Annotated in this window: 51 protein-coding genes, 1 pseudogene and 1 riboswitch (2 of these 53 running past the window's edge); of the genes and pseudogenes, 24 read left to right on the top strand and 28 right to left on the bottom strand. The window is 68.3% G+C overall.

The window, feature by feature from the left end; genetic code table 11:
• Positions 1-136 carry the start of a pseudouridine synthase gene (locus CJ179_RS26305; RefSeq protein ID WP_072943167.1) on the bottom strand. The gene continues 764 nt to the left of window position 1, outside the view, so only the first 136 of its 900 coding nucleotides appear in the window; it begins with the start codon at positions 134-136; its stop codon lies off the left edge, out of view.
• A 195-nt stretch (positions 137-331) separates the two neighbouring features.
• Between CJ179_RS26305 and CJ179_RS26310 the strand changes: the two genes are divergently transcribed.
• Both CJ179_RS26310 and CJ179_RS26315 read left to right on the top strand, forming a co-directional pair.
• Positions 332-2,320 (top strand): CocE/NonD family hydrolase, encoded by a 1,989-nt coding sequence (locus tag CJ179_RS26310; RefSeq protein ID WP_095863620.1) that lies wholly within the window; start codon positions 332-334, stop codon positions 2,318-2,320.
• A 40-nt stretch (positions 2,321-2,360) separates the two neighbouring features.
• A complete protein-coding gene (locus CJ179_RS26315) occupies positions 2,361-3,239 on the top strand; it encodes an oxidoreductase (protein ID WP_095863340.1) in 879 nt (292 codons plus the stop codon).
• Between the two features lie 21 nt (positions 3,240-3,260).
• Here CJ179_RS26315 and CJ179_RS26320 read toward each other — a convergent pair whose 3' ends face one another.
• Positions 3,261-3,683, bottom strand: coding sequence for an organic hydroperoxide resistance protein (locus tag CJ179_RS26320; RefSeq protein ID WP_072943091.1), 423 nt, complete (start codon positions 3,681-3,683; stop codon positions 3,261-3,263).
• Positions 3,684-3,685: 2 nt separating this feature from the next.
• A complete protein-coding gene (locus CJ179_RS26325; RefSeq protein WP_072943171.1) occupies positions 3,686-4,138 on the bottom strand; it encodes a MarR family winged helix-turn-helix transcriptional regulator in 453 nt (150 codons plus the stop codon).
• Between the two features lie 72 nt (positions 4,139-4,210).
• A riboswitch (TPP riboswitch) is annotated at positions 4,211-4,315 on the top strand.
• 49 nt (positions 4,316-4,364) lie between these two features.
• Here CJ179_RS26325 and CJ179_RS26330 point away from each other — a divergent pair.
• From CJ179_RS26330 to CJ179_RS26340, 3 genes are all read left to right on the top strand, one after another.
• Positions 4,365-5,129: a 3-oxoacyl-ACP reductase gene (locus tag CJ179_RS26330; RefSeq protein ID WP_095863621.1), complete on the top strand. Its 765-nt coding sequence runs from the start codon at positions 4,365-4,367 to the stop codon at positions 5,127-5,129.
• Position 5,130: 1 nt separating this feature from the next.
• Positions 5,131-6,426 (top strand): LLM class flavin-dependent oxidoreductase, encoded by a 1,296-nt coding sequence (locus CJ179_RS26335; protein WP_095863341.1) that lies wholly within the window; start codon positions 5,131-5,133, stop codon positions 6,424-6,426.
• Between the two features lie 84 nt (positions 6,427-6,510).
• The gene (locus tag CJ179_RS26340; protein WP_338051557.1) at positions 6,511-7,956 is read left to right on the top strand and encodes an SLC13 family permease; all 1,446 of its coding nucleotides are present in this window, start codon (positions 6,511-6,513) and stop codon (positions 7,954-7,956) included.
• Positions 7,957-7,976: 20 nt separating this feature from the next.
• On the opposite strand, the gene CJ179_RS26345 is transcribed toward CJ179_RS26340, so the two are convergent.
• Positions 7,977-8,162 (bottom strand): hypothetical protein, encoded by a 186-nt coding sequence (locus CJ179_RS26345; RefSeq protein ID WP_072943097.1) that lies wholly within the window; start codon positions 8,160-8,162, stop codon positions 7,977-7,979.
• A 140-nt stretch (positions 8,163-8,302) separates the two neighbouring features.
• Here CJ179_RS26345 and CJ179_RS26350 point away from each other — a divergent pair, with 140 nt between their 5' ends.
• Entirely contained in the window at positions 8,303-8,644 is a 342-nt protein-coding gene (locus CJ179_RS26350) for an Lsr2 family protein (protein ID WP_015888735.1), read from the top strand.
• Positions 8,645-8,726: 82 nt separating this feature from the next.
• Here CJ179_RS26350 and CJ179_RS26355 read toward each other — a convergent pair whose 3' ends face one another.
• A complete protein-coding gene (locus CJ179_RS26355; protein ID WP_072943098.1) occupies positions 8,727-9,131 on the bottom strand; it encodes a C40 family peptidase in 405 nt (134 codons plus the stop codon).
• A gap of 286 nt (positions 9,132-9,417) precedes the next feature.
• Here CJ179_RS26355 and CJ179_RS26360 point away from each other — a divergent pair, with 286 nt between their 5' ends.
• On the top strand, positions 9,418-9,639 hold the full coding sequence (locus tag CJ179_RS26360) for a hypothetical protein (RefSeq protein ID WP_072943100.1): 222 nt from the start codon (positions 9,418-9,420) through the stop codon (positions 9,637-9,639).
• On the opposite strand, the gene CJ179_RS26365 is transcribed toward CJ179_RS26360, so the two are convergent.
• Positions 9,636-11,960 carry an ATP-binding cassette domain-containing protein gene (locus CJ179_RS26365; protein ID WP_072943102.1) on the bottom strand — a complete coding sequence of 775 codons (2,325 nt, stop codon included), beginning with the start codon at positions 11,958-11,960 and terminating at the stop codon, positions 9,636-9,638. The genes CJ179_RS26360 and CJ179_RS26365 overlap by 4 nt on opposite strands.
• A 130-nt stretch (positions 11,961-12,090) precedes the next feature.
• On the opposite strand from CJ179_RS26365, the gene CJ179_RS26370 reads away from it, so the two are divergent.
• Together CJ179_RS26370 and CJ179_RS26375 are read left to right on the top strand one after the other, a co-directional pair.
• A complete protein-coding gene (locus CJ179_RS26370; protein ID WP_095863342.1) occupies positions 12,091-12,855 on the top strand; it encodes an ABC transporter permease in 765 nt (254 codons plus the stop codon).
• A gap of 102 nt (positions 12,856-12,957) precedes the next feature.
• Positions 12,958-14,574 carry an FAD-dependent monooxygenase gene (locus CJ179_RS26375; RefSeq protein ID WP_095863343.1) on the top strand — a complete coding sequence of 539 codons (1,617 nt, stop codon included), beginning with the start codon at positions 12,958-12,960 and terminating at the stop codon, positions 14,572-14,574.
• On the opposite strand, the gene CJ179_RS26380 is transcribed toward CJ179_RS26375, so the two are convergent.
• The 3 genes from CJ179_RS26380 to CJ179_RS26390 all read right to left on the bottom strand — a co-directional run bounded on the left by CJ179_RS26380 (position 14,543) and on the right by CJ179_RS26390 (position 19,411).
• Positions 14,543-16,567, bottom strand: a complete 2,025-nt coding sequence (locus CJ179_RS26380) for an APC family permease (RefSeq protein ID WP_095863344.1) — start codon at positions 16,565-16,567, stop codon at positions 14,543-14,545. The two genes, CJ179_RS26375 and CJ179_RS26380, sit on opposite strands and share 32 nt — an antisense overlap.
• A 74-nt stretch (positions 16,568-16,641) precedes the next feature.
• Entirely contained in the window at positions 16,642-17,907 is a 1,266-nt protein-coding gene (locus tag CJ179_RS26385) for an amidohydrolase (RefSeq protein ID WP_095863345.1), read from the bottom strand.
• Positions 17,908-17,935: 28 nt separating this feature from the next.
• Positions 17,936-19,411 (bottom strand): MFS transporter, encoded by a 1,476-nt coding sequence (locus CJ179_RS26390; protein WP_095863346.1) that lies wholly within the window; start codon positions 19,409-19,411, stop codon positions 17,936-17,938.
• A 141-nt stretch (positions 19,412-19,552) separates the two neighbouring features.
• Here CJ179_RS26390 and CJ179_RS26395 point away from each other — a divergent pair, with 141 nt between their 5' ends.
• Positions 19,553-20,566 carry an Lrp/AsnC family transcriptional regulator gene (locus CJ179_RS26395; protein ID WP_072943110.1) on the top strand — a complete coding sequence of 338 codons (1,014 nt, stop codon included), beginning with the start codon at positions 19,553-19,555 and terminating at the stop codon, positions 20,564-20,566.
• A 20-nt stretch (positions 20,567-20,586) separates the two neighbouring features.
• On the opposite strand, the gene CJ179_RS26400 is transcribed toward CJ179_RS26395, so the two are convergent.
• Genes CJ179_RS26400 through CJ179_RS26420 form a run of 5 tightly spaced genes read right to left on the bottom strand, consistent with a single transcriptional unit; the run spans position 20,587 to position 25,320 of the window.
• Positions 20,587-21,246, bottom strand: coding sequence for an NAD(P)-dependent oxidoreductase (locus CJ179_RS26400; protein ID WP_095863347.1), 660 nt, complete (start codon positions 21,244-21,246; stop codon positions 20,587-20,589).
• A complete protein-coding gene (locus tag CJ179_RS26405) occupies positions 21,243-22,055 on the bottom strand; it encodes an MBL fold metallo-hydrolase (RefSeq protein ID WP_095863348.1) in 813 nt (270 codons plus the stop codon). Before CJ179_RS26405 ends, CJ179_RS26400 begins: the two co-directional genes overlap by 4 nt.
• On the bottom strand, positions 22,055-23,611 hold the full coding sequence (locus CJ179_RS51420) for a zinc-binding dehydrogenase (RefSeq protein WP_179377644.1): 1,557 nt from the start codon (positions 23,609-23,611) through the stop codon (positions 22,055-22,057). Before CJ179_RS51420 ends, CJ179_RS26405 begins: the two co-directional genes overlap by 1 nt.
• A 26-nt stretch (positions 23,612-23,637) precedes the next feature.
• Entirely contained in the window at positions 23,638-24,198 is a 561-nt protein-coding gene (locus CJ179_RS26415) for an ester cyclase (protein ID WP_072943118.1), read from the bottom strand.
• Positions 24,199-24,222: 24 nt separating this feature from the next.
• On the bottom strand, positions 24,223-25,320 hold the full coding sequence (locus CJ179_RS26420; protein WP_095863349.1) for a hypothetical protein: 1,098 nt from the start codon (positions 25,318-25,320) through the stop codon (positions 24,223-24,225).
• A gap of 95 nt (positions 25,321-25,415) precedes the next feature.
• Here CJ179_RS26420 and CJ179_RS26425 point away from each other — a divergent pair, with 95 nt between their 5' ends.
• The 3 genes from CJ179_RS26425 (at position 25,416) to CJ179_RS26435 (ending at position 29,803) form a co-directional block, all read left to right on the top strand.
• A complete protein-coding gene (locus CJ179_RS26425) occupies positions 25,416-26,096 on the top strand; it encodes a TetR/AcrR family transcriptional regulator C-terminal domain-containing protein (RefSeq protein ID WP_095863623.1) in 681 nt (226 codons plus the stop codon).
• Positions 26,097-26,310: 214 nt separating this feature from the next.
• Positions 26,311-28,734, top strand: a complete 2,424-nt coding sequence (locus CJ179_RS26430) for an ATP-dependent Clp protease ATP-binding subunit (RefSeq protein WP_095863350.1) — start codon at positions 26,311-26,313, stop codon at positions 28,732-28,734.
• 283 nt (positions 28,735-29,017) lie between these two features.
• Complete coding sequence (locus CJ179_RS26435) at positions 29,018-29,803, top strand: IclR family transcriptional regulator (protein ID WP_072943123.1); 786 nt, start codon at positions 29,018-29,020, stop codon at positions 29,801-29,803.
• Between the two features lie 36 nt (positions 29,804-29,839).
• On the opposite strand, the gene CJ179_RS26440 is transcribed toward CJ179_RS26435, so the two are convergent.
• From CJ179_RS26440 to CJ179_RS26455, 4 genes are read right to left on the bottom strand one after another with little or no spacing between them, the layout of a single operon-like run.
• Positions 29,840-30,835: a D-glycerate dehydrogenase gene (locus CJ179_RS26440; RefSeq protein ID WP_072943125.1), complete on the bottom strand. Its 996-nt coding sequence runs from the start codon at positions 30,833-30,835 to the stop codon at positions 29,840-29,842.
• Entirely contained in the window at positions 30,832-31,770 is a 939-nt protein-coding gene (locus CJ179_RS26445; RefSeq protein ID WP_072943127.1) for a hydroxymethylglutaryl-CoA lyase, read from the bottom strand. Before CJ179_RS26445 ends, CJ179_RS26440 begins: the two co-directional genes overlap by 4 nt.
• Positions 31,767-33,020, bottom strand: a complete 1,254-nt coding sequence (locus CJ179_RS26450) for a CaiB/BaiF CoA-transferase family protein (protein ID WP_095863351.1) — start codon at positions 33,018-33,020, stop codon at positions 31,767-31,769. The genes CJ179_RS26445 and CJ179_RS26450 overlap by 4 nt, the downstream gene beginning before the upstream one ends.
• Positions 33,021-33,045: 25 nt before the next feature.
• The gene (locus CJ179_RS26455) at positions 33,046-34,476 is read right to left on the bottom strand and encodes a GntP family permease (protein ID WP_072943131.1); all 1,431 of its coding nucleotides are present in this window, start codon (positions 34,474-34,476) and stop codon (positions 33,046-33,048) included.
• Positions 34,477-34,642: 166 nt separating this feature from the next.
• On the opposite strand from CJ179_RS26455, the gene CJ179_RS26460 reads away from it, so the two are divergent.
• Positions 34,643-35,650 (top strand): AraC family transcriptional regulator, encoded by a 1,008-nt coding sequence (locus CJ179_RS26460; RefSeq protein ID WP_095863352.1) that lies wholly within the window; start codon positions 34,643-34,645, stop codon positions 35,648-35,650.
• 41 nt (positions 35,651-35,691) lie between these two features.
• Here the strand turns inward: CJ179_RS26460 and CJ179_RS26465 are convergent.
• The 4 genes and pseudogenes from CJ179_RS26465 to CJ179_RS26480 form a co-directional block, all read right to left on the bottom strand.
• Positions 35,692-36,295, bottom strand: a pseudogene (locus tag CJ179_RS26465) (response regulator).
• Positions 36,292-37,407, bottom strand: a complete 1,116-nt coding sequence (locus CJ179_RS26470; protein ID WP_257015765.1) for a sensor histidine kinase — start codon at positions 37,405-37,407, stop codon at positions 36,292-36,294. Before CJ179_RS26470 ends, CJ179_RS26465 begins: the two are co-directional and overlap by 4 nt.
• A gap of 19 nt (positions 37,408-37,426) precedes the next feature.
• Positions 37,427-38,203: an ABC transporter permease gene (locus tag CJ179_RS26475; RefSeq protein WP_095863354.1), complete on the bottom strand. Its 777-nt coding sequence runs from the start codon at positions 38,201-38,203 to the stop codon at positions 37,427-37,429.
• Complete coding sequence (locus CJ179_RS26480) at positions 38,203-39,150, bottom strand: ABC transporter ATP-binding protein (protein WP_095863355.1); 948 nt, start codon at positions 39,148-39,150, stop codon at positions 38,203-38,205. Before CJ179_RS26480 ends, CJ179_RS26475 begins: the two co-directional genes overlap by 1 nt.
• A gap of 280 nt (positions 39,151-39,430) precedes the next feature.
• Between CJ179_RS26480 and CJ179_RS26485 the strand changes: the two genes are divergently transcribed.
• Positions 39,431-40,519, top strand: a complete 1,089-nt coding sequence (locus CJ179_RS26485; RefSeq protein WP_095863356.1) for a 3-deoxy-7-phosphoheptulonate synthase — start codon at positions 39,431-39,433, stop codon at positions 40,517-40,519.
• Here CJ179_RS26485 and CJ179_RS26490 read toward each other — a convergent pair whose 3' ends face one another.
• The 3 genes from CJ179_RS26490 to thpD form a co-directional block, all read right to left on the bottom strand.
• Entirely contained in the window at positions 40,520-41,167 is a 648-nt protein-coding gene (locus CJ179_RS26490; RefSeq protein ID WP_095863357.1) for an alpha-ketoglutarate-dependent dioxygenase AlkB, read from the bottom strand.
• 168 nt (positions 41,168-41,335) lie between these two features.
• Positions 41,336-43,486: an MMPL family transporter gene (locus CJ179_RS26495; RefSeq protein WP_095863358.1), complete on the bottom strand. Its 2,151-nt coding sequence runs from the start codon at positions 43,484-43,486 to the stop codon at positions 41,336-41,338.
• A gap of 172 nt (positions 43,487-43,658) precedes the next feature.
• Positions 43,659-44,570, bottom strand: coding sequence for an ectoine hydroxylase (thpD, locus tag CJ179_RS26500; protein ID WP_095863359.1), 912 nt, complete (start codon positions 44,568-44,570; stop codon positions 43,659-43,661).
• 145 nt (positions 44,571-44,715) lie between these two features.
• Between thpD and CJ179_RS26505 the strand changes: the two genes are divergently transcribed.
• From CJ179_RS26505 to CJ179_RS26515, 3 genes are all read left to right on the top strand, one after another.
• A complete protein-coding gene (locus CJ179_RS26505; protein WP_095863360.1) occupies positions 44,716-45,363 on the top strand; it encodes a LysE family translocator in 648 nt (215 codons plus the stop codon).
• 88 nt (positions 45,364-45,451) lie between these two features.
• Positions 45,452-46,495 (top strand): zinc-binding dehydrogenase, encoded by a 1,044-nt coding sequence (locus CJ179_RS26510; protein ID WP_095863624.1) that lies wholly within the window; start codon positions 45,452-45,454, stop codon positions 46,493-46,495.
• Positions 46,496-46,547: 52 nt separating this feature from the next.
• The gene (locus tag CJ179_RS26515) at positions 46,548-46,973 is read left to right on the top strand and encodes a VOC family protein (protein ID WP_072944880.1); all 426 of its coding nucleotides are present in this window, start codon (positions 46,548-46,550) and stop codon (positions 46,971-46,973) included.
• 12 nt (positions 46,974-46,985) lie between these two features.
• Here CJ179_RS26515 and CJ179_RS26520 read toward each other — a convergent pair whose 3' ends face one another.
• Both CJ179_RS26520 and CJ179_RS26525 read right to left on the bottom strand, forming a co-directional pair.
• On the bottom strand, positions 46,986-48,017 hold the full coding sequence (locus tag CJ179_RS26520) for an AraC family transcriptional regulator (RefSeq protein WP_095863361.1): 1,032 nt from the start codon (positions 48,015-48,017) through the stop codon (positions 46,986-46,988).
• Entirely contained in the window at positions 48,014-49,201 is a 1,188-nt protein-coding gene (locus CJ179_RS26525; protein WP_095863362.1) for a pyridoxal phosphate-dependent aminotransferase, read from the bottom strand. Before CJ179_RS26525 ends, CJ179_RS26520 begins: the two co-directional genes overlap by 4 nt.
• A gap of 120 nt (positions 49,202-49,321) precedes the next feature.
• Here CJ179_RS26525 and CJ179_RS26530 point away from each other — a divergent pair, with 120 nt between their 5' ends.
• Positions 49,322-49,921 (top strand): carboxymuconolactone decarboxylase family protein, encoded by a 600-nt coding sequence (locus CJ179_RS26530; RefSeq protein WP_095863363.1) that lies wholly within the window; start codon positions 49,322-49,324, stop codon positions 49,919-49,921.
• Here CJ179_RS26530 and CJ179_RS26535 read toward each other — a convergent pair.
• The gene (locus CJ179_RS26535; protein ID WP_072944872.1) at positions 49,896-50,816 is read right to left on the bottom strand and encodes a sigma-70 family RNA polymerase sigma factor; all 921 of its coding nucleotides are present in this window, start codon (positions 50,814-50,816) and stop codon (positions 49,896-49,898) included. The genes CJ179_RS26530 and CJ179_RS26535 overlap by 26 nt on opposite strands.
• Positions 50,817-51,094: 278 nt before the next feature.
• Between CJ179_RS26535 and CJ179_RS26540 the strand changes: the two genes are divergently transcribed.
• The 5 genes in view from CJ179_RS26540 to CJ179_RS26560 are tightly spaced (at most 38 nt apart) and all read left to right on the top strand, a layout consistent with a single transcriptional unit that may run on beyond the window.
• Positions 51,095-52,165 (top strand): ABC transporter substrate-binding protein, encoded by a 1,071-nt coding sequence (locus CJ179_RS26540; protein ID WP_072944870.1) that lies wholly within the window; start codon positions 51,095-51,097, stop codon positions 52,163-52,165.
• 38 nt (positions 52,166-52,203) lie between these two features.
• Complete coding sequence (locus CJ179_RS26545; RefSeq protein ID WP_095863625.1) at positions 52,204-53,292, top strand: ABC transporter substrate-binding protein; 1,089 nt, start codon at positions 52,204-52,206, stop codon at positions 53,290-53,292.
• Positions 53,289-54,125 (top strand): ABC transporter ATP-binding protein, encoded by an 837-nt coding sequence (locus CJ179_RS26550; protein ID WP_072944868.1) that lies wholly within the window; start codon positions 53,289-53,291, stop codon positions 54,123-54,125. The genes CJ179_RS26545 and CJ179_RS26550 overlap by 4 nt, the downstream gene beginning before the upstream one ends.
• A complete protein-coding gene (locus CJ179_RS26555) occupies positions 54,118-54,993 on the top strand; it encodes an ABC transporter permease (protein WP_072944866.1) in 876 nt (291 codons plus the stop codon). The genes CJ179_RS26550 and CJ179_RS26555 overlap by 8 nt, the downstream gene beginning before the upstream one ends.
• A 24-nt stretch (positions 54,994-55,017) precedes the next feature.
• Positions 55,018-56,123 carry the 5' portion of an LLM class flavin-dependent oxidoreductase gene (locus tag CJ179_RS26560; RefSeq protein ID WP_095863364.1) on the top strand. The gene runs 238 nt beyond the window's last position, so the window shows 1,106 of its 1,344 coding nt (coding positions 1-1,106); its start codon is at positions 55,018-55,020; its stop codon lies off the right edge, out of view.

Genomic DNA, 56,123 nt, shown 5'->3' on the forward strand with positions numbered 1-56,123 from the left:
TCTCGCGCAGGCGGGTCTCGTCGTGCGGAAAGCGTGCGACGAGGTATTCGAGCACGGTGGCCCACGTGCCGGTGTCCGGCATCCTCAGCCGCGTCGGGTTGAGGCCGTCGCGGACGGGAAGTGGGGCGTCGGGCACGTTCGTCACGGTAGTCGAGTGGCGGGCAAAACCCGTCGTTGACCGCGGGGGGACTCATGGTTACTATCCGGTAAGTTTGTGACGCGGGCCACCCTGATGGTCGCTGAGGCGCGTCATCGGAAGATTTTCACGGGGGTCGTGGTGATCGTGCGTCGACGGGCGTTTCGTCCGGGTGCGGTGGCAGTTGCTCTTGCGATGGCGGTGGGTCTCGCTGTCGTTCCGGCGGTGACGGCGTCGGCGGATCCGACGGGGGGAGTCGCGGGCGCCGCGTGGAACGCCGCGGTCGACGCGCCCCCCAAATATCCGGTGATCGCGATCGACTGGGACGTCCCCATCACGATGACCGACGGAACGGTGTTGAAGGCCAACGTCTATCGCCCCGCGGACGCCTCGGGCACGCCGATCGACACGAAGATGCCGTCGGTCCTCAATGTCACGCCGTACACGAAGCTGGTCGGCAACCTCGTCGATTCCGTGCTGGCGGTGCCGGGGCTCGAGGACACGGTCGTCGATCTGGTGAACTCCTTCGATCTCGCCGGAACGCCGCTCGACGGCGTCGGGGAACTGGCGAAGGTGCTCACCGGCGGCGGCATGCGCGTGTTCGGCGTCAACCGCGACCTCGTCCGGAACGGATACACCCAGGTGGTGGTCGATGCGCGCGGCACCGGCTTCTCCCAGGGCGAATGGCAGGCGCTCGGTCCGCTCGAGCAGCAGGACTCCGTCGAGATCATCGACTGGATGAGCAGGCAGGGGTGGTCCGACGGCAAGGTCGGGATGGCGGGCGTGTCCTACTCGGGAATCAACTCGCTGCAGGCCGCGGGGCATCGGCCACCGGCGTTGAAGGCGATCTTCCCCACCGAACCGGGCAACGACCTGCTCCGCGACATCGTCGGGACGGGCGGTGGCCTCGGCGTGGGATTCATGCCGCTGTGGCTGTCACTCGTCAACGGTCTCAAGTTCGTTCCCGACGTCCAGGCGCTGGCTCAGGGGAACTTCGACGAGCGGTGGCTGCAGGACCGGTTGCGCGATCCGCTGACCCTTTTCCCGGCGCTCATCCAGGCGATGACCGCGACGCAGATCGGCGATCTCGACCCCGGCACGCTGCGGGTGGCGCAGGACGGCCAGTTCTACGAGGAGCGGAAGGCGCAGGCGGGGAACGTCGACGTGCCGACGATGCTCTACGGCGCCTGGCACGACATCTTCGCGAACAGCGAACCGCGGGTCTACAACGACATTCCGCTGCCCGCCGGGGAGAAGCAGCTGATCATGAGCGACGCCTACCACGTCTCGTTCGGGGGCGGCTTCGGCGAGCCGGGTGCGCCGCCGCGACTCGACGTCCTCGAACGGGCGTGGTTCGACAAGTGGCTGAAGGGCATCGACAACGGCATCGACGAGTACGGCCCGGTCACGCTGTACCAGCAGGGCAACGGCTGGACCACCACCGATCAGTTCCCGCGGGCCGGTGTCGACTACCAGCGGATGTACCTGTCGGGTGCCCCGAGCGGCACCGCCGGGCACGCCGCCCACGACGGCAGCCTGGTGCCGGCGAAACCCGGCGACACGGCGCAACTCACCGTCGCACCCGGACTCCGCGGGCTCTGCTCCCGCGACGGAACGCAGGGCACCGCCGGCGCGGCCGTCGTCTTCGGATCGTTGTGCAGCAAGGACTCCCGCTTCAACGAGGCCGAGGGCCTGACGTTCACCAGTGCCCCCGTCACGCAGCCGACGGAACTGTCGGGTCCGGTCAACCTGCACCTCGAAACCGTGCTCGACGCGCCGGACGGATTCTGGGCGGTGACGCTGAACGACGTCGCGCCGGACGGCACGTCGACCGCGCTCACCAACGGTGCGCTCACCGCTTCGATGCGGGCGGTGGACGATTCGAAGAGCACCAAGTCGGCGAACGGCGACTACACCGAACCGCACCACTCTCTGACGGTGGCCGCGCGGCAGCCGCTGGTTCCGGGTGACGTGACGCCGGTCGACATCAACTTCGTGCCCACCGACGCGGTCCTCGCGCCGGGGCACCGGTTGCGCGTCGACGTGTACGCGGGCAGCATTCCCCGGTACCTGCCGCTCGGACCGATTCTGGCCGACAGTCAGCTGAAGCCGCAGCACGTGGCGTTGTCGCCGGACCGGCCGAGTTTCCTCAATCTGCCGCTGGTCGGGGCGCAGACGTGGTGACGGGTTCACGACGCGTCCCGAGATCCGTAGGGTTGACGGCATGACCAAGTGGACAGCTTCGGACATCGTCGATCAGAGCGGCCGTACGTTCGTCGTCACGGGCGCCAACAGTGGTCTGGGGGAGGTGGCCGCGCGGGCACTGGCCAAGGCGGGAGCCCACGTCGTGCTGGCCTGCCGCAACACCCACAAGGGTGAGGTGGTCGCGCGGTCGATCGGCGACAACGCCGAGGTGCGCCGTCTCGACCTGTCCGACCTCGCGTCGGTGCGCGAGTTCGCCGCCGGCGTCGATTCCGTCGACGTGCTCGTGAACAACGCCGGGGTGATGGCGGTTCCGCAGCGAAAGACGGCCGACGGATTCGAAATGCAGATCGGCACAAATCATCTCGGGCATTTCGCGTTGACCGGACTGCTGCTCGGCAAGATCACCGATCGGGTCGCCACGATGTCGAGTGCGGCACATCAGGCGGGAACGATACATCTCGACGATCTCAACTGGGAACACCGCAAGTACAACCGCTGGAGCGCGTACGGGCAGTCGAAACTCGCGAATCTGCTGTTCACGTACGAATTGCAGCGCAGGCTCGCCGCGGCGGGGTCTCCCGTCACAGCGGTGGCCGCGCACCCCGGCTACGCGTCGACCAATCTGCAGGCGCACACCGAGTCGGTGCAGGACAAGCTGATGGCGGTCGGCAACCGGATCTTCGCGCAGTCGGCGGAGATGGGGGCGCTGCCGATGTTGTTCGCGGCCACCGCCCCCGGCGTGATCGGCGGAAGTTACATCGGGCCGGACGGCCTGTTCGAGCAGCGTGGCCACCCGAAGGTGGTGGGCTCCAACAAGAAGTCGCGGGACGAGCAGACCGCGAAGGGGCTGTGGTCGCTGTCGGAGGACCTGACGGGCGTCGAGTACAAGTTCGGGTGACCCGACGCCCGCGCAGGATGCTCAGTCTTCGGTGACCTCGAGGGTGACGTCGACGTTGCCGCGGGTGGCGTTGGAGTACGGGCACACCTGATGTGCCTTCTCCGTCAGTTCGAGTGCCTCCGCGCGCGGCAGGTGGGGGAGGGACACCTCGAGGGTGACGGCGAGGCCGAATCCGCCGCCGTCCGTGGAGCCGATCCCGACGCGGGCGCCGACGGCCGAGTCGGCGATGTTGGCCCCGGCCTGACGGCCGACGAGCTGGAGCGCGGAGTGGAAGCAGGCCGCGTATCCGGCGGCGAACAGCTGCTCGGGGTTGGTGCCGTCGCCGGACCCGCCCATCTCGGTGGGGATGGCGAGGTTCAGGTCGAGCCGGCCGTCGGACGTGCGGGCGTGGCCGTTGCGGCCTTCCCCGGTTGCGAGGGCTTCGGCGGTGTAGACGATCTTCATGGTTACTTCTCTCCTGTAGGGGTTTCGAAACTGTGGAGCGATTCGGTGAGGCGCGACAGGGTGTCGCGCAGGGCGACGAGTTCGCCGACGCCCATGCCCGTGGAGCGGGCGAGTTCGGTGGGGATGCCCTCCGCGGCGGTGCGGAGGCCCGCGCCCTTCTCGGTGAGGTGGATCCCGACCCGGCGTTCGTCGGCCGACGAACGCCTTCGTTCGACCAGGCCCAGCGCGTCGAGCCGCTTGAGCAGTGGCGATAGGGTGCCGGTGTCGAGATCGAGGGCGTCGCAGATCTCACGCACCCCGCGGCCGTCCTGTTCCCAGAGCACCAGCAGCACGAGGTACTGCGGGTAGGTCACTCCCAGCGAGTCGAGCATCGACCGGTATCTCGCCGTCATCGCCCTGGAGGCCGAGTACAGCGCGAAGCACACCTGGCGGTCGAGGGCGAGGTTGTCGGTCACCCATGAATAGTTGCACACAACTAGGTTGTGCACAACCAACAGGTCGATACCGGTGGTTGCCCTACACTGTTGGCCAGTGACACGGGGTGCTGCCCGGCGAAGATCCGGGCGGCTGAGAAGACACCCGTCGAACCTGAACTGGGTAATGCCGGCGAAGGGATGTCGCGGAGACGGCCGTATGCGCTCATCCGATGTCTCGTCGCCGACCGAACGGAAGGTGACAGCAATGCAGCTCGACAAGCAGATCGTCCTGGTGACCGGCGGTGGCCGGGGACTCGGTTCCGCCATCGTGCGCTCGTTCGCGGCGCAGGACGCGCGGGTGGTCGTGAACTACCGCAACAGCCGGGATGCGGCGGAGGAACTCGCGTTATCCCTCGGTGCGGACCGCGCGGTCGCCCTCGGGGCCGACGTCACCGATGCCGCGCAGGTGGCGGCACTGTTCGTCGCCGCGGAAGAGCACTTCGGATCGCCGGTGACCACGGTGATCAACAACGCCCTCGCCGACTTCTCCTTCAACGGCGACGCACGCGAGAAGGCGGACGTCATCACGTGGGAGGCCTTCGACTCGCAATTGCGCGGCAGCGTGCAGGCGACCCTGAACACTACGCAGGCCGCGCTGCCGGGCATGCGCGCGCTCGGGTTCGGCCGCATCGTGAACATCGGGACCAACCTGTTCCAGAATCCCGTCGTCCCGTACCACGACTACACGGCCGCCAAGGCCGCGGCGCTGTCGCTGACCCGCACGCTCGCCGCCGACCTCGGACCCGACGGCATCACCGTCAACATGGTCTCGGGCGGGTTGCTCCGCACCACCGACGCGAGCGCCGCCACCCCCGACGAGGTGTTCGACCTCATCGCGGCGAGCACTCCGCTGCAGCGGGTCACGACCCCGGACGAGTTCGCCGACGCGGTCCTGTTCTTCGCGTCCCCGTGGTCGCGTTCGGTGACCGGCCAGAACCTCGTCGTCGACGGCGGACTGGTCAAGGACTGACATGAGCGACGCCCGGCAACTGCACTTCAACGCGTTCCTGTTCGGCTGCGGGCACCACGGTGCCGCGTGGAGGCACCCCTCCTCGCAGGTGGAGCGGCTCAGCGACATCGCCTACTACGAGGCACTGGCGCAGACCGCGGAGCGGGGCTGCCTCGATGCGGTGTTCTTCGCCGACGGGCATTCGGTGCGCGACCCCGCGTCCGGGGGCATGTGGTTCCTCGAACCGCTCACCGCGCTGTCCGCGATGGCACGGGCAACCGAGCGGGTCGGTCTCGTGACGACCGTGTCCACCACCTTCTACACCCCGTTCCACGCCGCGCGGATGCTGGCGTCGCTCGACCACATCAGCGGCGGCCGCGCCGGCTGGAACGTGGTGACGTCGATGTTCGACGCCGAGGCCCGCAATCACGGTCTCGAGGAGATGCCGCCGCACGACGACCGCTACTCGCGGGCCGCGGAATTCGTCGACGTGGCACTCGCGCTGTGGGATTCGTGGGAGCCCGACGCGCTCGTCCTCGACCGGGAGGGCCTCTTCGCGGATCCGGCCAAGGTGAACCCGATCGGGCATCGGGGCAAGCATTTTCTCGTCGACGGCCCGCTGACCGTGCCGCACTCGCCGCAGGGGCGCCCCGTGCTGTTCCAGGCGGGCGCGTCCGATCAGGGCCGCGACCTGGCCGCCCGGTGCGCCGAGGGCATCTACGCCGTCGCCTACGACCTCACGGCCGCGCAGAGTTACTACGGCGACGTGAAGCGGCGCATCCGCGCCGCGGGCCGCGACGCCGACGCGGTGACCGTGATGCCCGGTCTCGTCACCTACGTCGGCTCGACCACCGAGGAGGCGCGCCGGAAGAAGGCGGAACTCGACGCGCTCCTGCCCGTCGAACAGTCGCTGGCGCAGTTGTCGATGTTCGTCCAGCAGGACTGCAGCGCATGGGAACTGGACGCACCCGTTCCGGCGCTGCCACCGCTCTCGGAGTTCACCGGACCGCAGGGGCGGTACGACACGATCCTGCGGATCATCGAGAAGGACCGTCCTACCGTGCGGTCGCTGCTGGGCACGCTGGCGGCAGGCGGCGGGCATTGCACCATGATCGGCACCCCGGAATCGATCGCCGACGAGATCGAGGTGTGGTTCCGCGGCGGCGGCGCCGACGGCTTCAACCTGATGCCGCCGCTCTACCCGAACGGGCTCGCGGACTTCGTCGACGAGGTCGTCCCCGTCCTGCAGAGGCGTGGGCTGTTCCGCGCGGAGTATGAGACAGCGACCCTGCGCGACCATCTCCGGGGTCGCCGGTAGTTGCCACCACAAAGAACACAACCTTCTCTAAGTACGCAACAGTGACTGTGAGCGTCCCTCCCCCCGACACTGGCTGTTATCGCGATCACATCGCGGTGCAAGCTCGGACGAGGAGTGGCAATGCTGGTAGCACTCGGCTTTCTGATGGTGGCCGTGTTCATGTTCTTGATCATGTCCAAACGGGCCACTCCCGTGGTCGGGCTGATCGCCGTCCCGGTCGCATTCGGCATCGCGGCCGGGGCGGGTCTCGGCATCGGCGACATGATCACCGACGGGATCAAATCGCTGGCCCCGACGGCCGCGTTGCTGTTCTTCGCGATCATCTTCTTCGGGATCATGATCGACGTCGGCCTGTTCGACCCGTTGGTGAAACTCATCCTCCGGCTCGTCCGCAACGACCCCATGCGGCTCGTCGTCGGCACTGCGGTCCTCGCGATGGTGGTGTCGCTGGACGGTGACGGATCCACGACGTTCATCATCGTCACGTCCGCGCTGTTGCCGCTGTACATGAAGCTGAAGGTCAGCCCCGTCGTGCTCACGGTGGTCGCCGGCCTGGCCAACGGCGCGATGAACATCGTCCCGTGGGGTGGGCCGACGGTCCGGGCCGCCTCGGCGCTGGGCATTTCGCCGTCCGACGTGTTCGTCCCGATGATCCCGTCGCTGGTGGTCGGTCTCGTCGTCGTCTTGCTGTTCGCCGTGCAGCTCGGCTACAGCGAACGCCGCCGCATCGGCACACTCGAACTCACCGACGAGCGTCTTCTCGTCTCCGCCGGCTCCGGCCTCCGCCGCTCCGCCTCGGGCTCGGGCTCCGGGGGCAGCGGTGACGCACCCCGGACGGGTGGCGGTTCCGGCGACGCCGGTTCGGACGACGGCCAGGGCTTCGTCGACGGCCTCGACCCCGAGCGGCCCACGCTGCGACCGAAGCTGTTGTGGTTCAACATGCTCGTGACCGTGGCGCTGCTTGTCGTGCTCGTGATGGACGTGCTGCCGATTCCGGTGCTGTTCATGGTGGCCGCGTCGATCGCGCTGACCGTCAACTTCCCGCGGGTCAAGGAACAGCAGGAAGCGATCACCCGGCACTCGTCGAGCATCGTCTCCGTCGTCGCGATGGTGTTCGCCGCGGCCGTGCTCACCGGCGTGTTCCAGGGCACCGGAATGGTCGAGGCGATGGCGCAGTGGCTGCTCGAGATCATCCCCGCCGCGCTCGGACCGCACCTGGCGGTCATCACCGGCATCCTGAGCCTGCCGTTCACGTTCTTCATGAGCAACGACGCCTTCTACTTCGGCGTCATGCCGGTGCTCGCCGAAACGGCGTCCACGTACGGCATCGAGCCGGTCGAGATGGCCCGCGCCTCCATCACCGGCCAGACGTTCCACATGCAGAGCCCCCTCGTCCCGGCCATCCTCCTGCTCGTGACCCTGGCGGGTGTCCCGCTGGCGGACCATCACAAGAAGGTGCTGTGGCGCGCGGCGCTGGTGTCGCTGTCGATGCTGGTGGTCGGTGTGGTCCTCGGGCAGATCCCCTGGTGACCTAGTCGTCCCCCGGTGACCTAGTCGTCGGAGTCGGAGTCGGTGTCGGTGGCGGGCCCCTCGAGGGTTGCGCCACCTTCGCCGCTCCAGTCGGCGCCGGAACCCTTGTCGTCCTCGGCCGGATCGGACATCACGTCTTTGTCCGCGCCGGGGGCGCCGCTGTCGGTGCTCGTGGTCTTCGGTCCGGAATCGTCCTTCGGTGTCATGTCCGACGGATACCCCGACTCCGGGGTGCGCCAATCAGACGCTCGCGGGTCTGCACGTCGAAAGCTCTGTCGGGGATTGGCAGGTGAACAATACTTCGACGTAGTGTTCCCCGGGTTATCGACGATGAAGGAGTGGAACTGTGGCGCGCAAAGTTGTTGTCGAACGCATCGACGACATCGACGGAACTCCGATCAAGAGCGGTAAGGGGGAGACCATTCCGTTCTCAGTCGACGGCGTCGACTACGAGATCGATCTGAAGCTCAAGAACGCCAGGGAATTCCACAAGACTCTCGACTTCTACATCGAGCATGCGACTCGGGTCGGGGGAAGGAAGCGCCGGTCGACCACTGCGGTGGATCCGTCGCAGGGGCGTGGGCAGGCGAAGGAAATCCGGGAATGGGCGACGGCGCAGGGCTATGAGTTGTCCGCGCGCGGACGTATTCCCGCCCAGATCGAGGAAGCGTACAACGCGGCGCACTGAGACCGCGTCGTCGCGGGTGGTCGAACGACGCCCCCAGCCGCCCCCGACCGGGCCGGCTGGGGGCGGTCTTCGGACGCAGCCGTCAGTACCGTCGCGCTGCGTGAAACGACATGGAGTTCAAGGCCACTCGCGTGACCGGTCGTCCCGGGGCGGGGGCGTGGACGACGGTGTCGTTGCCCGCGTAGATCCCGGCATGGCCGCCACCGTAGAAGAGGACGACGTCACCGGGCTGCAGGTCGTCCCGGTCGACGGCGGTTCCGTGCAGGAGTTGCTCGTGGGTGGTGCGCGGAACCGATACGCCCGCCTGTTTGTACGCCCACTGGACGAGGCCGGAGCTGTCGAAGGCGCGGTGGTCGCCGGCGCCGCGGGTGCAGGCGATGCCGATTCTGGTGGTGGCGGCGCGCAGGGCGTGGCGTCCCGGCCGGACCGGATCGGCGCGAAACGTCTGAACCAGGTGAAGTCCGTGGTTTCCGGTGTGGGGGTTCATGCCGTCGGTACTCCAGTGCGCTCGGTGTGGTGTCGCGTCTGCGGGGCGCGCTCTGATTACAGGGTGGCCCCGACACGGGCCGGACGCACCGGCCGAATTACCCGGATATGTGCCTGTCTTCCGTTCATTTGTCGCCGGGTTCGAGGTCCGGCGCCAAAATTATGCGATCTGGTCGGTTTGGTACTCGCGAGTAGTGCATGCCCCCAATTAACGTCGAACAGGTAATGCTTACGCAAAGAGGAGTGGTCCGCTGCGTCCTGTGGGCTGGGATGGAGGAAGGCGGACGATGACGATCCGACAAACCGCGAACTGTGCCCTCGGCGTCGCGCGGCTGGCGTTCGACGCTGGAGCCGCCCTCCTGTCCGTTGCCGTGGCCGTGCCGGTCGCCTTCGTCGCGGGCGAGGCGAGAACGATGGCTCACACGGCGCGCGGCGACATCACGCCGGACCCCGAACATTCGGACCGGGAGCACGTGCACGACCTGGGGACAGTCGTCGAACTGAGCTAGCCGGCACGGCGGGAACCGCGCAGCCGCAGCCGGGCGTAGGTGACGACCCCGAGCACGCAACTGATGAGCACCAGCATGGCGATGCTGAGCAGCCACCACGACGCGGCGTGCTGCCACAGTGTGTCGGGCTCGGTGCCGGTGGCGTTGGTGCGCAGGTCCACCGTCGAGGCGGCGGCCGCGAACCCCCAGCGGGACGGGAAGAGCCACGACAGCTGTTCGAGGACTTTGCGTCCGGTGATGGTGATCAATCCTCCGCACATCACCAGCTGCACCATGATCGTGACCACCAGCATCGGCATCACCTGCTCGTTGGAACGCGCCACCGAAGACAACGCCAAACCGACGAGGACGCAGGAGCAGGTGGTGACGGCGATGTCCACGATCAGTTCGACGGAGCCGGAGGGAATCAGGCTGCCCCGGCCCGGAAAACCCTTGCCCACGAACACGATCACCACCATGATCACCGACTGCACGATCGCGGCGGCGCAGAACACGACGATCTTCGCTGTCAGGTAGGCGGACGGTAGCAGCCCGGCGGCACGTTCGCGGTGATAGATCATGCGCTCGCCGACCAGGTCACGGATGGTCAGTGAGCATCCCATGAAGGCTGCGCCGAGGATCAGCACGACCAGGATCTGGGTGAGTTCGCCGGATTCGTCGAGGCCGGACGGGCCGAACCCGGTGTCGCCGGGCACGAGCACGGCCAGCCCGCCGAGCACGAACGGCAGCAGGGACAGGAAGATCAGGTACCCGCGGTCGGCGCGGATCAGCCGCACCTGGCGGCGGGCGACGGTGCTCAATTGCTTGCGCCGCGAGGTGTGCGCCGGACTGCCGAGAGGTCCCGGCGGGCTCGGGGCCGGCACCTCCACCGACGGGCGGGTGGCGCGGTAGTCGGCGAACACCCCGTCGGGGTCGGCCGCGACCCGGGCGAAGATGTCGGCCCAGTCGGTGCTGCCGAGCGCGGCCCCGACCCGGTCCGGCGGGCCCACGTAGGCGGTCTTGCCGCCCGGTGCGAGGAGCAGCACCTGATCGCACATCTCGAGGTACGACAGCGAATGGGTGACGATGACGACGACGCGGCCCGAGTCGGCCAGCCGGCGCAACGTCGCCATGATCTGCCGGTCGAGCGCGGGGTCGAGGCCCGACGTCGGTTCGTCGAGGATCAGCAGGGACGGGCCGGTGAGCAACTCCATCGCGACGGACGCGCGTTTGCGTTGTCCGCCGGACAGCCGGTCGACTCTCGTGTCGGCGTGTTCGGACAGTTGCAGTTCGTCGAGGACCGTCGCGATCACCTCCTCGCGGTCCTCTCGGCTGGTGTCCGGCGGCAGTCTCAGCTCCGCCGCGTAGCCGAGTGCCTGACGGATGGTCAACTGGCGGTGCACGACGTCGTCCTGGGGGACCATCCCGATGCGGGAGCGCAGCACCTGGTATTCGGCGTGCACGCTGCGTCCCTCGAACTCGACCACGCCTTCCGTCGGACGTTCCGAACCGGAGATGATGGTGGCCACCGTCGTCTTACCCGCGCCGGAGGGGCCGATCACCGCGGTGAGACTGCCAGGCTGGGCAGTGAACGTGACGTCCTCGAGCAGGCGCCGCCCGCCTTCGATGGTGAGTCCGACGCCGTCCACGCGCAGACCACCCGCGGTCGGGGCCACCACCCGCCGGGGAACGAGTCGCCCTTCCCGGACGCCGAAATCGGTGTTGCCGATCGTGACGACGTCGCCGTCGGTCAAGTGCGCGCGCGACACCCGGGCGCCGCCGACGAACGTTCCGTTGACGCTCCCCAGGTCGTCGATCTCGAGGCCGGACGGCACGTGGTGGACGATGGCGTGATGGCGTGAGGCCAGCACGTCCCGGACGACGATGTCGTTGTCGGGTGACCGCCCCACCGTGAGTGATCCCGCCGGAGTCTCCTCGTGCGGTGCCTCGGCCGGGGGGCGGGGTGTCCCGACGCTGATCGTCGACTCGTCCCATCGGGCGCCCACGTCCTGTCGCGTCGCGTCCGGATCCTCGACCGAGAGCCGCACGACCGGACCCTCGGTCGCATCACCCAGGCGGACGCGGACGGGACTCGTGACGGGGACGTTCTCGCGGCGCTCACCGTCGACGTAGATCCCGTTCTTGCTGCCGGAGTCGACGAGCTGCCAGCCGTCGTCCCAGGTGAGCTGCGCATGTTCGCGCGACACCACGGGGTCGACGATCGTGACCTCCAGCTGCGGATCCCGGCCGATGCGTACGGTTTTGCCCGCGCTGTGGCTCGTGCGGCCGTGTTGGGTCTCGACCACGACCCGCGGGTGAGCTGTGTTCGCCCGGTCGTCCATCGCCACGGCCTCCGGTCAGCGTCATCGGGCGTAGAGCGTCGACTCCTCCATGGTCGCACGCACTCCCCCGGCCGCGTGGGCAGAACGGGTACTCCCGAACCGGGGCCGCGAGTGAGGAACACTGGGCCGGGTGAGTACGTCCCTGGCGAATCCCGGTGTCGGACTGGCCGTGCTGTGCACGGTGATGGTCGTGTGCGCGGCCGTGGTCTACCGCTTCACTCGACTCGGTAGTCCACTGGTCGTGCCCGCCGCGGCGATCCGGGGCGCCGCCCAGCTCGCCGCGGTGTCCCTGATCCTGGCCGCCGCTCTCGCTCAGCTCTGGTCCTCGGTCCTCGTGCTGGTCGTCATGTTCGCGGCGGCGGTGGCGACGTCCGCTCGGCGCGCGAAGGCCGGGCGGTCCGCCTGGTGGCTGGCGCTGGCGCTCGCGGCGGGAGTGGGCACCGTTCTGCCGTTGATGCTGGTGAGCGGGGTGGTTCCGCTCGAGGGTGTCGCTCTCGTTCCGGTCGGCGGGATCGTGCTCGGCGGCGCGATGACGGCCACCTCCCTCGCGGCGCGGCGCGGGCTCGACGCGGTCGAACAGCGGTGGGGTGAGGTGGAGGCGGGGCTCAGTCTCGGACTCAGCGTCCGCGACGCCCGCCTGGAAGTGGTCCGGTCCGCCGCCTCGGACGCGTTGCTTCCGGGGCTGGACCAGACCCGGACCGTCGGGCTGGTCACCCTGCCCGGGGCGTTCGTCGGGGTGCTGCTCGCGAGCGGGTCCGCCGTTCAGGCCGGCGCCGTCCAGATCCTCGTACTGGTGGGGCTGCTGCTCGCGCAGACCTGCGCGGTGGCCGTGACGATCGAACTGGTGGCCAGGGAGGCCGTCCGCCGGCCGCGAGCGCACGCCGTGCCCACCTGAAATCTCCGGCTACTGCCTCTGTCTGGCCCGAACGCCGGTCGATCCCGTGGCCGGTCCCGCATACTGGGCGGTGGTCGGTCCCTGCTGACGAGGTGGTGTCGTGTGGTGCATCCCGAGGTATTGGTGGTCGGAGCGGGTCCCGTCGGTCTGACGGCGGCGATCGAACTGCGCAGGCGCGGCGTCGCCTGCCGCATCATCGATCCGCTGCTCGAGCCCCCGCAGTACGCGAAGGCGGTGGGAATCCAGCCGCGCACCCTCGAGGTGTTCGAGAGCATGGGTGTGCTGCGGAACATCCTGGACGCATCGATCGAGATGCTCGGACAAATCGTGTACGTCAACGGCGACGAGGTCGCCCGGCTGGACCTGTCGCTCCCGGCGGACATCCCGTTCGAATTCATCGGGCTGCCCCAGTACGCGACCGAACGCATCCTCACCGGTCACCTGGCCACGTTCGGCACCACGATCGAACGCGGAACCAGGTTGACGGCGTTCGAGCAGGACGACGACGGCGTCGTCGCCACGGTCACCGGGGCGGACGGCGACGAAACCGTCCGAACCCAGTACCTTTTCGGCTGCGACGGCGCCCACAGCGTGGTCCGCAAGGGGCTCGGCCTCACCTTCGAGGGCGGCGCGTTCGTCGAGCAGTACATGCTCGGCGACGTCGAGGTCGACTGGGCGATGCCGCGCGGCTACGGAATCCGGTCGATGCATCAGACGGACGGCGAGACCGACGACCTGCTCGTGTGCATTCCGCTGCCCGGGCGCCGCCGCTACCGGATGTCGATGCTGGTGCCCAGCGATCTCGCCGGCACCGGAACTCCCGCGGCCGACAAGATCGCGCACGGATTCGAGGCCGGACCGGCACCCGAGCTGAGCCACATCCAGGCCGTGCTCGACCGGCTGTCGCCCCAGCCGACCCGGGCGTCGAACCTTCGCTGGTCCTCTATCTTCCGGATCAGCCACCGCATCGTCGACTCGTACGGGCGCGGCCGGGTGTTCGTCGCGGGCGACGCGGCGCACATTCATCCGCCGACCGGTGCGCAGGGCATGAACACCGGCATCCAGGACGCCCACAACCTGGCGTGGAAGGTCGCGCTGGCGGTGTCCGGTGCCGCGGCCCCCGATCTGCTGGACAGCTACGACGCCGAACGGCGGCCCGTCGGGGAGGAGGTGGTGGGACGCACCGTGCGCAGCGCCCGGGAGGGGATCGGGGCGGGGTCGTCGGATCCCGATTACGTGATCCGCCGTGAGGCGCAACTCCTCATCAGCTATGCGGACAGTGCGATCGTCGGCGAACCGGCGTCGAATGCGGGCCTTGCGCCCGGCAGCCGGGCGCCGGACGCCCGCGGGCTGACCCGCACCACGGTCGCGTTTCCCCTCCGGCTGTTCACGCTCCTCGCGGGACCGAACCACACGCTGCTGCTGTACGCCGACGACTCGGTCGACGCGCGCGGGCTCGAACTGCTCGAGGCCGCCGCGACGTCGGTGGACGCGGCGACCGGCGGACTCGTCGACACGTACCTCGTCGCGTCGCCTGCCGCCGAGGTCGGGGAAACGGTGTTGCCGCTGATCCGGGACCGCGACGGCGAGTTCGCCCGCGCCTACGGTGCCGAGGGTGCCGCCGCGTTCGTCATCCGTCCGGACGGCTATCTGGGATTCCGGCAGAGTCCGGTCGCCGTCGACGGTCTCACCGGGTATCTGAAGCCGACTTTCCGCTGAGTTCGACGGTGGTGGGCAGGCCGCGCCGGATGTCACCCGGCGCGGGCTTGCCGAGCGGTGCCCCGGCCCGGGTCGCCGAATCGAGCAGCCACGGCACGCTCGTGACCATCACCCCGGACGTGAACAGCAACCGGCCCTTGAGGCGCAGCGCATTCTGGTTGTGCAGCAGGTGTTCCCACCAGTGACCCACCACGTACTCGGGGATGAAGATGGTGACGACTCCGCCGGGAATCCGTTTCCGGACGGATTTCACATATCCCACGATGGGGCCGGTGACTTCCCGGTAGGGCGATTCGAGGACCTTCAGCGGCACCGGAATCTCGTATTTGTCCCACTCCCGCTGCAGTTTCGTGGTGTCGGCGCCCAGTACGGTGACGGCTTCCAGGGTCGTCGGATGGGTGGCGCGGGCGTACGCCAGGGCGCGGGCGGTGGGCTTGTTGAGCACGGACACCAGCACGATGGTGTGCACATCGGAGGGGAGGGTGAAGCTGTCCTCGTCGACGACGAGGAGTGCCGCGATCCGGTCGTAGTGCCGCCGCACCCCGCGCATCAGGAAGAACAGGATCGGCATCGCGATGACCACCAGGTAGGCGCCCTGGGTGAACTTCGTGATCGTGACGATGACCAGGACGGTGCCGGTGAGGATTGCGCCGGAGCCGTTGAGCGCCCGCCTGCCGTGGATGCGTCGCCGTTCGCGGGAGTCGGATTCGGTTGCCAGCACACCGTTCCAGTGCCGGACCATGCCCGCCTGGCTGAGGGTGAAGGACGTGAACACACCGAGGATGTACAGCTGGATGAGGTGGGTGACGGACGCGTGGAACAGGACGATCAGTCCGCCCGCCGTCACCGCGAGGAGCACGATGCCGTTGCTGAACGCCAACCGGTCGCCGCGGGTGTTGAGCTGGACGGGAAGGTAACGGTCGCGGCCGAGCACCGACGCGAGCAGGGGGAAGCCGTTGTATGCGGTGTTCGCGGCGAGCACGAGGATCAGCACGGTCGCGGCCTGCACGTAGAAGAAGCCGAAGTTGGTGGTGCCGCCGAACACCGCGGCCGCGATCTGGGCGATGACGGTGCGCTGCGGGTCGGTCTCGCAGTTTCCGGCGAACCCGATCAGATCGCACGGGTTCACCGCGACGTGCACCTTGGTGACGATGGCCAGCGCGGTGATTCCCGCGAACATCACGATCGCCGTCGCCGCCATCGCCATGAGGGTCTTCGCGGCGTTGGCGCTCTTCGGTTTACGGAACGCGGGCACCCCGTTGGAGATGGCCTCGACCCCCGTCAGCGCGGTACATCCGGACGAGAACGCGCGCAGCGCGAAGAACACGAGGGCCAGACCGGTCAGCCCGGACAGTTCCGGTTCGATGGTGTAGCCGGCACTTTCGGCGACGGGCGTCGAACCGGCCGCGACGCGGATGAACCCCGTCACGATCAGGATCATCACACCGGCGATGAACCCGTACGTCGGGAAGGCGAACGTGGTCCCCGATTCGCGGATCCCGCGCAGGTTCATCACCGTCAGCAGCACCACGAACGCCACGGCCAGCGTCACCCGGTGCGTGTTCAGCGCGGGCACCGCCGAGATCAGATTGTCGACGCCCGCCGAGACCGACACCGCCACCGTCATCACGTAATCGATGAGCAGCGCGGACGCCACCGTCAGGCCCGCGGACGGGCCGAGATTCTTGGTGGCCACCTCGTACGAGCCGCCCCCGCTGGGATAGGCGTACACCACCTGGCGGTACGACAGGGCGACGACGGCGAGAAGCACCACCACCCCGACCGCCAGATACGGTGTCAGATAGAAGTACGCGAGACCGCCCAGGGACAAGATCAGCAGGATCTCTTGCGTCGCATACGCGACGGACGACAGCGGGTCGGACGCGAAGATCGGCAGCGCCAGACGCTTGGTCAGCAACTGCTCCCCGAGATCGTCACTGCGCAGCGGGCGTCCCAGAGCCAGCCGCCGGACCGCTCGAACGAGAGCCACCACCAGTTCAGCGTAGAACCGCGGCGGGGTGCAGCGCGGGTTTTCGCTCTCAGGCCGCGCCGCACCCCGCCGGAGGGTTACACGTACGCAGGCCGGCGTGTGGCGCCGGGGGCCCGGGTGCGCTGGCGCCCCAGAACCTCGGCCCGCGCCTCGTCGTCGGTGGCGAGGTCGACGATCGCCGCGGCCAGGGCGTAGGCCCCGTCGACGATGGCGTCGTCGGCGCCCGGCGAGATCGCGTCGGCCGCGAACGCGGCTGTGTGCGGCGCGGCCGTCGAACCCATCACTCCGATCAACGGGTGGATCGACGGGAGGGCCTGGGAGACGTTGCCCATGTCGGTCGATCCGCCGCCGAGTACGCCGCCGTCCCGTGGTGTCATCACCCGGCCCCGATGCCCGAGGGCCGCGTCGAAACGGTCGGCGAGGAACGGGTGCTGGACGAGAGGCTCGTAGATCGGGTCGACAGGGGTGACGGCGTAGTTGCATCCGGTGGCCGTCGCGGCGCCGTCCACGCAGGCGAGCACCTTCTTCTTCAGTTCGGCGGTCTCCGCGAGGTCGAACGATCGCACCTCGGCCTCGACGACCGCGGTCGCCGGAATGATGTTGGAGACGTCGCCACCGGACAGCGTGACGGCGCTGACGCGCACGGTGTCGGGCAGGTGCTGCCGCAGCAGCCCCACCGCCACCTGCATCACCGTCGCTGCGTCGCCCGCGTTGATCCCGACGCTCGGTGCGGCGGCCGCGTGCGACGCCCGCCCGGTGAACTCGACCCGGAACCGGTCGCGGGACTGCGACGTGCTCCCCGCCGTGGGCACGACGATGCCGGGACCGGGGTGGACCATCAGCGACACCGTCGCGTCCTCCCAGGCGCCGGCTTCGAGCATGTGGGCCTTGCCCGCACCCTTCTCCTCGGCCGGCGTCCCGAGAAGCTTGACCCGGATGCCGAGTTCGTCCGCCACCCGGGACAACGCGATCGCCGCCCCCGCCCCGGCAGTCGCGATGATGTTGTGGCCGCACGCGTGCCCGATGCCGGGGAGGGCGTCGTACTCGGCGCACACCACGACCGTCAGCTCACCGTTGCCGTACACGGCCTCGAGAGCGGTGTCCTGCCCCCACACACCCACTTCCACCGCGAAACCGGCATCGCGGAGCAGGTCGGCGACGAGCGCCGCCGAACGATGTTCCTCGAACGCGAGTTCCGGATGGGCGTGCAGGTCGTGGCTCGTGGCGACGAGGCGGTCGCGCCATTCGAGGACGGTGTCCTCCACGCGTCGCTTCAACTCCTCGGCTGGTGCGTTCGGGCCGCCGGAGACGTCGATGTCGCCGGCAATTGCGGTGTCGGTCATGAACTTTCCTTTCTGGAGGGAACGGTAATCACGCCTCGGCGGGCGCGACGGCAGTGACGGTGGGCGCAGTGCGGTCGGCGGCGGGTCCTCGGGTCACCACCGCAAGGCCGGCGACGGCGAGCGAGAGCAGCCCGCAGATCACCCACACGGCTTGGTACCCCGCCTCACTCGTGATCACGGAACCGCCGTCGAGCGTCGCGGTGAACCCGGACATCACCGCCGTGAAGCTGGCGCCGGCGATGGCACCGGCGACGGTGCGGGCACTGTTGTAGAGGCCCGATGCGATGCCGACCGAGTCCCGCGGCGCCCGTGCCACCACCACGTTGGGGAGCGCGGAGATGATGATGCCGTTGCCGAGACCGGACACGACGAGCCACACGAGGACGCTGACGGTGTCCGAGTGCAGCACCGTGAGCAGGGCGTACCCCAGTGCGGCGGTGACAGCGCCGACGATGACGGCCGTGATATCGCCGACCCGCGCACCGAGCCGCGGTCCGGCGAACGTGCCGGCGAACGCCGCGATCGACGCGAACACGAGGACCAGCCCGATCAGCGACGACGACAAGCCGAGCCCGAATCCGGCCGCTGCCGGGTCGGTGCCGACGAAGAGCGCGATCGGGGTCTGGCTGCCGAACAACTGGGCACCGAACAGGGCCGCGAGCAGGATCGGCAGCCCGACACCGGCACGGCCGGAGAGCATCGCGAAATCCACCAGCGGCGAGGACACCCGCCGCTCGAGCACCACCCACAGGGCGAGAAGCGTGCCGCCGAGCAGGAGCCCGCCCAGCACCGGCCCCGACGTCCACCCGAACCTGTTGCCCGTGCTGATCGCGAACAACGCGAACGCCAGTCCCGCCCCCAGGAGAATCGCCCCGGCCCAGTCGAGGCGGCCCGACGTGCGCGCCGTCGTTTCGGGGACGAAGAACACCACGACGACGAGCGCGATCGCCATGAGCGCCGCCGGAACGAGAAGCAGCACAGTGAGATTCAGGAACGATGCGAGGACCCCGGACAGGACCACGCCGACGCTGGCGCCGAGCGTGAGCCCGCCGACCAGCAAACCGATCGCTTTCCCGGACTGCTCCCCGGCGCGCTCACGCACGATCGCGAACTCGAGCGGCAGGAACGCCGCGAGTGCGCCGGTGATCGCCCGGCCCAGGATGAAGATGCCGTACGTCGGGGCGAGCGCCGACACGACACTGCCGACCGTGACCATCGCCGTCGCGACGACGAGCATTCGCTTGTGTCCGTACTGGTCGCCCATCTTGGCGAGCACCGGCACGAGGACCGCGGTCGCGAGCAGATAACTCGTTTGCACCCAGTTCAGGTCGGCGGGACCGACCGAGTACTTCTCACCGATCGCCGAGAGGACCGGACTGAACCAGGCCTGGAGGAATCCGCTCGACAGTTCCATGGCGAAGAGGAACCCGACGAAGCCGGCCGCGGCGCCGAGACGCCGGTCGGAACCGGAGCCGGTGGGGATGGGGGATCGGAGTGCTCCCATGTGTGACCTCCAATGGTGCAGGTCGCCCCGAGAGGCGACATGACAATATGAGCGAAACGACAGAGTTGATGCGTCCGAGTGTCGGGTGAGTGAGTTTCTGCGGTGTAAATGCGCAGAAGTTGACGCTGAAGAGGTGCTGATATGCAGGAGAAGACGCCCACGGAGGACGAACTTCGACTTATCCACGCGTTGCAGGTGTGGCCGCGGGTGCCGTGGTCGCAACTCGGGCCGATCCTCGGGGCCGACCCGGTGACTCTCGCGCGACGGTGGTCCGGGCTGAGCGAACGGGGCATGGCCTGGGTGACGGCCCAGCCGCCGATGTCCGATGCCGCGCGCGGCGCGATCGTCGAGGTCGAGTGCGTTGCCGGGTCGATCGACGCGGTGATCACCGAGTTGTCCCAGGACACCGAGTGCATGTCCGTCGACGTCGCCTCGGGTGGTCGCGACCTGATCCTCACCGTCGGCTGCCCCGACCCGACAGCGTTCAACCGGTACGTCGTGTCCCGCGTCGCGGGCATCCCCGACGTCCGCACCGTCCGCACGCACCCGGTGATCACCGCGATCTCCGGGGCATCGCAGTGGCGTCTGCGCGCCCTCGACGCCGACGAGTCGAGCGCGATCGACGCTGCCCGGCGCCGGGACGACGCCCGGCTCTCGGCGATGTTCGCCCGTCCGCCGGTCGCCGAACGCGACATCATCTCCATCCTGTCCCGCGACGGTCGTGCGAACACACGGACTGTCGCGGAGGCCCTCGGGACCTCCACACGGCGGGCGCGCGAACGGCTGAGCGCGACACTCGCGTCGGGCGCTTTCGAATTCCGCACGGACATGCCGCGCTGGGCCTCGGGGTATCCCGTCTGCGCGTGGTACTTCCTCCGCGTTCCCGCCGCCCAGATGGCCAGGGTCGGCGCCAACCTGAGCGGGCTGCCCGCGGTGCGGACGGTGTTGTCGGTGGCCGGGCCTGCCAATCTTCTGGTGTCGGTGTGGTTGCGTGGACTCTCCGACGTCGAAGGGCTCGAAGCCGTCGTCGAGCAGAAACTGCCCGCGGTCCGCATCCTCGACCGGTGCCTCGTTCTCGGCGTCCGCAAACGCATGGGCCGGGTGTTCGACGAGGACGAACTGCCCATGCAGATCGTGCCGTGGTCGGGGGACTAGCAGGAACGGCGTTCGTCCGGTCAGCCCGATATGGTGCCAGGAGCGGACACGAGCAGCCGTTCCCCGGTGGTGGCGCCGCTCTCGGCGGCGTCGAGGATGGCAGCGGCGACGGTGGCGCGGGAGACCTTGGGCAGGCCCGACACTTTTCTGACTGTCGACATGGGCCGGACGGTGGCATGGGGGTTGAGCGGTCCGTCGTCGAGGATGACCGGAAGCACGCGAGTGACGTCCAGGCCGGCAGCGGCCAAGGCGGTTTCGGAGATTTCCTTGTCCCGGTACGCGGAGGCGACCAGTGTCTTGTAAGCGAACCGGGCCAGGGGTGAGGCGGTGCGCGCGGTGTCACCGACGCCGTAGGCCGACAGCAGTATCAGCCGGTCGATGTGGGCGTCGCGCATGGCGGAGGTGATGAGCGGCAGGTTGTCCTGCATCACCGTGACGCCGAACATGCCGGCCAGTCCGGCCTTCGGGCCGATCGTGCACAGGACGGCGTCCGCGCCGGACAGTGCCGCTGCGAGCGCGTCGCGGTCGTCGAGGTGGCCGCCGACGATGGTGAGTCCGGGTCGCGGGGTCAGGGCGTCGGGGCGGCGGCAGTAGGCCACGACGTGATGGCCGCGGTCGATTGCTTGGTCGATGATCTGGAGTCCGGTGCCGCCGGTGGCGCCGATCAGTGCGAGCTTCATGGGGAAGGGTCCTTTCGGTTGCGTCGCTGCGCCTCGCGCAGCAAGTGCGGGTCGTGGGCGTTGACGAGCAGCAGGTCGGGTTCGGCCGTGGCCCACAGTTCGGTGAGCCGCTGATGGTTGGCCTTGACCTTGTCCCAGTCGTGGGCGATGAGGCGTTCCATCGCGCGTAGCCCCTTGGGCGCCTTGGTGGTGCCGTCGATCTGGCCGTGGTGGTAGAAGGAGTCGCCGGCGTGGAGGATCCACCGGTCGCCTGCGTCGACGGCGACCGCTGCGTGGCCGCGGCTGTGGCCGGGCAGGTTGATCAGGACGATGCCGGGGGCGATGCCGGTGAGTTCCTGGGCGCCGGGGAAGCCGCGCCAGGCCTCCGATGCGGAGGGGGTGTGTTCGACGAGTACGGGGTGGTGGTCTCGCTCGCCGGGTAGGTATCGCTGCTTTTCCGTCACGCCCCGGGGGTGCAGTGCCGCGAATGCTTCGGCGGCGGTCAGGTGAATCCGTGCCCACGGGAAGTCGGCCAGGCCGCCGACGTGATCGGCGTCGAAGTGGGTGAGCACGATGTGCCGCACGTCCTCCGGATCGAATCCGAGTCGGGTGATCTGGCGGCAGGCGCTCTCGTCGGGATCGTAGGCGGGCCGGACGTAGAACCTGGCCGGGCCGAACCGGTTCGCGCGGTCGTGGGGATCGCGCAGGCCGAGGCCGGAGTCGACGAGGACGAGGCCGGCGTCGGTCTCGAGGAGCAGGACACGACACACCAGCCCGTCCGGTGTCCCGGGCGGTCGCATGGTGCCGCAGTTGAGGTGGTGGACCCGCATCAGCCGGCCGCAAGCATTGCGGGGTCGATGACCTGCACCGGATGTGTCCCGTCCCAGTTCTCGGCGGCCAGCTTCACGTACTCGAAGAGCTGCGCCTTGGCGCCGCCGAGGTCCGAGATCTCGATGCAGGTGCCGGGGTGGTGTTCGGTCTGCAGGTACGCGAAGCGTCCGGTGGGGCCGCCGAGTTGTCCTTCCTGGCCGACGGCGAATCCTGCGGCGAGTGCCCGGTCGTACAGGTCCTGGTAGTCGGTGGACCAGTAGGCGAAATGTTGCAGACCCTCGTTGCCCGCGTGCAGGAAGTCCCGGTACATCGACGGTTCGTCGTTGACGGGGGTGATGATCTCGATCTGGATGTTGCCGCTGTTGGCGACCGCGACATCCATTGCCATCCCGGAGGGTCGGCCTCGGTAGGTGAAGTTCTCGGGTTGCACGTTGCGCAGCAGGAACCACGGCCCGATGCCGCACTTGACGAAACCCTCGATGGAGGCGTCGATGTCGTGGACGACGTACCCGAGCTGGGTGATGCTGCCGAAGAAGTTGGCGACGGGCGCGCGGTGGTCGGGCTCCTCGGCGGGGCCGTCGGCGAACGACAGCAGGATCTTGCCGAGCGCCTCGTTGGAGCGCAGTCGCTCGGCGGCGTCGATGGCCCGCTCGAACGGGAAGATCTTGTCGATCCGGGGCTGGATGCGGCCCGCGGCGACGGCGGGGAGGACGGCGGCGTGTAGTGCGCCGCAGACCTCGCCGAGTTCGTCGGGGGTGCGCACGCTGAAGGTGGTGCCGATGAGGCGCTGCCGCCGGAACGCCAGCTGGTCGAGGTCGAGGCTGGTGCCGGGGCCGGCGAGGCGGCCGATGTTGACGATGGTGCCGCCGATCCGGGTGGCGGCGGGGAGGTGGGCGAAGAGTTCGCCACCGATGTGGTCGAGGGTGACGTCGACTCCCCGACCGCCGGTCGCGGCGAGGACGGCGGCGGGCAGGTCTTCGGTGGTGGTGTCGATCGTGACGTCGGCGCCGGCGTCGATCAGGGCCGGCCGCTTGTCGGCGCTGGTGGTGGTCGCGATGACCGTGCCCGCGCCGAGTGCCTTGGCCAGCGCAATGGAGATGAGGCCGATGGAGGTGGTGCCGCCGACGATCAGGACGCTGTTGCCGGAGGTGAATCCGGCTTGGGTGAGCGCGTCGTTCTCGGTGGCCAGGGCGACGGGCAGGGTCGCGGCTTCCTCGAACGACATGCTCTCGGGAATCGGCAGGACCATGCGCGGGTCGCACAGTGCGTAGTCGGCGAACGCGCCCATGGTCACGCCCATGACCCGGGTGCCGACCGGGTACTGCGGGGCCAGCGGGCTCGAGGTCTCCACGACGCCGGCGAACTCCATACCTGCGGGGTAGACGTCGCCGGGTTTGAGGTTCGGGCTGTAGGTGCCCTCGAGCATGTAGAGGTCGGCCCGGTTGAGGGCCGCGGCGATGACCCGCACGCGCAGGGCGCCGAGTTTCATGGCAGGTATCGCGGTGTCGTCCTTGGCGACCCAGTCCGGTTCGAGGCCGCCGATGAGAGCACGCATGATGGTTTCTCCTTGTAGGACGAGGGTCAGTGGGTCAGGTCGGGGGCGGTGGTGTCGAGCAGTCGGGGATCGGGTTCGCTGCCGGCCATCGCCAGCAATCCGACGACGGCGCGGCCGAGGGTGAGCAGGTCGCGCGGATTCTTCTTGTCGAGGCTGCCGAGCAGTTGCGAGAGGATGGTGAGCTGGTCGAAGTAGATTCGTTCGGTGACGAGGTTTTCGTCCTCGTCGAAGATGAAGTAGGCGGTCATCCGAGTGCGATGCCGGCCGCCGGTCGGCGGGATCTTGCCGAGCGGACCGAGATGAGTTCCCATGAGCCAGAATTCGACGATCACCGCATCCGCACTGTGGCGCAGGGCGATGATCTCGTGGTCCTGGTCGGGGAAGGCGACCCGGGTGTCGTGGTAGTACCCGCGAACGGGGCCGTCGCCGTCGTGGACGGTCATGCTCGCGATGAGTTCGTAGTGCGGGTGCGGGAACGTGTCGAGCACGTCGTCCCAGTCTTGGCGGACTTCGTCGTGAAAGTGGTCGAGCACGAGCTTCTCCCGTGCTCGCAGGACGTCCTCGGTGGGGATGGTGTGGCGCGACATTGCGGTCTCCTCGGGGTGCGGCGCTCAGGACTGATGGGTGATGGCGTGGTGGCTGAAGGTGGGCTTTGTGCCCGGGTTGGTCCACATCGGGGTCAGCTCGCTGGAGGGGAAGAACTGCAGGTAGCGGGAGTCGGTCTGGCTGCGGTCGACGATCGACTTCTCCAGGACGATCGAGTTGTATTGGTCGGCCGTGGTTTCGATCGTGTTGGCGTTGAGCACGACCTCCTGCTGCCAGGAGGCCGACCAGCGGGCCAGGCCCGGCAGCCCGGAGTGTTCCGGTGTGAGACATTCGGCGGCGATGACGTTTTCGCTGCTCACCCAGATTCCGGTCGAGGTGTTGAGCGCAAGGCTCTGGTTGCCGAACACGTGGCCGGGCGTCTTGATCACGGCGACGCCGGGGCCGAGCACAACCGAGCCGTCGATCGGTGCAAACGCATCCACGGGCACGTCGCGGTAGGTGTCGGTCTGGTACCACGGGGTCTGTAGCGGGTGCAGGTCTGACATCGCGGTCAGCTCGTCCCGCTGGACGATCACCTTCGCGTTCGGGAACACCGCGTCCGGCTGCTCACTCAGGTCCGGTTGGTAGGCCGTCGTCCCGACCCAGCGGCGCAGATCCTGGGTGTGCAGATGATCGAAGACGATGTAGTCGACCTCGTCCGGCGTGATCCGCAGGTGCGCGAGGTGGTCGAGCACAGTGCCGTGCTCGACCACCATTCGCTTGATGATGGGTGCCGGCGTACGCCGGGCGAGCTCGGCGAAGTACGGCGTATTACGCCCGAGTTTCACGTCGCTCGGTTCGAAGAGCAGCACCCGCTGCCTGCCGTCGCTGTCGTTCCACCGGATCACCAGCATCCGGTTGGTGATGGACAGGAACGGTGCGATCGCCCGCGATGCCCGGAACAGTCCGAATCGTGTGGGGTAGGGCAGGGTGACGAGGTCGCACGTGTCGACCCGTTGCGGCATCCCGGTCGCGGCGAACTCCCGGCGGAAGTCCGCGCCGCGCGTCCGTAGGTCGCGTAGCCGGGCACCGGGTCCGCCCTCGATCTTGCGATCGAGCACCTCGACGGCGTCTCCGACACCGGTCAGGTCGACGAGGTCGTCGGTACTCCACTGCAACACCATGGTCGGTTCCTCTCGCTCCAAAAACCCATACCGTGGGTTTCATCCATTTACCCACGATGTGGATTTAAATGTCAAGGGATGCGAGGATGGGATCCATGAGCCACGCGATACGACCGGAGACTCGCCGCGGCCGGCCGCCGGCCGGCCAATCGACCCTGTCCCGGCAGGCGATCCTCGGGGCCGCGATGGATGTCGTCGACGGCAAAGGCGTCGAGGCGGTCAGCATGCGCACCGTGGCGCGTGTGCTCGGGGTCGACCCCAAGAGCCTCTACAACCACGTCGAGAACAAGGACGCTCTGCTTGACGGAATCGCCGGGCTCATCCTGTCCCGGATGGTGGTTCCGGATTCCTGCGGCGATCTGCGCGAAGACCTCACCGCCATCGCCCGGGCCTTCCGCGGTGCTGCCCTCGCCGAACACCCGCGCGCAGCGAGGCTCGTGCTGACGCGTCCGGTGGAATCGCTCATCACCCTCGAACCGTTGGAGGTGGCGCTCGCCGCGTTTCTGCGCGCAGGGGCATCGCCCGAGGTTGCCGTGCACTGCCTTCGCACGATGCTCGCTTTCATCACCGGCACGCTGCTGCGTGAGGCGGAAGCGGCCTTTACTCTCGCGCTGAGCGATCCGGACATGGCGACGGAGCGACAGCGGACACTGGAGGCGGTCGAGCTGCCGAGCGTACGGGCGGCTGCGCCGCACCTCGCGAAGTGCGACCACGAGCAGGAGTTCGACTTCGGGCTCGGGCTCCTCATCGATGCCCTCGAATGCCGCCTCGGCTGAGTCGCATCGTTCACCGACAGGCCTGGTGACGGGGCTCACACCCGCGAAGGCGCGAGCTCCCGGTCCGGCAATACCCGCTGTTCAGCGGGGTGTGCGCCGCCGGCCGGACTCATGGCCCCGGGCCCGCGCTCGCCCACTCCTCCCTCACGGGAATTGATCGCAGGGTTGGCACGTTAGTTGAGTGAGTAACGCTCAACTTATAGGAGGCTGAGGAATGCCAGCATTCTTCGGGCCGGAGGGCCCAGGTCGCATCGACATCAGTCGGCTCATGAGTCGCTCCACCCAGGAGCTCATGGCTGCTGCTGCCCGCTTCGCCGCAGGTCGTGGCGACGCGGAACTCGATGCACTCCACGTTCTGCGCGTCATGACAGAACACGACCCCGTCACCTCTCTGATGCGCCGCGCAGGCGCCGACACGTCGGCCGTCGCCGATGCCGTCGAACTGCGACTGCCTCAGGGCCGCGACACGTCCGGCTTCACGACACCCGCACTGAGCGGTGCGCTGAAGACCGCGCTGCTCGAGGCACACCAGCTCGCGCGCGCTCTCGGTTCCACGTACATCGATCCCGAGCATCTCTTCCTGGCGCTCGCCGCCGATCAGGACCACGCCGCCGGACGCCTGCTCGCGTCCGAAGGCATCACCCCGGAACGCCTGCAGACCGCGGTGCAGGGCGGATCGGTGGAGGAGTCCTCGGACTCCGAGACCCCCACGCTCGACAAATACGGCTTCGACCTCACCGAACGCGCACGCGGCGGCGGAGTCGACCCGGTGATCGGGCGCGCCGACGAGATCGAGCAGACCATCGAGATCCTGTCGCGCCGCACCAAGAACAACCCGGTACTGGTCGGTGAGGCCGGCGTCGGTAAGACGGCGGTCGTCGAGGGCCTGGCCCAGCGGATCGTCGACGGCGACGTACCCGACCGTCTGACGGGTAAGCGCATCGTGCAACTCGACCTGTCGAGCATGGTGTCGGGCACCCGGTACCGCGGCGATTTCGAGGAACGCCTCAACAAGGTGATCGACGAGATCTCGGCCCACTCGGACGAGCTGATCGTCTTCATCGACGAGGTCCACTCCATCGCCGGTGCCGGTGGCGGCGCCGACGGCGCGATGGACGCGGGCAACATCCTCAAGCCGAAGCTGGCCCGCGGTGAGCTGCACATCGTCGGTGCGACGACGCTCGACGAGTACCGCAAGCACATCGAGAAGGACCCGGCGCTCGAGCGCCGCTTCCAGCCGGTAACGGTGGCGGAGCCAAGCGTCGACGATGCGGTGGCGATCCTGTCCGGTCTCCGTGACCGGTACGAGGAGCACCACGGCGTCCGCTACACCGACGAGGCGATCACGGCCGCCGTCGAACTGTCGGCCCGCTACATCGGCGACCGCTTCCTGCCGGACAAGGCGATCGACCTGATCGATCAGGCCGGAGCCCGGTTGCGGCTGCGGATGCCGAGCGTCGACGTCGAGGCCCTGCGGGCGAAGCTCGCGGAACTCGAACAGGCCAAGGAGCAGGCCGTCGCCGACGAGCAGTACGAGAAGGCCTCCGGACTGCGCGACGAGGCCATGGAGGTCCAGGCCCGGATCGACGGGAAGGCCGTCGGAGTCTCCGACGCCACGCCCGAGGTGACTGCCGAGCAGATCGCCGAGGTCGTGTCGCGGGCCACCGGGATCCCGGCCAGCCAGATGACGGAGGAGGAGAAGGAACGTCTCCGCCGGCTCGAGGACGAACTGCACCGCCGAGTCGTCGGCCAGGACGACGCCGTGAAGGCCATCGCCCGGGCCGTGCGCCGCAGCCGCACCGGCATGAACGATCCGGACCGTCCCGTGGGCAGCTTCCTGTTCCTCGGACCGACGGGTGTCGGCAAGACCGAACTGGCGAAGGCGCTGGCCGCCACACTGTTCGGTGACGAGAACAAGATGCTGCGGCTCGACATGAGCGAGTTCGGTGAACGTCACACGGTCAGCCGGCTCGTCGGTGCTCCTCCCGGCTACGTCGGATACGGGGAGGCGGGGCAGCTCACCGAGCAGGTCCGCCGGAACCCGTACTCGGTGATCCTGCTCGACGAGATCGAGAAGGCGCACCCCGACGTGTTCAACACGCTGCTGCAGGTGCTCGACGACGGTCGGCTCACCGACGGTCAGGGCCGGACGGTGGACTTCAAGAACACCGTGCTGATCATGACCAGCAACCTGGGGTCCGACATCATCTCCAGCAAGTCGGGTGCGCTGGGCTTCAGCACCGGTGACGCGGAGGCGTCGGAGAAGCCGCTGCGGGATCGGGTGATGGGCCGGCTGCGCGAGTCGATGCGTCCCGAGTTCCTGAACCGGATCGACGAGATCGTGATCTTCCGCAAGCTCGACACCGATCAGCTGCACCGGATCACCGACCTGCTATTGGACGACAGCCGGAAGCGACTGCAGTCCAAGGGCATCGAGATCTCGTTCAGCGACGCCGCAGTCGACTGGATCGCCGAGCACGGACACCAGCCCGAGTTCGGGGCACGTCCGTTGCGCCGGTCGATCCAGCGGGCCGTCGACGATCGGATCGCCGATCTGCTGCTCGACGACGTCCTGGTCGAGGGTGGCAGCATCGCGGTCGGCGTGTCCGGCGACGAGCTGGACCTCGTGGTCGGCTGATCCCCGACGTGAGTGGCAGAGTGTGCTTCCGCACGCTCTGCCACTCACGTGTGTGGGTAGCCCCTTGCCCGCCCTCGCCGTCTCGGATCAGCACCCGGTGATGAGGTGTGCACCGTCACCTGTAACCAATTCTCCTTCTGCACTTGCAGATCGATGTCGCGGATCCGCCGCGCGAGATCCCCGCACGTGTGGCGACAGTCGGTTCACCCCCACGTGAGTGCCGAAGTGTGTTCCGCCCTCCTTCGGTACTCACGTGCTGGTGGGGGCGACTATCGTCGTGGGTATGCGAGCGGAAGACGGCGAATTGACCTCCAAACACCAGCCGTTGCTGGTGCTGAGCAAGATCACGGAGATCCTCGATGCCTTCAGCCTGTCGCGTCCGTCGATGACGCTGGGCGAGATCCACCAGGCCACGGGCCTGCCGACGTCGACGGTCCAACGGCTGGTCAGCAACCTGGTGGCGCAGGAATTCCTCGACCGGTCCGGCGACCAGATCCGGATCGGCGTGAAGATGGCGTTCTGGGCGGCGACGGCCACCAAGGGACTGGACGTGCTGGCCGTCGTCACGCCGGTGCTGAAGGAGATCCGCGACGCCACCGGTGAGACCGCCAGCTTCTTCCGGGTCGAGCAGGGCTACCGCGTGTGCGTGGCCATCGCGGAGACCGAGCACGCCCTGCGACGGAACATGTACGTCGGAAAGATCGTCCCGCTGCCCGCCGGGTCGGCTGGTCGGGTGCTGCTTGCCTGGAACCCGGACCTCACCGAGCAGGTCCTCGCCGGACCCATCGAACCGATGACGGAGGGCACCGTCACCGACACCGCGGTGCTGCGCGAACTGATCCACCAGGCGCGCGCCGACGGGTACGCCATCACGGCGGGGGAGCGGGAGGACAGCGCTTCGGGATTGGCTGCGCCCGTGTTCGATTCATCCGCCGACGTGCTCGGCGCGCTGGCGATCAGCGGGCCGACCCTCCGTATGCCCCGCGAGCAGTGCGAGAAGTGGGTGGATCTGCTCGTCGGCAGCGCCGAGCAGGTCACCAGGACGCTGGGCGGCCGCTACCCGTCCTGAGGCGTGCTCGCGCTTCAGGACGGGTCGCGGCCGCCGTCACGACGTCCACGCCTCCGGGTTGACCGGGTGCGGCGGGATCCGGTTCTGCGCCATGGCCACCGCGTTTTCGGCGCACAGCCGCGCCATCTCGGACCGTACGGCGATGGTGGCGCTGCCGACGTGCGGGAGCAGCACGGTGTTCGGCAGTTCCGCCAGCCCCGGTGCGAGCGCGGGCTCGTCTTCGTAGACGTCCAGTCCGGCCCCGGCGATCTCCCCGGATTTCAGGGCGGCAACGAGGGCAGTCTCGTCGACAACGGGTCCGCGCGCGGTGTTGACGAGGATCGCCGTCGGCTTCATCGCGTGGAGCACGTCCGCGTCCACCAGGTGCCGGGTCTGCTCGTTCAGCGGAACATGCAGGGACAGGAAGTCGCTGGTGGTGACGAGGGTGTCCCAGTCGGTGTGGGTGACGAGTCCGGCGAACTCGCCGAGTTCGGCGTCCGGCACCGGCCGGTCGCCGGGAGGCCGCGGGCAGAACAGCACCTGCATGCCGAAGGCCAGTGCCCGGCGGGCGGTGGCGCGGGCGATCCGACCGAACCCGGCGAGCCCGAGGGTGCTCCCCGAAACATCTTGGCCGAGTAGTAGGTTCGGTTCCCATCCGGTGAACTTCCCGGAGCGGACGAACGTGTCGGCCTCCACCGCCCGGCGCGCGGTGGCCATGATCAGCAGCATCGCGACGTCGGCGGTGGCGTCGGTGAGCACCCCCGGGGTGTTGCCGACGAGGATCTTGTTGGCGGTGGCCGCACCGATGTCGACGTTGTTGAACCCGACCGCGTAGTTGGAGATCCCACGGATCTTCGCGGCGGCCAGGAGGTCCGCATCGAACGTGTCGCGTAGTTGGGACACCACCACGTCGTAGTCGCCGGACACACAGACCTCCCGCAGTCGGGCGGCGTCCGGAAGCTCTTCGGGCACTTCGACGCTGCCCGCGGCGCGCAGCAGCGTGAGGGCGGGTTCGGGGATCGGGGTGGTGACGTAGAACCGGGCGCCGCTCATCGGCCGCCGCCGATGACCCACTCGAACGCGGAAGCGTTGGAGCGCGCGCCCTGCGCGGCCTTGGATCGATTGGCTTCGCCGAGTTCGGCGAGGGTCTTCTCGGACAGTTCCACCAGCGAGCCGAACGTGGTGGGGTTCAGCCAGTCCGGGCGGGTGGCGAACAGCAGGTCCTCGCTGGCGGTGTTGCCGCTGGCGCCGGGCGCGAACGGGCAGCCGCCGAGCCCGCCGAGGGCGCCGTCGATGGTCATCGCGCCTGCCGCGACCGCGGCGAGACTGTTCGCGACCCCCAGGCCCCAGGTGTCGTGACCGTGGAAGACGATGCCGCGCTGCGGGGTCTCGAGCCGTACCCGGGAGACGAGGGAGTACACCTCGGCGGGGACGGCCTGGCCGAGGGTGTCGCAGACGACGACGTCGACGGCGCCGTGCGCGCGCGGGTCGTTGGCGATGTCGATCACCCGCTGCTCCGGCACCCGGCCCTCGAACGGGCAGGTGAACGACGTCGCGATGCACAGTTGGATGCTGCCCCCGACGTCCTGCGCGAGTTCGATCGCGGCGGGCATCGCGGCGAGGCTGTCCTCGGTGGAACGGCCGATGTTCGCCTGGTTGTGGGAATCGGACGCGGAGAAGCAGTACTGGAAATGGCGCGCGCCGGCGGCGGCCGCCTTCTCCACGTGCCGGGGCGTCGCCACCCACACCCAGCAGTGCTCGAGTTCCTCCGGGGTCAGCTCCGAGATCACCTCGACGGTGTTCGCCATCGGCGGGACGAGGTCGGGGCGGGCCATCGACCCGATCTCGAGCGCGGGCACGCCGAGTTCGAGAAGCCGGCGCGCGATCTCGAGCTTGCGGGCGGTAGGCAGCATCTTGCCGGTCAGCTGCAGTCCGTCGCGCAGGGTGACGTCGCGGAGCAGGGCGCGTGATTCGAAGGATTGCGTCATGAGAGGTCACCTACCGTGTCGTTGACGAGGGAGTCGATCTGTTCCGGGGTCTTGCCGAGCAAAGTTTCGAGGACCTCCCGGGTGTGCTCGCCGAGGTCCGGTCCGACGTTCCGGATGGGCAGCGACTTGCCGCCGATCACCGGGACGATGCCGGGGAACCCGACCTGCTTCGGTTCGGCCTCACCGGTGTCGACGGTGAACTGCTGAATCATGTTGCGGGCCGCGTACTGGTCGTCGCTGCAGATGTCGGCGGCGGTGTTGATCGGACCCGACGGCACCCCGGCGGTGTCGAGGATCTTCAGCGCGTCGTCGCGGGAGTACTGGATCGTCCACTCACCGATCGCGGCGTCGAGTTCGTCGCGGCGCGCCCACCGTCCGGCGTTGGTGGACAGGTCCGGGTCGGCGCCGAGGTCGGGGCGGCCGATGGTGTCCATGTAGCGCTGGAAGATGGCGTCCCCGTTGCCGGCGATGATGATGCTGTTGCCGTCGTTGCAGGTGTACGCGTTCGACGGGGCGATGCCCTCCATCCGGCCGCCGACGCGTTCGCGTTTGATGCCGTACGCCAGGTAGTCGGGGATCAGCGACTCCATCATCGACAGGATCGATTCGTTGAGCGCGACGTCGATGATCCGATGCGGCAGGGACGGGCCCTGCGTCCCGGCGACCTTCGCGGCCTCGCGTTGGAACAGCGCCATCACCGCCCCGAACGCCGCGTAGAGGCCGGCGATCGAATCACCGATCGACACCCCCACCCGCACCGGCGGCCGGTCCGGGTCGCCGACGAGTTCACGGAACCCGCCGGCGGCCTCCGCGACCGCGGCGAAACCCGGCCGCTGCGACATCGGGCCGGTCTGCCCGAACGCCGAGATCCTTGTGATCACCAGGTCCGGATTGGCCTCGTTCAACGCGTCCGGTCCGATACCCCACTTCTCCAGGGTGCCGGGCCGGAAGTTCTCCAGCAGGATGTCGCAGTGGGCGGCGAGGTCGAGGACGAGTTGCCTGCCCTCCTCGGTGCGCAGGTCCAGCACGATCGACTTCTTGTTCCGGTTGATCGTGCGGTACAGCATCGAGGTGTCGCCGGAGTAGAGGCGCCAGTTACGCAGTTCGTCGCCGGTCTTCGGGCGCTCCACCTTGATGACCTCGGCCCCGAAGTCGGCGAGCATCCGGCCCGCCGTCGGTGCGGCGATGTAATTGCCCAGCTCGAGTACCCGAACGCCGTCGAGTGGCCGAATGGTGTTGTTGGAGAACATGGTGATCCTTAACTGATAGTGACGCTCAGAGAACGAGGCTCATGGGCAGGACGAGCAGTATTGCGACGACCGATGCCACCGATACTCCCACCGAACACGTCTTCAGCGTGCCTCGTGTGGTCTGACCCATCAAGGACTGCAGCAACCAGAAGGTGTTGCTCGTGACGTGCACCGCGAACAGGGAGCCGGCGCCCGCCGCGAGAGCGATGAGGACAGGGTCCAGACCCAGGGTGGGGGCGATGGGTGCGAGGACGCCCGCGGCGGTGATGGCCGAGATCGTCACCGAGCCGACGGCGACGTGCAGGACGGCGGCGATCAGCCACACCATCAGCAGCGGAGCCGCGTGATTGGCGGTGAAGTACTTGCCGAGGATGTCGCCGAGGCCGGCCGCGGCGATGGTCGCGGCGAGGGACCCGCCGACACCGGTGAGGATGAGGATCTGGCCGCTCTCGCTGAATCCGCTGGCGATCGCCTTCTGGACGCGGTGCTGGCCGATGCTGAGGCGTCCGACGAAGCTGGTGCCGATCAGTCCGATCAGCAACGCGATGAGCGGTTCCGACACGAACGAGACGACGGGGTTGCTGATTTCGGCGATGTCCAGGATCGCGCCGGTCGCGATGAGCAGCAGGGAGAGGAGCAGCGGAGCGAGGAGCAGGATCAGCGGACGGTCGTGCTTGGCGCGCTCGGTGGTGACGGTCGCGGCGCGTTGCGCCTGGGCGACACCTCCGCCTGCGTCCGGCCGAGGGGCGCTGCCACCGCTGCCGCCGTCGGTCCAGTCCTCTTCTTCGTCGTCGACGACCGTCTGATGGAAGTGCTCCTCGTCCTTCTCCGGATTCCACCAACCGCGGGTGAACAGGAACGACATGATCGCGACCGAGATCGCGACGGTCGGGATCACCAGGATCAGCCCGAAGATCAGCATCTTGCCGAGCGGCACACCGAGCAGTCCGGCCAGGGCGAGAGCGCCCACACCCGGGACCATGAGCACGATGCCGCACTCGAGGCCGATGGCGAGGGCGGTGGCCATGCGGGCTGTCCCGACCCGGCCGACCTTCGGTGCGAGGTTGCGGGCGAGCGGAGCGGAGATGACGAGCAGGACGTCGAGGAAGATGGACTGCAGCAACGTCGCGATCGTCAGCGACAGCGCATAGGGCATTCGTTTCGGCCCGAACACCCGGAGAAGCGTTCCGACCAGGCGCTGAATGGCGCCCATTTCTTTCAGCATGGCGCCCATTAGGACGCCGAAGGCGATCAGTAGTCCCACTTCGGCCATGATGTCGCCGAAACCGGTGCTGATGACCTTCACCGTCTCGGCCGTGCCGAGTCCCGTCGTGAGTCCGAGGTATGCGGATCCGACGACCAGCGACACCACGGGGTTGAACTTGAAACGCACGATCATCAGCACGACCGCCGCGACGGCGACCGTGGTGTTGATCAGGATTCCTACGTCTGACATGTGCGCGTCCTTCGAGGAGGCGGGCAGTGACTGGTGTCACAGGTACACCCATATTATGAGCACACACTCACGATATAAGCAATGCCGCCCCGTGCGCCTTTCTGGTGGTTCCCGCTACCAAAAAGGCGCACAGGGGCCGGAGGCCCCTGGGTGGGATACTCGACGCATGGTCGCGCTGGATCCGTTTGCGGTGGGACGACCACCGGCTGCCGAGCGCAGGGCGTCGGACGACTGGGACGAGATCCGGCACTGGTCCGACCGCGTCTACATGCCCTATGTCGTGCGTCCGCTCGGGGTCGGGCTGGCGCCGAGGTCGAGCATGTATTCCACGAAGATCGTCGACATCACGGTCACGCGGTTCTCCTACGGCATCCCCGTCTCGGTCGGCGACTTCTCGCCCGACGCCGGAAACGCGCTCGTCCTCACGACCATCCGCGGGAACGCCCGGCACCACGTCGACCACGACGCCACCGCGGACACACCGGCCGGGGACACGTTCGTCGCCGACTGCAGCCGAGTCGACTACCTCGTCGAGTTCTCCCCGGACCACGTGCAACTCAATCTCACGATTCCGCACCGCGTGCTCGCCGACACGGCGGTGCGCTGGTGGGGATTCGATCCGGGAGACGTTCTCTGGCAACGCAAATGCGCCATCGGGGGCGGTGGGTCCGGCTGGCAGGCGCTGCTCGGGTACGCGATGCGGACGACGGGGGAGTTACCGGGGCACGCCACGAACGGGCGCATCGGGCTCAACCTGCAGGAGTTGCTCGTCGGCCACCTGCTCACCGAGTGGGCGGCTCGCGCGGGAGTCGACCCCGACAGGACCACCGGACCGGCGGCACCGGGCTACGTGCGGCACGCCGTCCAGTACATCCGGGAGTGCGCTCGCGAACTGCCGACGGCCTCCGACATCGCCGACGCGGTGGGGGTCAGCGTCCGGACCCTGTCCGGATCGTTCCGGAAATACCTGGACACCACCCCGGCCGAGTACGTGCGTGAGCAGCGGCTTCGGGGCATCCGGGAGGAACTGCTCACCGCACCTACCGGGGAGACCGTCGCCTCGATCGCCGGCGCATGGGGATACGTCAACCTCGGCCTGTTCGCGGCGTCCTACCGGCGGCGGTTCGGTGAGAATCCGTCGCAGACGAGGGCCTCCGGCCCCGTGAGTGGCTGACGAGTCCAGGGACTCCGTAACCACGCACGGGCGCGGAGCGCCTACAGCCAGCCGTTCGACTCCGCCGCGCGGACGGCCTCGGCGCGGGTGCTGGCGCCGGTCTTGCCGATCGCCGAGGACAGATGGTTGCGCACCGTCCCCGCGGAGAGGAACAGCGCGGCCGCGATCGAGGCGACCGGCGCTCCGTCCCGCGCCGCCCGCAGCACGTCGGTCTCCCGGTCGGTGAGCGGCGATTCCCCGCTGACGAGGCTGTCGGAGGGTGGGATCGACGACGCGCAGTCCCGCATGGACCCGGCGCACGGCGTCGGCGAGTTGGCGGGCCGGGGTGTCCTTCACGACGAATCCCGACGCCCCCGCCTGCAGGGCCTTGCGCAGGTAGCCGGGACGACCGAACGTCGTCACGATCAGGACGCGGGTCCGCGGCATCGCGGCGCGCAGTGCCGCCGCGGCGGCGATCCCGTCCAGGCCGGGCATCTCGACGTCGAGGAGCGCGACGTCGGGGGAGTGCTCGCGGGCCGCGGCGACCACCTCGTCGCCGCGCCCGACCTCCGCGACCACCGTCAGGTCCGCCTCCAGGTCGAGCAGGGCGGCGAGGGCGCCGCGGACGAGTGCCTGGTCGTCGGCGAGCAGCAGTCGGATCGTCACGGGACCTCTTCCTTCAGCACGTGCAACGAGAATCCGCCGGGTTGCGGATGGGTGATCACGATCCGTGCTCCGGCCGCGACGGCGCGCTCCCGGAGGCCGACGAGCCCGTTGCCGTGCGCACATTCGCCGCAGCCGGAACCGTTGTCGACGACAGTCACTTCGCGTTCACCCACCGTGACCGTGCAGTGCGTCGCGCCGCTGTGCCGGACCACGTTCGTGACACCCTCGCGGACGGACCACGCGAACAACTCGCGCAACCCGGTGGGCACCGACTCGGTGCTGCCCGGTAGCTCGGCCTCGATCCCGGCGGCCCGCAACGCCTCCCTGGCGCGGGCGATCTCCATCGGCAGCGACAGCCCCCGGATTCCCTGCACGGCCTGCCGGACGTCCGCGAGCGCGTCGCGGGAAAGACGTTCCAGGTCTGCCACTTCCGTGCGGGCCCGGTCGACGTCGATGTCGAGGAGCCGGCCCACGAGTTCGGCCTTGACGGTGATGACGGTGAGGGAGTGCCCGAGGATGTCGTGGAGGTCGCGGGCCATCCGGGTGCGTTCCTCCTGCACCGCGAGCCGTTCGCTCTCCTCCCGTTCCCGGACCAGTTCGATGTTGCGGTTGATCAGCTTGGTCACCCCGAACATCGCGAACGCCGCCGCGCACACACCCAGCGACAGCCCGGTGCCCGACCCCCAGCCCATGGCCGTGGAGATCACCTCCACGAGCACTGCGATCGTGAGGGCGGTGATGCCGCCGAGCCAGGCGGGCAGCAGGATGATCGCCGACACCGCGAGGAAGACGGCGGCGGACAACCCCGACGGCCCCACGGCCAGCGCCATGATCGCCGCGAGCGTGCACAGCGCCACCATGACCGGTAGTGCCTGGTTCAGCGGCGGCCGAAACTCGTTGTGCGCGCGCCGGGTATGCGACCACCGGAACATCGCGAGGTACGTCACCGCGAACGCGAGCGTGGCGATCATCCCGATCCAGCCGCGGACGTGACCGCGGTCGGCCCAGCCGTCGAGGAACGGCTGGAACAGGAATACCGTCCACGCGGCGGCGAAGATGAATCCGAAACGGCCCCATCGTCTGGTCACGACGGGGCCGTCGGGGGTGGTCACGGAAGTCACGATACCGCCGTCACACTCGCTCGGTGTCGCGCTGGAACCGCCACACAGCGCCGCCGACGAAGATCGCCAGCCACACCGCGACGTTCAGGAGCCACGTCCACTGCATCGCGTCGCCGGTGAGCGGTGCGTGCACGAGTTGGCTGAGCCCGTACGTGGGCATGAACTGTGCGATCGACGCCCAGACGGAGCCGTCCTGCAGCGGCATGAACAGCCCGCCCGCGAAGCCGAGCACGGCGAGCCCGGGGCCGAGGATCTGCATGACGTTCTCGCTGGGCAGGAGGTACCCCATGAACAGGCCGAAGGCCGCGAACACGGCGGAGCCCAGCCACGTGATCAGGGCCGTCGTGAACCACAGGGACGTGTCCATCCGGACGGACGTGAACGCGCCCACGAGATAGACGACGCCGACGGCCGCGAGCCCGAGCATCATCGCGACCAGCACCTTGACGAAGATGTAGACCCCTGGGGACAACGGGGTGAGCCGCAGTTGCCTGCTCCACCCGGACGCGCGTTCCACCGACACCATCGCGCCGCCGCTCGTCGTCGCGATCATCGCGCCGTACAGCGCCATGCTGATCATCACGTACGCCGAGACGTTCCCGTTGCCCGCACTCTCCCCCGAATAGCTCGGATTCAGTCCGAAGATGAGGAAGAAGACGACGGGCATGACGAGAGTGATGATCATCGTGCGCCGATTGCGCAGCAGGCGAAGCAGTTCGAGTCCGAGGAGGGTGGTGTTGAGCCCGCCGAGCGGGGGAACCCGGCGGTGGGCGGGGAGAGTGGTCATCAGTTCGATCCTTCCGTGGCAGCGTCGTCGGAGGTGAGCGCGATGAACGCGTCTTCGAGGCCTCGGGAGACGATTTCAAGGTCGCTGGCGGGTGTCCGGGTGAGCAGATGGCGGGCCACAGCGTCGGTGTCCGCCGAGTGGATCAGGACGCTGTCGCCGCGCACCTCGATGCTGTCGGCGCCGGGAATCGCGAACAGCTGTTCCCGGTCCGCGCCCGGGAAGTGGGCGCGGACCGTGCGTCCCGCGGCCAGCGCCTTCACCTCGGCCGCGGTGCCGTCCGCGACGACTTTCCCCTTGCGCACCAGCACGATCCGGTCGGCGTACGCGTCGGCCTCCTCGAGGTAGTGCGTCGCGAAGACGACCGTCCGGCCGCTGTCCGCGTCGGCGCGGATCGCCGACCAGAAGTCCCGCCTGCCCTCGACGTCCATGCCGGTGGTCGGCTCGTCGAGGATCAGCAGCTCCGGATCGGACAGCAGTGCCATCGCGAACCGCAGTCGCTGCTGCTGCCCGCCGGAACACTTGCCCACCAACCGGTTTCCGAGATCGGCGATGCCGGCCCGGGTGAGGACCTCGTCGACGGGCCGGGTGTCGGCGAACAGGCTCGCGGTGAGCCGGACGGTCTCCTCGACCGTCAGCTCCTTCAGCAGCCCGCCCGTCTGCATGACCGCGGAGACGAGGCCCTTCGCGATCGCGGTGCGCGGATCCGTGCCGAAGACGGACACCTCGCCCGCTGTGGGTCGGGACAGGCCGAGGACCATGTCGACGGTGGTGGTCTTGCCTGCGCCGTTCGGGCCGAGGAACGCGACGATCTCACCGGGCCGGATCTCGAGGTCCAGCCCGCGCACGGCGTGAACGTCACCGAAGTGCTTGTGGACGCCGCGCAGGCTGACTGCCGGAACCTGCGATGCGGACGCCTTCGCGGAGGTACGGGGTTCTGTCGATGTCATGCATTCAGCGTGCGATCCGCACGGCCGGCGACCCTCACACCTCCGTCACGACCTCACCGTGACAAATGTCAGGCCCGGGGTCGGTGTGGCGCCGATCCGGGTCAGCCGTTACTGTGGCCGTCATGCAGCGCGCATATTTCTGGTTTAGCAGGCCGGCCCCGGGTGGGCCGGTCGGCGTAACCACGCGCTGACCTCCTCCACCCCAGAGCCGGATTACAGACCGGCTCGCGGGAATCTCCACAGTCTTCGAGGGCCGGCCTGAGAACAGGAACCCGAACCCATGACTGTCACTCTCGACACCACTACCAGCAGTGATCGCCTGGACGCCCAGCGCACCGTGAGCATCAGCCCGCTGGTGGCGCCATCCGTCGTGCGCCGCGAACACGCCCCCGACGACGTCGCGTCCGCGACCGTCCGCTCGGGCCGTGCCGACACGGTGAACGTGCTGAACGGCGACGACGACCGCCTGCTCGTCGTGGTCGGCCCGTGCTCCGTGCACGATCCCGTCGCCGCCATGGACTACGCCCGCAGGCTCGCCGCCAAGGCCGAGGAACTGCGCGACGACCTGCACATCGTGATGCGGGTCTACTTCGAGAAGCCGCGCACCACGCTGGGCTGGAAGGGTCTGCTCAACGACCCCCACCTGGACGGCACGTTCGACATCGACACCGGGATCCGCATGGGCCGCAAGCTGCTGCTCGACGTGTCCTCGCTCGGCCTGCCGGTCGGCTGCGAGTTCCTCGACCCGATCATGCCGCAGTACATCGCCGACCTCGTCACCTACGGCGCGATCGGCGCCCGCACCGCCGCCAGCCAGGTGCACCGGCAGCTGTGCAGCGCACTGTCGATGCCCGTCGGAATCAAGAACTCGACGGAAGGCGACGTGCAGGTGGCCGTGGACGGCACCCGCGCCGCCGCGGCGAGCCACGTGTTCCCCGGCACCGACCTCGACGGGCAGGCCGCGCTGATCCGCACGGTCGGCAACCCCGACTGCCACGTCATCCTCCGCGGCGGCAGCGACGGACCGAACTACGACACCGAGACGGTCGCGGACACCCTCGCCCGGCTGAACAAGTCCGGTCTGCCGGAGCGGGTCGTCATCGACGCCAGCCACGGCAACAGCAGCAAGAACCACGAGAAGCAGGTCGACGTGCTGGACGACATCGCCGCCCGTCTCGAGGCAGGCGAGAAGGGGATCGTCGGTGTGATGGTGGAGAGCTTCATCGAGGCCGGACGCCAGGACCTCACCCTCGGAAAGTCCGAGGAGCTCACGTACGGTCAGTCGATCACCGACGCCTGCATCGACTGGAACACCACGGCGGCACAGTTGGACCGTCTCGCCCAGGCAGTCGCCGCACGCCGGAAGTGATCACCGCACGCCTCTCGTGCGGAATTGCACGCTGATGCGCGGTCCGAGCGGGCGGGTGCTCTTCGGTACACAATGCTCCCAGGTGCGCTGGCAGGAACCACCCATCACCAGCAGGTCACCGTGGCCGAGGGAGTACCGGATCGAGTGCCCGCCGCCGCGCGGACGCAGCAGCAGCGGACGCGCGGCGCCGAGCGAGAGGATCGCGACCATCGTGTCTTCGGTCCGGCTGCGACCGGTGTCGTCGCCGTGCCAGGCGACGCTGTCGGACCCGTCGCGGTAGAAGCACAGTCCGGACGTGGCGAACTTCTCGCCGAGTTCGGGCAGGTAATGCCTGCTCAGGGCGTCGCGTGCCGTAACCAGCAGCGGGTCGGGGAGCGGCTCGCCTTCCGGGTAGAACCGGACGAGGCGTGGGACGTCGACCACCCGGTCGTACATCTGGCGCCGCTCCGCCTTCCACGGCACCGTCTCCGCGAGCGTCGTGAACAGCTCGTCGGAGCCGGTCATCCACCCCGGTCGCACGTCGACCCACGCCCCGGCCGTCAGCGTGCGGCGCTGCACCGCCGGCCCGAGCTCGCCCAGCTCTACACCGAACGACGCGTCGTCGAACAGCGAAGCCTGCAGCGCATACCGCGCATCCGCGGAGGTCATGCGGTCATGCTACACCGGTAGTCGAACGTATGTTCCCCTCGTTTTCGAGGCAGCAGACGCCGATCGGACGCACCCCTTCTCGGTTCGTGCTCGCCTTTTCGGGCGCAAGAAGTAGTGCGGCGACGGAGAAGTGGTGCGTCTGCCCGGGAACGTGCCTGACGGCGGCGGCTAGCGCGGCACCGCGGGCTCGCGGTCGTCGCCGGTGTCGATGGTCGCCTTCTGCCTGCTCGGCCACCAGAAGGCGCGACCTTCGAGTGCCGACAGGCTGGGCACGAGCATCGGGGCCATGGCGAAGGCGGCGATGGCGACACCGATCGCGACGCCGAAGCCGAGCTCGGCGAGGTTGGCCAGTCCGGTGAGAGTCAGGGACGCGAAGGTCAGCGCCAGGATCAGACCGGCGGCGGCGACGGTGGGGGCGTCGTTGGCGACGGCGATCCGTGCCGCGTCGCGAGGCGCGTAGCCGTTGCGGAATTCCTCGCGCAGACGAGAGGCGAGAAGGATGTTGTAGTCGGTGCCGATCGCGACGACGAACAGGTAGAGCACGATCGGAATGGAGAAGTCGATCCCGTCGTAGCCGAGGCCGTGCAGGAACAGGAGCACCACGGCGCCGAGGGTGGCGACGAACGTGAGTGCCACGCACACCAGCAGGTTGAGCGGGGCGAGGACGGCGAGCAGGAGCACGGCGAGGATCAGTGCGATCGCGACGGCGGCGACGGGGAACACCCGGCGGGTATCCGCCGCGAGTTGGGCGCGGACGTCGACGAACGTGGACGTCTGCCCTCCCACAACGACTTCCGAGCCGGGGACGGCACCGTGGGCCGCGTCGCGGATCGGGCCCTCGACGAGATCGAGGGATGCGTTCGAATACGGGTCGTCGGCGAGCACGACGTTGACGAGCGCGGCGCGACCGTCCTGGCTCGGTCGCGGCGGCGCGACGGAGGACACGCCCTGCACTTGAGTGAGGGCCGTGACGAGCGGGGTCAGCGACGCGGGATCGAGTGGTCCGGGAGCCACGACGTACACCTGGGTCGGGCTGAGCGCGCCCGCGGGGAAGGACCGGTCGAGGGTGTCGAATGCCTGCTGTGACGGCGTGTCGGAGGGCAGTTCGCCCAACGTGTTGTACGTCGACTTGTAGCCGGACGCGAAGGACGCGAGTGCGATCAGCACGACGCCGATCACGACGGCGAACACGGCCGGACGACGCCCGATCGCGGCGCCGATCGAGGCGAACGGCGTGTGCGGGCTGTCGTGCCCCGGCCCGAGCGGCCAGAACAGGTGGCGGCCCAAAACGGTGAACACGGCGGGGATGAGCGTCAACGCCGTCACCAGCATGACGGCCACGGCGACGATCAGACCGGGTGCGAGCGTGGTGAGCGACCCGAGTTTCGCCAGCAGCAGTGCGGCGAACGCGACGATGACGGTGAGCGCGGACGACGCGACGACGCGCCCGACGACGTCGGTGGAGAAGACGAGCGCTTCGCGATGCGTGTCGGTGGTGGACCCCGCGGCGGCCTGTTGCCGCAGCCGTTCGCGATAGCGGAACAGCAGGAAGACGATGTAGTCGGTGCCGACGCCGAACAGGACGACCACGAGTATCGATTGCAGCGACGTGCTGACCTGGAAGTCGAACAGGTCGGCGAGGACGGCGGTCAGGCCGGTGACCACGGCGAGCACCACGCCGATCACGGCGACCGGCAGGACGGCGATGACGGGACTGCGGAAGATCAGGCCGAGCAGGGCGAGGATGACGATGACGGTGGCGATCGTGATGATCTTGTCGGCGTTGTCGTAGGCGGCGGTCGTGTCGACCTGAATGGCCGCGTTACCGGTCAGCCCGCTCACCAGTCCGGTGCCGTTCAGTTGCTGCTCGGCGTCGCCCCGGATGACCGGTACGGCGTTGTTGACCTGGTCGTCGCCGGGTTGTCCGTTGAATACCACCTGCAGTGCGGCGGCCTTCCCGTCGGCGGACAGCGAAGCAGGCGACCCCTGTACGCTCACGACTCCCGAGATCGCCGAATTCTGCAGCGAGGTCGCGAGATTCAGTGCCGTCTGCTGGTCGGCGGGTGACAGCGGCGCGTCGTCGGCGCGGACGACCACCAGGCTGCCGGTTGCGCCCGACAGGCTGGGGAAATACTGGTTGCCGGCGGCCTGCGCCTCGGACGACTCGAATGAACTGGGCAGGAACGTCTGCTGATTGCCGGTGGTGTAGTCATCGAGGCTGGGTGCGAACAGAATGACGGCAACGGCCGCGACCACCCAGGCCGCGATGACCTGCAACGGGTGTGCGACGACGGTGCGCGCGATGTAGGCAAACATCATTCCCCGTTCCGGGAGATGAAGGTTCGGCCGGCGCCCGGGGCCGGGCGGTCGAACCGTTGCCAAGCCATCGTCGCATGCACGGCGTCGCGAAGGCTACGGGTTTCGCGGTATCGACAGACCGCGGCCCCGCTCCGACGTCAGGGAGCGGGGCCGCGGTACGTCATGGTGCTCGTTACCGCAAGGGGGTGAAATCCCGGCTGCCGAGGTAGTCGGGGCGCGGCGCGGGCGCCGAGAACGGGTCCGTCAGCGTGTTCTCGACACTGTTGAACACGATGAAGAGGTTGGACCGCGCGAACGGCGTGATGTTGCCGTTCGAGCCGTGTATGCAGTTGGAATCGAACACGGTGGCGGAGCCCGCCGGTCCGGTCATCATGTCGATGCCGTACTCGTTCGCCATCCGGGTGAGCGTCGGCTGATCGGGCGAGCCGGTGGGCGGAACGTAGCTGACCAGCGATTCCTTGTAGTAGTCCTCGGGGGTCTCGCCGGCGCACGAGACGAACGCGCGGTGCGATCCGGGCATGATCATCAGCCCGCCGTTGTGTCCGTAGTTCTCGGTCAGCGCGATCGAGATGCTCGCGGCGCGGGGAGCAGGCATCCCGTCCTCGGCGTGCCAGGTCTCGAAGTCGGAGTGCCAGTAGAACGGGCCACCGGTGAAACCCGGTTTGAAATTGAGCCGCGACTGGTGGACGTAGACGTCCGAACCGAGGATCTGGCGGGCGATACCCACCACCTCGGGGCGCCGGATGATCTCGTCGACGACATCGCTGAGACGGTGCACGTCGAACACGGAACGGACGGCGCCGTCGCTGTTCTCCCGCACGATGCGGTTGTCGCCGCGGAGAGTGTCGGTGTCGGCGAGGCGGGTCATCTCGTCGACCAGGTCGAACACGTCGCGCGGTGGGATGATCGCGTCGGCGGAGTGATATCCGCGGGCGTCGTAGTCGGCAATCTGACTCGCTGTGAGCGGACCGGACCGGGCATCACCCCGTTTCGGATCGAACCAGGTGACCGGATCCTGACGGACGGTCATCGTGCACTCGTTGCGGTCCCTCGTGGGGTAGTTGTCGGCTACGGCCGTACGCATAACTCGTGTTTCACCCTTTCGGATTGGACAACGCTTTACTCTTCCGACGTTCTCACTGGTCGTCGACGAATGCAACCCGGACACAGGTCCACCGAGGCTGGACTGGACCGCGACGGCGCGTCGCCGCGGTGGGATCGTCACAAACATGATCGATTTGGTGGCGGTATTCGGGGTGGCGGCGATCGCGCTCGGCATGGTTCTCACGCCGGGACCCAACATGCTGTATCTGGTCTCGCGCAGCATCACTCAGGGCAGGGCGGCGGGTCTGGTCTCGCTGGCCGGTGTCGCTCTCGGGTTCCTGTGCTATCTCGCCGCTGCGGCACTGGGCATTTCGGCGGTATTCTCCGCCGTCCCGCAGGCGTACACCGCACTGAAGCTGGCGGGCGCGTGCTACCTGGGATGGCTGGCGTGGCAGGCGTTGCGGCCCGGCGGTAGTGCGCCGTTCGCTCCGTCACGCGTCCTGCCGCGGGATTCGTCCGCCCGGCTGTTCCTGATGGGTCTCACGACGAATCTGCTCAATCCGAAGATCGCGGTGATGTACCTGGCGCTGATCCCGCAGTTCGTGCACCCCGGCGCCGGGCCGGTCTGGTTGCAGAGTCTGCTGCTGGGCAGTGTGCAGATCGTGGTCGCGCTCACCGTGAACGCGCTGATCGTCTGCGTCGCAGGAACTGTCGCGACATTCCTGTCCGGGCGCCCGGTGTGGCTGCGGGCGCAGAAGTTCGTGATGGGAAGCGTCCTCGGCGGTCTCGCCATCCACCTCGCGCTGGACCGGGCCCGGCCTGCGGTCGTCTGAGTCGGCCGCAGCCCGAGTGGCCTGAATCATGCGCACCCGGGCATTCTTCGCGGGTACCGTCGAGGCAACGACGACGAAGGGGCGAGCGATGGCCGGGACCATGCGGGCGGAACGATTCCACGCCGATACGAAAACAATTGCTGTGGAGGATATTCCGATCCCGGGGCCCGGCCCCGGTGAAGTGCTCGTCAAGGTGGAGTTCTGCGGCATCTGCCATTCCGACCTGAGCCTGATCGACGGGACGTTCCCCGCGCTGCTGCCCGAGGTGACCCAGGGCCACGAGGCGTCGGGCACCATCGCGAAAGTCGGTGCCGGAGTGACCGGCTGGGCCGAGGGCGACCGTGTCGTGCCGTCCGCGGGCAGGCCCTGCTTCGCGTGCCGCAACTGCCGGCGCGGGGACCTCACGAACTGCCTGAACATCCAGCTCATGGCGTTCGCCTACGACGGCGCGTGGGCCGAGTACGCCGTCGCGCAGGCCGGGGGACTGACCCGCATCCCGGACAACGTTCCGTTCGAGCAGGCGGCCATCCTCGCCGATGCGGTGTCGACGCCGTTCGGCGCGGTCGTGCGCACCGGCAAGGTCGTGGTCGGGGAGACCGTCGGAGTGTGGGGTGTGGGCGGCGTCGGCACCCACATCGTGCAGCTGGCGCGTCTGGTCGGCGCCGTCCCCGTGATAGCGTTCGACATCAATCCCGCTGTGCGGGAACGTGCTCTGGAACTCGGGGCCGACTACGCGTTCGACTCCCGGGACGAGGATCTGAAGGAGAAGGTCGCGGAGGCCACGGGCGGCCGGATGCTGGACGTGGCGTTCGACGCGGCCGGACTGAAGGTGACGTTCGAGCAGGCACTCGACTGCCTGACGGTCGGCGGCCGCCTCGTCGCGGTCGGGCTGAGCGCGCAAGAGGCGTCGGTGGGGACCACCGCGCAGTTCGGGCTGTCGCAGAAGCAGGTACTCGGCCATCTGGGGTACAAGAACGAGGACATCGAAACCCTCGCCGAACTGGTGTCGCGCGGCCGCCTCGACCTGTCGCGGTCGATCAGCGAGATCGTCCCGCTCGAGGACGTCGCGAAGGGCATCGAGAAGCTCGCGAACCACGACGGAAATCCCATCCGGATCCTGGTCAAACCCTGACGCGGGACGTGGATCACCGGGACCTGTCGGTGCCCCGCTGTACCGTCGGGCCATGGGATATGAATTTCAAGTCACAGTGGACTCGGAGAACCCGCATACCCTGGCCAAATGGTGGGCTCAGGCGCTCGGCTGGGAGGTGGAGCCGAGCGATGAGGAGTTCATCCGCGGGCTCGTACAGGCCGGCCACGCGCAGGAGTCCGACACCATCGAATTCGAGGGTGTCCTGGTCTGGCGTGAGGGCCAGGCCATCCGCGATCCGGAGCACCCCGAGCGCCCCCGCGTGCTGTTCCAGCTGGTTCCCGAACGGAAGACGGTGAAGAACCGGCTCCACCTGGACATCAGGGTCGGGGACGCCCGCTACGAGGTCGCCGAGAAGCTGGAGCAAGCCGGCGCCACCGTGCTCCACCGGGGCCGCCAGGGGCCGAGCGAGTGGGTCACGATGACCGACCCGGAGGGCAACGAATTCTGCGTCAGCTGACGCGCCGGCCACTCAGCGGTAGGAACTCGGGGTGCTGCCGGTCCAGCGCTTGAAGGCGCGACGGAACGCGCTGGGCTCGGAGAAGCCGAGCCGCGCCGACAGGTCCTCCACGGATTCGCCGCGCCGGAGCCCGGCGACGGCGGCGTCGCGGAGCACTTCCTCCCGCAGCTGATTCAGCGACGTCCCCTCCTGCCGGAGCAGGCGGCGCAGATGAGGGACACTGATCGACAGCATCTCCGCGATGTCCTCGGCCGTCGACGTACGACCTTTCATGCCGTGCTCGAGGACCCGGCGCACCTGTGCCGATGCCGTGCTGTCGTAGTCGCGCTCCGACATCAACAGCGTCGGTGACTCCCGGAGATAGTCCGCGAGCGTCGCCTCGGTCTGAATGATGGGCGCCCGCATCACGGAGTTGTCGAATTCGATTGCAGGAATATCGGAATCGAATGTCACGGGGACACCGAAGATGTGATCGTAGTTCTCGGCGAGCTGCGGCAGCGGTGCCGGATACGGCAGTTCCACCGCCAGCAGCCGGACTCTCTTGCCTACGAGCCACGCTGCGAAACGGTGGAGCAGGATCAGCAGGAAGTCCGTGACGACCCGCGTCACCTCGACGGATATCTGCACTTCCTCGGTGGACCGTTCAGCCGCCGCCGGGCGGATGTCGATGGTCATCCGGGTTCCGCCGTGGGCACCGGGGCCGATGTGCAGGGCGGGCAGTGACGGCAGGGCGCGCAGGATGTCGGCCATCCGTTCGAGCGCGGCGGACAGATCCGCGGTGTGGATCAGGGCGAGGCACACGAGCCGGAACGTGCCGCGGGGAACCGGTGCCGGGCCGAGGCCGAACAATTCGTCGCCCGTGATCTGCCAGACGGCCTGGGTGAACGCGGTGACCTGGGTCGGCGTCAACCGGGCCAGCGGATCCCCCAGCGACGCCGTCGTGATTCCCGCCGCCGACAGCGCGGGGGAGAGGTCGACGCCGCTGCGCGCCGACAGGTCGAGCGCCCGCCGCACGAAGTCGGCGGGGATGGTGCGGGCAGTCACGATCCGGGCTCCCCGAGGGTCCGTAGCCGCCGCGCGGCCTCCTCGAGCACGTGATCCTGCTTGCAGAACGCGAACCGCACCAGCGGGTTCCACGGCCGCGGATGGTCGGTGAACACGCTGACCGGCACCGCGGCCACGCCGATGCGCTCCGGCAGAGTGCGGCAGAAGTCGATGCCGTCGTGTTCGCCGATCGCGGTGATGTCGGCGCACAGGTAGTACGTGCCGCCGCCCGAATGGACCTCGAGACCGGACGCGACGAGCGCGTCGTACAGCACGTCCCGCTTGGCCTGGAGACTGTCCCGCAGTTCCTTCACCCACTGCTGCTCGTGGCTCAGCGCATGCGCCACCGCGGGCTGGAACGGTCCGCCGCCGACGAACGACATGTACTGCTTCGCGGTGCGGACCGCGTCGATCAGTTCCGCCGGACCGCACGCCCAGCCGATCTTCCACCCGGTGACGTTGAACGTCTTGGCGGCACTCGACACCGAAACGGTCCGTTCGTACATTCCCGGGAGGGTGGCCAGGGCGGTGTGCGTGCGGCCGTCGAAGACCAGGTGCTCGTACACCTCGTCGCTCAGCACCAGCAGATCGTGCTCGCAGGCCAGTTCCGCGACCGCGGCGACCTCGTCCGGGGTGAACACGGTGCCCGTCGGATTGTGCGGGGTGTTGATCACCAGCATCCGGGTCTTCGGTGTGATCGCGGCCCGCAGCGCGTCGAGGTCGACCACGAAGTCCTGGCCGGAGCGGGCGAGCGGCACGCTGCGCCGCACCGCACCCGCCAAGGCGACCGAGGCGGCGTAGGAGTCGTAGTACGGCTCGATCAGCACCACCTCCTCACCCGGTTCGACCAGACCCAGGATGGCGGCGCTGATGGCCTCGGTGGCGCCGACGGTGATCAGCACCTCCGAGTCGGGGTCGTGGTCGAGCCCGTACCGGGCCAGACGGTCGGCGGCGACCGCCTGCCGGAGCACGGGCATGCCGGGGCCGGGTGGGTACTGGTTGAGCCCGTCCGCGATCGCTTGCCGCGCGGTGTCGAGCATGGACGCGGGACCGTCGGTGTCGGGGAAACCCTGACCGAGGTTGATCGCGTCGTGACGCACGGCGAGCGCGGTCATCTCGGCAAAGATGGTGGACGCGAACGGCTGCAAGCGCTGGACGGTGCGGTTGCGCGGCGTTGCGGGCATTACTGCAGCGTAGTCGGTGTGATGGCGCCGGTTGCACAGGGCCGCGTCACGTTCTGCGGGGCTGTCTCGTCTTCTCTGTAGACGGCGCGCGAAGGGCGCCCGGCGACGATGGAGGACGCAATGCCCCGCATTCCCGCAGTGGCCCCCGCGGACGCGAGCCCGCTGGTGAAGGTCGCCTACAAATATGCTGCCCACAAGTTCGACGAGGTGCCCGAGCCGTTCGCCGTGCTCGCCCATCACCGCAAACTGTTCGTCGCCTCGGCCCGGCACGAGATGGCGGTGCAGAAGGCGTCGACCGTCCTCCCGGCGAACGTGCGGGAGATCGCCGTCTTCCGCGTGGCCTGGACGATCGGCTGCTCGTGGTGCGTGGACTTCGGCACGATGCTGCAACGCCTCGACGGCCTGGACGTGGAGCGGCTGAGGCACATCGCCGACTACGCCGACTCGCCCGCGTACAGCGAGGACGAACGCGCGGCCATCGCGTACGCCGACACGATGACGGCGACGCCCACCACCGTCACCGACGAGCAGGTCGCGGACCTCGAGCGCCGGTTCGGCCGGGCAGGCGTCGTCGAACTGTCCTATCAGATCGGTATCGAGAACATGCGCGCCCGGATGTACTCGGCGCTGGGTATCACCGAACAGGGGTTCGGCACCGATTCGTGCCGGGTGCCGTGGGCCGACGACGCCGCCGTCACGACGGACGGTCCGGGAGCATGATCCCGGCGAACTTCTCCGGGTTGGCGATGTCGTACGCCGCGTAGACGAGACCGTCGCGGACGGTGAACCCACCCACTCGCGCAGGCGAGCTGCGGTGGGCATCGTCTCCGGTGAATCCGGCGGTGAAGTAGCCGAGCTGGCCGTTGACCAGAACCGGCTGCATGGCGGTGAACACCTCCGGCCCGTACCGCTGGACGAGGCCGAGGAAGAAGCGGGCGAACTTGTCGGCGCCGCGGATGACGTTGACGGCGGTGCTCGTGGTGCCGTTGGCGTCGCCGATGACGAGGGCGTCCGGGTGCAGGGCCGCGACCACCGCGTCGAGGTCGCCGCCGGCGAGTGCCTCGAGCAGTCGCTGCACGGCGAGAGCATGCTCCTCGTCGGGAACCGCGGGTGTCGTTGTGGCAGCCGCCTTGCGGGCTCTCGACGCGAGTTGGCGCGCCGCGGGTGTCTCGATACCGAGAATCGCCGCCACCTCGTCGAACGGCACCCCGAAACCGTCGTGCAGCACGAGCGCGACCCGTTGCGCCGGGGTCAGGGTGTCGAGCACGATCAGCGCCGCGAGACGGTTGTCTTCGTCCCGGACGACCGCCTCCAAGGGGTCCGGCTCGGCGGACGGTGACAGCCCGGTGACGACCGGTTCCGGAAGCCATTGGCCGACATACTGTTCCCGCCGCACCGCGGCCGAACGCAACCGGTCGAGGCAGATCCGCCCGACTACCGTGGTCAGCCAGGCCCCGAGGTCGCGGATGGTCGCGGCGTTCGCATCGTCGAGTCGCAGCCACGACTCCTGCACCGCGTCCTCGGCGTCGCTGACACTTCCGGTCAGCCGGTACGCTACCGAGAGCAGATGCCGCCGGTGGGACTCGAATTCGTCTACCAGCGTCGCAGTGGGCATGCCGATATCCTACGTGCGGTCCAGACATAAAATCCGTCGTGTGCGTAACCGTTGACCCTGGTGGTGGGTCCGGACGTATGGTGTGGCGACCACACCACGTCCAGGGAGTCTGCCATGTTCCAGTGTTTCGGCTGTCGTAGCTGACCTGGCTTTTCCGCACCCCTTTTCTTCTGCACGTCCTGCCAACCCCCCTCCGGCGACCGCCGGGCCGGCCGGAGTGCGTTCGCACGGCCCGCTGCTTCGTCGTTTGCGGGCATCACACACTAGGAAGACCTTCGATGATTCGTCCCCGTTTCGCGCGGACTCTGGCGGCCGCTGCCGCCCTGCTCTCCCTCACCAGTCTCGCTGTTGCCTGCTCCAAATCCGAAACCACCACGACCGCCGACGGCAAGACCGTGCTGCGCTACGAGGGCACCACGGGCCAGGTCTCGTTCCCGGAACTCGCGGCCGACCTGGGCTACTACCAGAAGGTCGAACTGAACTGGATCGGCGACACCACCAGTGGGCCGCAGAGCATTCAGAACGCCGCCACGGGCCAGACCGACTTCGGTGGGGCGTTCAACGGAGCGGTCCTGAAGCTCGCCGCGGCCGATTCTCCCATCACGTCCGTCATCGGCTACTACGGCTCCGACAAGGAGACGTTCAACGGGTACTACGTACTCGACGGAAGCCCGATCACGTCGGCACGTGACCTGATCGGCAAGAAGGTCGGCATGAACACGCTCGGCGCGCACCACGAGTTCCTGGTCCGGGAGTGGCTGGCTCGGGAGGGGCTGACCCCGGACGAGATCAAGCAGGTCGAGCTGACCGTCGTGCCGCCGGTGAACACCGAGCAGGCGCTGCGGCAGGGGCAGATCGACGTCGGCACGCTCGGAAGCGTGTTCCGCGACAAGGCAGTCGAGCGCGGTGGCATCCGTCCGCTGTTCACCGACGAGTCCATCTTCGGTTCCTTCACCTACGGTTCGCTGATCTTCCGCGACGACTTCATCGCGAAGAACAAGGACGCCGTCGCCGACTTCGTGCAGGGCACGGCCCGCGCCATCCGCTGGACGCAGGTGACGCCCCGCGACGAGGTGATCGCGAAGTACAAGGAGATCATCACCGGGCGCGGTCGCAACGAGACCACCGATCTCGTCGGCTACTGGAAGTCGCCGGGTGTCGCAGGCCCCGGTGGCGTGCTCACCGACCAGGAAATTCAGACCTGGATCGACTGGCTCGTGCGTAATGGGGAACTCGAGGACGGCAAGCTCACGCCCGCCGACGTCTACACCAACGAGTACAACCCGTATGCCAACGGCACCTACCCCGCCGACAGCGGCCCCGACGGACAAGCGCTGGCCGCCAAGTGAATTCCACCCCAGGTCCTCACGAGAAGAAAGTGAAGTCGATGTCCCACTCCCGGTTCCGGCGAGGCGCCGTGCGCGCACTCGCGGCGACCGCAGCACTGTTCACGTTGGCCTCGGGAGTGGCGGGATGTGCCGGCTCGTCGGACACCGCCACCACCGAGGACGGGAAGACGGTCCTGCGATACCAGGGGTGGGCCGGAGACGTGGGTTTCCACGAACTCGCCGAGGACCTGGGGTACTACGACAAGGTCACACTCGAATGGGTCGGCGACACGACCAGCGGCCCGCAGGACATCCAGTCGGCGGCCACCGGTGACGTCGAATTCGGTTCGGCCTTCAACGGAGCCGTCGTCAAACTCAACACCGCGGGGGCGCCGATCACGTCGGTGCTGAGTTCCTACGGCGCGGATGCCGGCGAGTTCACCGGATACTTCGTGCTGGACGGCAGCCCCATTCGCTCGGCGCGTGACCTGATCGGCAAGAAGGTCGGGATGAACACGCTCGGCGCGCACCACGAGTTCCTCGTCCGGGAGTGGCTGGCCCAGCAGGGCCTGTCCCCGGACGAGATCAATCAGGTGGAACTGATCGTCGTTCCGCCGGTGAACAACGAACAGGCGCTACGCGAAGGCCAGATCGACGTGGCCGCCATCAACGGCATCTACCGTGAAACAGCCCAGGAGCGTGGCGGAATCCGGCCGCTGTTCACGGACCGGGATCTCTTCGGCGCGTTCAGCTACGGCACATACGTGGTGCGGGACGACTTCCTGGCCAAGAACGAGGACGCCGTCGCGGACTTCGTGCAGGGCACGGCCCGGGCCATCCGCTGGACCCAGGTGACCCCGCGCGAGGAGGTGGTCGCACGGCTGAAGAACATCATCGACAGGCGTGGCCGCAACGAGAGCGACGAGGCCATCGACTACTGGCGCAGCTCCGGAATTCCCATCGCCGGGGCCGTGATCCAGGAGAAGGAGCTGCAGACCTGGATCGACTGGCTCGTCCGGAACGGTGAGCTCGACGAGGGCAAGCTGACCGCGACCGACCTGTACACCAACGAATTCAACCCGTACGCCAACGGCACGTTCCCCGCCGAGAGCGGGCCCGACGGAGAAGTACTGGAAGGACAGAAATGAGCACCACCGCCTCGAATCCCGACCGGGTTCAGACGCCCAAGCTCCGCCTCGAGCACGTCACCAAGCAGTTCGACGTGCGCGGGTCGAAGGACAAGTTCACCGCGATCGAAGACATCGACATCGATCTCGCGGACGGCGAATTCCTCGTCCTCGTGGGGCCGAGCGGTTGCGGGAAGTCCACGCTGCTCGACCTGCTCGGCGGGCTCAGCACCCCCACGTCCGGCCGGATCCTGCTCGACGGGCAGCCGGTGACCGGGCCGGGTCTCGACCGCGGCATCGTCTTCCAGCAGTACGCGCTCCTGCCGTGGCGGACGGCACGGCACAACATCGAGTTCGGGCTCGAGGCCAAGGGACTGCCCAGGAAGGAACGGCGCGAACTCGCCGAGCACTACCTCGAACTCGTCGGCCTGAAGGGATTCGGCGACCGCTACCCGCACGAACTGTCGGGTGGTATGAAGCAGCGCGTCGCGATCGCCCGGAGCCTGGCGTTCGACCCCGAGGTGCTGCTGATGGACGAGCCGTTCGCCGCGCTCGACGCGCAGACCCGCGAGTCGCTGCAGGACGAACTGCTGCGCATCTGGAAGGCCACCGGCAAGACCATTCTGTTCATCACCCACGGCATCGACGAGGCCATCTACCTCGGGCAGCGGGTCGCCGTCCTGACGTCACGCCCCGGCCGGGTGAAGACGTTCGTGGACATCGACATCGACCGCAGCGGCGAGGACGTCCGGTCCAACGAGCAGTTCCGGCACTACCGACACCGCATCTGGACGCTGCTGCACGGCGAAGTGGAGCGTGCACAGGTAATCGAGAAGGAGGAAGCACATGTCTAGCGCACTCGCGACACCGGAAGTTCCCGTCGCCGCCGATCCGACCCGGACCGCGGCTCCGACGCCCGCTTCCACCCCGCCCGAGCCGGGTGCCGTCCAGCGTGCCGGCGCGGCGCTGCGTCCGCTCGCGTGGCGGATCCTGAAGCCGTCCGTCGCGATCGTCGCGTTCCTGGCGCTGTGGGAGATCGCACCCCGCGTCGGTCTCGTCGACGAAGTGTTCCTGCCCCCGTTCAGCACGGTGATCGAGGCGTTCTTCGACCTGCTCCAGAGCGGTGAGCTGTGGCAGCACGTGTCCGCCAGCCTCTCTCGCGCGTTGATCGGTTTCTTCGTGGCCGTCGTGATCGCGATCCCGCTGGGCATCGCCATCGCCTGGTACCGGCCCGTGTCGGACTTCCTGAACCCGATCCTGGAGCTGTTCCGCAACACGGCGGCGCTGGCACTGCTCCCCGTGTTCATCCTGATCCTCGGCATCGGTGAGGAGTCCAAGATCGCCCTGGTGATCTACGCGTGCACCTTCCCGATCCTGCTGAACACGATCTCCGGTGTCCGCACCGTCGACCCGCTGCTGATCAAGTCGGCGTCCTCGCTGGGACTTTCGCCCGTGCGCCTGTTCCAGAAGGTGGTGCTGCCCGCCGCCGTTCCCACCATCTTCACCGGAATCCGCATGGCCGCCGCGTCGTCGATCCTCGTGCTGATCGCCGCCGAGATGGTCGGGGCCAAGGCCGGGCTCGGCTACCTGATCACGGCCTCCCAGTTCAACTTCCAGATCCCCAACATGTACGCGGGCATCGTCGCCATCTCGGTTCTCGGCCTGACGATCAACGCCGTTCTCGTACTGATCGAACGCAGGCTGTCCCGCTGGCGGGTCTAGTCCTTACCGGAAAAGAAAACCTACATGTCACAGGATTCACAGTTCCACCTCAACGCGTTTCTCATGGGCGTGGGACATCACGAGGCGGCGTGGCGCCACCCCCGCACCGAGGCGCACCGCGTTCTGGACGTCGCGCACTTCCAGGAACTCGGCCGGATCGCGGAGCGCGGCAAGCTCGATTCGGTGTTCTTCGCCGACGGTCTCGCCGTCGGACCGCGGATCAAGCACAACACGCAGGCGATCTTCGAACCCGTCACGCTGCTCTCGGCGATCGCCGTCGCCACCGAACACGTCGGGCTGATCGCCACGGCGTCCACGAGCTACTCCGACCCGTACACTCTGGCCCGCAAGTTCACGTCGCTCGACCACATCAGCAGCGGCCGGGCCGGGTGGAACATCGTGACCTCGGCAGGCGCGGACGAGGCGGCCAACTTCGGCGTCGACGGCATCCCCGCGCACAGCGGACGGTACGAGCGCGCAGAGGAATTCGTCGACGTCACGCTGGCCCTGTGGGACAGCTGGGAGGACGGCGCGGTGGTGCTGAACCCGGAGACGGGCGTGTTCGCCGACCCCGACAAGGTCCACACCATCGACCACGACGGACCGCGGTTCCGGATCAAGGGCCCGCTCAACTCGCCGAGATCCGCTCAGGGGCGGCCGCTGCTGGTGCAGGCCGGATCGTCGGAGAGCGGCAAGGAGTTCGCGGCGCGGTACGCCGAGGCGGTGTTCACCGCGCAGCGCACCCTCGAGCAGGGGCAGGAGTTCTACCGCGATCTCAAGGCGCGGGTCGTGAAGCACGGCCGCACTGCCGGCGACCTGAAAGTGCTGCCCGGCATCGTGCCGTTCATCGCCGACACCGAGGAGGAGGCGAAGGCGCTCGAGCAGTCGTTCACCGATCTGATCTCGCCCGAGTACTCGCTGCGGCAGCTGTCGACGATGCTCGGTGTCGATCTCACGAAGCATTCCCTCGACGCGCCGCTGCCGCCGCTTCCCCCGCTCGACGAGATCCAGGGCAACAAGAGCCGGTACCAGCTGGTGAAGGATCTCGCGGCGGACGGATCGCTCACCGTCCGGCAGCTGATCGGGCTGCTCGGCGGCGGACGCGGGCACCGCACGTTCGCCGGCACTCC

The organism is Rhodococcus sp. ACS1 (assembly GCF_002300155.1).
Classification (GTDB): Bacteria; Actinomycetota; Actinomycetes; order Mycobacteriales; family Mycobacteriaceae; genus Rhodococcus_F; species Rhodococcus_F koreensis.

Bases quoted from the DNA above. Each gene is read 5' to 3' on its own strand.
- CJ179_RS26310 (WP_095863620.1), top strand. From the start codon at position 332: ATGGCGGTGGGTCTCGCTGTCGTTCCGGCGGTGACGGCGTCGGCGGAT.
- CJ179_RS26315 (WP_095863340.1), top strand. From the start codon at position 2,361: ATGACCAAGTGGACAGCTTCGGACATCGTCGATCAGAGCGGCCGTACG.
- CJ179_RS26320 (WP_072943091.1), bottom strand. From the start codon at position 3,683: ATGAAGATCGTCTACACCGCCGAAGCCCTCGCAACCGGGGAAGGCCGC.
- CJ179_RS26330 (WP_095863621.1), top strand. From the start codon at position 4,365: ATGCAGCTCGACAAGCAGATCGTCCTGGTGACCGGCGGTGGCCGGGGA.
- CJ179_RS26335 (WP_095863341.1), top strand. From the start codon at position 5,131: ATGAGCGACGCCCGGCAACTGCACTTCAACGCGTTCCTGTTCGGCTGC.
- CJ179_RS26345 (WP_072943097.1), bottom strand. From the start codon at position 8,162: ATGACACCGAAGGACGATTCCGGACCGAAGACCACGAGCACCGACAGC.
- CJ179_RS26355 (WP_072943098.1), bottom strand. From the start codon at position 9,131: ATGAACCCCCACACCGGAAACCACGGACTTCACCTGGTTCAGACGTTT.
- CJ179_RS26360 (WP_072943100.1), top strand. From the start codon at position 9,418: ATGACGATCCGACAAACCGCGAACTGTGCCCTCGGCGTCGCGCGGCTG.
- CJ179_RS26365 (WP_072943102.1), bottom strand. From the start codon at position 11,960: ATGGACGACCGGGCGAACACAGCTCACCCGCGGGTCGTGGTCGAGACC.
- CJ179_RS26385 (WP_095863345.1), bottom strand. From the start codon at position 17,907: ATGACCGACACCGCAATTGCCGGCGACATCGACGTCTCCGGCGGCCCG.
- CJ179_RS26390 (WP_095863346.1), bottom strand. From the start codon at position 19,411: ATGGGAGCACTCCGATCCCCCATCCCCACCGGCTCCGGTTCCGACCGG.
- CJ179_RS26395 (WP_072943110.1), top strand. From the start codon at position 19,553: ATGCAGGAGAAGACGCCCACGGAGGACGAACTTCGACTTATCCACGCG.
- CJ179_RS26400 (WP_095863347.1), bottom strand. From the start codon at position 21,246: ATGAAGCTCGCACTGATCGGCGCCACCGGCGGCACCGGACTCCAGATC.
- CJ179_RS26405 (WP_095863348.1), bottom strand. From the start codon at position 22,055: ATGCGGGTCCACCACCTCAACTGCGGCACCATGCGACCGCCCGGGACA.
- CJ179_RS51420 (WP_179377644.1), bottom strand. From the start codon at position 23,611: ATGCGTGCTCTCATCGGCGGCCTCGAACCGGACTGGGTCGCCAAGGAC.
- CJ179_RS26415 (WP_072943118.1), bottom strand. From the start codon at position 24,198: ATGTCGCGCCACACCATCCCCACCGAGGACGTCCTGCGAGCACGGGAG.
- CJ179_RS26420 (WP_095863349.1), bottom strand. From the start codon at position 25,320: ATGGTGTTGCAGTGGAGTACCGACGACCTCGTCGACCTGACCGGTGTC.
- CJ179_RS26425 (WP_095863623.1), top strand. From the start codon at position 25,416: ATGAGCCACGCGATACGACCGGAGACTCGCCGCGGCCGGCCGCCGGCC.
- CJ179_RS26430 (WP_095863350.1), top strand. From the start codon at position 26,311: ATGCCAGCATTCTTCGGGCCGGAGGGCCCAGGTCGCATCGACATCAGT.
- CJ179_RS26435 (WP_072943123.1), top strand. From the start codon at position 29,018: ATGCGAGCGGAAGACGGCGAATTGACCTCCAAACACCAGCCGTTGCTG.
- CJ179_RS26440 (WP_072943125.1), bottom strand. From the start codon at position 30,835: ATGAGCGGCGCCCGGTTCTACGTCACCACCCCGATCCCCGAACCCGCC.
- CJ179_RS26445 (WP_072943127.1), bottom strand. From the start codon at position 31,770: ATGACGCAATCCTTCGAATCACGCGCCCTGCTCCGCGACGTCACCCTG.
- CJ179_RS26450 (WP_095863351.1), bottom strand. From the start codon at position 33,020: ATGTTCTCCAACAACACCATTCGGCCACTCGACGGCGTTCGGGTACTC.
- CJ179_RS26455 (WP_072943131.1), bottom strand. From the start codon at position 34,476: ATGTCAGACGTAGGAATCCTGATCAACACCACGGTCGCCGTCGCGGCG.
- CJ179_RS26460 (WP_095863352.1), top strand. From the start codon at position 34,643: ATGGTCGCGCTGGATCCGTTTGCGGTGGGACGACCACCGGCTGCCGAG.
- CJ179_RS26475 (WP_095863354.1), bottom strand. From the start codon at position 38,203: ATGACCACTCTCCCCGCCCACCGCCGGGTTCCCCCGCTCGGCGGGCTC.
- CJ179_RS26480 (WP_095863355.1), bottom strand. From the start codon at position 39,150: ATGACATCGACAGAACCCCGTACCTCCGCGAAGGCGTCCGCATCGCAG.
- CJ179_RS26485 (WP_095863356.1), top strand. From the start codon at position 39,431: ATGACTGTCACTCTCGACACCACTACCAGCAGTGATCGCCTGGACGCC.
- CJ179_RS26490 (WP_095863357.1), bottom strand. From the start codon at position 41,167: ATGACCTCCGCGGATGCGCGGTATGCGCTGCAGGCTTCGCTGTTCGAC.
- CJ179_RS26495 (WP_095863358.1), bottom strand. From the start codon at position 43,486: ATGATGTTTGCCTACATCGCGCGCACCGTCGTCGCACACCCGTTGCAG.
- thpD (WP_095863359.1), bottom strand. From the start codon at position 44,570: ATGCGTACGGCCGTAGCCGACAACTACCCCACGAGGGACCGCAACGAG.
- CJ179_RS26505 (WP_095863360.1), top strand. From the start codon at position 44,716: ATGATCGATTTGGTGGCGGTATTCGGGGTGGCGGCGATCGCGCTCGGC.
- CJ179_RS26510 (WP_095863624.1), top strand. From the start codon at position 45,452: ATGGCCGGGACCATGCGGGCGGAACGATTCCACGCCGATACGAAAACA.
- CJ179_RS26515 (WP_072944880.1), top strand. From the start codon at position 46,548: ATGGGATATGAATTTCAAGTCACAGTGGACTCGGAGAACCCGCATACC.
- CJ179_RS26525 (WP_095863362.1), bottom strand. From the start codon at position 49,201: ATGCCCGCAACGCCGCGCAACCGCACCGTCCAGCGCTTGCAGCCGTTC.
- CJ179_RS26530 (WP_095863363.1), top strand. From the start codon at position 49,322: ATGCCCCGCATTCCCGCAGTGGCCCCCGCGGACGCGAGCCCGCTGGTG.
- CJ179_RS26535 (WP_072944872.1), bottom strand. From the start codon at position 50,816: ATGCCCACTGCGACGCTGGTAGACGAATTCGAGTCCCACCGGCGGCAT.
- CJ179_RS26540 (WP_072944870.1), top strand. From the start codon at position 51,095: ATGATTCGTCCCCGTTTCGCGCGGACTCTGGCGGCCGCTGCCGCCCTG.
- CJ179_RS26545 (WP_095863625.1), top strand. From the start codon at position 52,204: ATGTCCCACTCCCGGTTCCGGCGAGGCGCCGTGCGCGCACTCGCGGCG.
- CJ179_RS26550 (WP_072944868.1), top strand. From the start codon at position 53,289: ATGAGCACCACCGCCTCGAATCCCGACCGGGTTCAGACGCCCAAGCTC.
- CJ179_RS26555 (WP_072944866.1), top strand. From the start codon at position 54,118: ATGTCTAGCGCACTCGCGACACCGGAAGTTCCCGTCGCCGCCGATCCG.